At 66.0% G+C, this 57,445-nt stretch carries 50 protein-coding genes (2 of these 50 cut by a window edge); 31 read left to right on the forward strand and 19 right to left on the reverse strand.

The genetic code is table 11. The features are described from left to right. The 5 genes in view from ACQKLX_RS07965 to melA are tightly spaced (at most 57 nt apart) and all read left to right on the forward strand, a layout consistent with a single transcriptional unit that may run on beyond the window. On the forward strand, positions 1-502 hold the 3' portion of the coding sequence (locus ACQKLX_RS07965) for a LacI family DNA-binding transcriptional regulator (RefSeq protein WP_427361036.1). Its footprint begins 572 nt before the window's first position; only the last 502 of its 1,074 coding nucleotides appear in the window; its start codon lies beyond the left edge, outside the window; the stop codon is at positions 500-502. Between the two features lie 50 nt (positions 503-552). Next, positions 553-1,836: an ABC transporter substrate-binding protein gene (locus tag ACQKLX_RS07970; RefSeq protein WP_427361037.1), complete on the forward strand. Its 1,284-nt coding sequence runs from the start codon at positions 553-555 to the stop codon at positions 1,834-1,836. A gap of 11 nt (positions 1,837-1,847) precedes the next feature. Then, positions 1,848-2,792 carry a carbohydrate ABC transporter permease gene (locus ACQKLX_RS07975; RefSeq protein WP_427361038.1) on the forward strand — a complete coding sequence of 315 codons (945 nt, stop codon included), beginning with the start codon at positions 1,848-1,850 and terminating at the stop codon, positions 2,790-2,792. Between the two features lie 10 nt (positions 2,793-2,802). Next, positions 2,803-3,648 carry a carbohydrate ABC transporter permease gene (locus ACQKLX_RS07980; protein WP_427361039.1) on the forward strand — a complete coding sequence of 282 codons (846 nt, stop codon included), beginning with the start codon at positions 2,803-2,805 and terminating at the stop codon, positions 3,646-3,648. A gap of 57 nt (positions 3,649-3,705) precedes the next feature. Continuing rightward, complete coding sequence (gene melA, locus ACQKLX_RS07985; protein ID WP_427361040.1) at positions 3,706-5,004, forward strand: alpha-glucosidase/alpha-galactosidase; 1,299 nt, start codon at positions 3,706-3,708, stop codon at positions 5,002-5,004. Between the two features lie 273 nt (positions 5,005-5,277). Here melA and ACQKLX_RS07990 read toward each other — a convergent pair whose 3' ends face one another. From ACQKLX_RS07990 to ACQKLX_RS08000, 3 genes are read right to left on the reverse strand one after another with little or no spacing between them, the layout of a single operon-like run. Further along, positions 5,278-6,099: an SDR family NAD(P)-dependent oxidoreductase gene (locus tag ACQKLX_RS07990; RefSeq protein WP_427361041.1), complete on the reverse strand. Its 822-nt coding sequence runs from the start codon at positions 6,097-6,099 to the stop codon at positions 5,278-5,280. Positions 6,100-6,124: 25 nt separating this feature from the next. Beyond that, on the reverse strand, positions 6,125-7,429 hold the full coding sequence (locus ACQKLX_RS07995; RefSeq protein WP_427361042.1) for a multidrug effflux MFS transporter: 1,305 nt from the start codon (positions 7,427-7,429) through the stop codon (positions 6,125-6,127). Further along, a complete protein-coding gene (locus ACQKLX_RS08000) occupies positions 7,426-8,019 on the reverse strand; it encodes a TetR/AcrR family transcriptional regulator (RefSeq protein WP_427361043.1) in 594 nt (197 codons plus the stop codon). Before ACQKLX_RS08000 ends, ACQKLX_RS07995 begins: the two co-directional genes overlap by 4 nt. Positions 8,020-8,097: 78 nt before the next feature. Between ACQKLX_RS08000 and ACQKLX_RS08005 the strand changes: the two genes are divergently transcribed. From ACQKLX_RS08005 to ACQKLX_RS08015, 3 genes are all read left to right on the forward strand, one after another. Continuing rightward, complete coding sequence (locus ACQKLX_RS08005) at positions 8,098-9,222, forward strand: efflux RND transporter periplasmic adaptor subunit (RefSeq protein ID WP_427361044.1); 1,125 nt, start codon at positions 8,098-8,100, stop codon at positions 9,220-9,222. Then, positions 9,219-12,341 (forward strand): efflux RND transporter permease subunit, encoded by a 3,123-nt coding sequence (locus tag ACQKLX_RS08010; RefSeq protein ID WP_427361045.1) that lies wholly within the window; start codon positions 9,219-9,221, stop codon positions 12,339-12,341. The genes ACQKLX_RS08005 and ACQKLX_RS08010 overlap by 4 nt, the downstream gene beginning before the upstream one ends. A gap of 143 nt (positions 12,342-12,484) precedes the next feature. Next, complete coding sequence (locus ACQKLX_RS08015) at positions 12,485-12,787, forward strand: hypothetical protein (RefSeq protein ID WP_427361046.1); 303 nt, start codon at positions 12,485-12,487, stop codon at positions 12,785-12,787. Positions 12,788-12,907: 120 nt separating this feature from the next. On the opposite strand, the gene ACQKLX_RS08020 is transcribed toward ACQKLX_RS08015, so the two are convergent. The 6 genes from ACQKLX_RS08020 to ACQKLX_RS08045 form a co-directional block, all read right to left on the reverse strand. Next, the gene (locus ACQKLX_RS08020) at positions 12,908-14,599 is read right to left on the reverse strand and encodes an FAD-dependent oxidoreductase (protein ID WP_427361047.1); all 1,692 of its coding nucleotides are present in this window, start codon (positions 14,597-14,599) and stop codon (positions 12,908-12,910) included. Positions 14,600-14,668: 69 nt separating this feature from the next. Next, a complete protein-coding gene (locus ACQKLX_RS08025; protein WP_427361135.1) occupies positions 14,669-15,898 on the reverse strand; it encodes an MFS transporter in 1,230 nt (409 codons plus the stop codon). A 47-nt stretch (positions 15,899-15,945) separates the two neighbouring features. Further along, entirely contained in the window at positions 15,946-16,578 is a 633-nt protein-coding gene (locus tag ACQKLX_RS08030; protein ID WP_427361048.1) for a hypothetical protein, read from the reverse strand. 9 nt (positions 16,579-16,587) lie between these two features. Continuing rightward, positions 16,588-18,846, reverse strand: coding sequence for a xanthine dehydrogenase family protein molybdopterin-binding subunit (locus ACQKLX_RS08035; RefSeq protein WP_427361049.1), 2,259 nt, complete (start codon positions 18,844-18,846; stop codon positions 16,588-16,590). Between the two features lies 1 nt (position 18,847). Next, positions 18,848-19,309: a (2Fe-2S)-binding protein gene (locus tag ACQKLX_RS08040; protein WP_326876568.1), complete on the reverse strand. Its 462-nt coding sequence runs from the start codon at positions 19,307-19,309 to the stop codon at positions 18,848-18,850. A gap of 52 nt (positions 19,310-19,361) precedes the next feature. Continuing rightward, the gene (locus ACQKLX_RS08045; RefSeq protein ID WP_427361136.1) at positions 19,362-19,793 is read right to left on the reverse strand and encodes a GlcG/HbpS family heme-binding protein; all 432 of its coding nucleotides are present in this window, start codon (positions 19,791-19,793) and stop codon (positions 19,362-19,364) included. On the opposite strand from ACQKLX_RS08045, the gene ACQKLX_RS08050 reads away from it, so the two are divergent. The 5 genes from ACQKLX_RS08050 to ACQKLX_RS08070 all read left to right on the forward strand — a co-directional run bounded on the left by ACQKLX_RS08050 (position 19,792) and on the right by ACQKLX_RS08070 (position 27,068). After that, a complete protein-coding gene (locus tag ACQKLX_RS08050) occupies positions 19,792-19,959 on the forward strand; it encodes a hypothetical protein (RefSeq protein ID WP_427361140.1) in 168 nt (55 codons plus the stop codon). The two genes, ACQKLX_RS08045 and ACQKLX_RS08050, sit on opposite strands and share 2 nt — an antisense overlap. A 282-nt stretch (positions 19,960-20,241) precedes the next feature. Then, on the forward strand, positions 20,242-23,055 hold the full coding sequence (locus ACQKLX_RS08055; RefSeq protein WP_427361050.1) for an ATP-binding protein: 2,814 nt from the start codon (positions 20,242-20,244) through the stop codon (positions 23,053-23,055). A gap of 162 nt (positions 23,056-23,217) precedes the next feature. Then, on the forward strand, positions 23,218-24,087 hold the full coding sequence (locus ACQKLX_RS08060; RefSeq protein ID WP_427361051.1) for an alpha/beta fold hydrolase: 870 nt from the start codon (positions 23,218-23,220) through the stop codon (positions 24,085-24,087). A 213-nt stretch (positions 24,088-24,300) separates the two neighbouring features. Continuing rightward, positions 24,301-25,845 carry a cation:proton antiporter gene (locus ACQKLX_RS08065; RefSeq protein ID WP_427361052.1) on the forward strand — a complete coding sequence of 515 codons (1,545 nt, stop codon included), beginning with the start codon at positions 24,301-24,303 and terminating at the stop codon, positions 25,843-25,845. After that, positions 25,842-27,068: a flavin monoamine oxidase family protein gene (locus tag ACQKLX_RS08070; RefSeq protein WP_427361053.1), complete on the forward strand. Its 1,227-nt coding sequence runs from the start codon at positions 25,842-25,844 to the stop codon at positions 27,066-27,068. The genes ACQKLX_RS08065 and ACQKLX_RS08070 overlap by 4 nt, the downstream gene beginning before the upstream one ends. Positions 27,069-27,272: 204 nt before the next feature. Here ACQKLX_RS08070 and ACQKLX_RS08075 read toward each other — a convergent pair whose 3' ends face one another. From ACQKLX_RS08075 to ACQKLX_RS08110, 8 genes are all read right to left on the reverse strand, one after another. After that, entirely contained in the window at positions 27,273-27,575 is a 303-nt protein-coding gene (locus tag ACQKLX_RS08075; protein WP_427361054.1) for an ATP-binding cassette domain-containing protein, read from the reverse strand. After that, positions 27,572-28,330, reverse strand: coding sequence for a siderophore-interacting protein (locus ACQKLX_RS08080; protein ID WP_427361055.1), 759 nt, complete (start codon positions 28,328-28,330; stop codon positions 27,572-27,574). Before ACQKLX_RS08080 ends, ACQKLX_RS08075 begins: the two co-directional genes overlap by 4 nt. Beyond that, positions 28,330-30,297, reverse strand: a complete 1,968-nt coding sequence (gene fhuB / locus ACQKLX_RS08085) for a Fe(3+)-hydroxamate ABC transporter permease FhuB (protein WP_427361056.1) — start codon at positions 30,295-30,297, stop codon at positions 28,330-28,332. Before fhuB ends, ACQKLX_RS08080 begins: the two co-directional genes overlap by 1 nt. Further along, complete coding sequence (locus ACQKLX_RS08090) at positions 30,297-31,184, reverse strand: ABC transporter substrate-binding protein (protein ID WP_427361057.1); 888 nt, start codon at positions 31,182-31,184, stop codon at positions 30,297-30,299. Before ACQKLX_RS08090 ends, fhuB begins: the two co-directional genes overlap by 1 nt. Next, positions 31,184-33,592, reverse strand: coding sequence for a TonB-dependent siderophore receptor (locus ACQKLX_RS08095; RefSeq protein ID WP_427361058.1), 2,409 nt, complete (start codon positions 33,590-33,592; stop codon positions 31,184-31,186). The genes ACQKLX_RS08090 and ACQKLX_RS08095 overlap by 1 nt, the downstream gene beginning before the upstream one ends. A 128-nt stretch (positions 33,593-33,720) precedes the next feature. Further along, positions 33,721-34,710, reverse strand: a complete 990-nt coding sequence (locus ACQKLX_RS08100) for a FecR family protein (RefSeq protein ID WP_427361059.1) — start codon at positions 34,708-34,710, stop codon at positions 33,721-33,723. 75 nt (positions 34,711-34,785) lie between these two features. Next, positions 34,786-35,301 carry an RNA polymerase sigma factor gene (locus ACQKLX_RS08105; RefSeq protein WP_427361060.1) on the reverse strand — a complete coding sequence of 172 codons (516 nt, stop codon included), beginning with the start codon at positions 35,299-35,301 and terminating at the stop codon, positions 34,786-34,788. 224 nt (positions 35,302-35,525) lie between these two features. Continuing rightward, entirely contained in the window at positions 35,526-35,747 is a 222-nt protein-coding gene (locus tag ACQKLX_RS08110; protein WP_427361061.1) for a hypothetical protein, read from the reverse strand. 344 nt (positions 35,748-36,091) lie between these two features. Between ACQKLX_RS08110 and ACQKLX_RS08115 the strand changes: the two genes are divergently transcribed. The 18 genes from ACQKLX_RS08115 (at position 36,092) to ACQKLX_RS08200 (ending at position 55,555) form a co-directional block, all read left to right on the forward strand. Then, entirely contained in the window at positions 36,092-37,105 is a 1,014-nt protein-coding gene (locus ACQKLX_RS08115; RefSeq protein ID WP_427361062.1) for a substrate-binding domain-containing protein, read from the forward strand. A 66-nt stretch (positions 37,106-37,171) separates the two neighbouring features. Continuing rightward, positions 37,172-38,443: an ABC transporter substrate-binding protein gene (locus tag ACQKLX_RS08120; RefSeq protein ID WP_427361063.1), complete on the forward strand. Its 1,272-nt coding sequence runs from the start codon at positions 37,172-37,174 to the stop codon at positions 38,441-38,443. Positions 38,444-38,523: 80 nt separating this feature from the next. Then, positions 38,524-39,378, forward strand: coding sequence for a carbohydrate ABC transporter permease (locus ACQKLX_RS08125; protein WP_427361064.1), 855 nt, complete (start codon positions 38,524-38,526; stop codon positions 39,376-39,378). Next, complete coding sequence (locus ACQKLX_RS08130; RefSeq protein ID WP_427361065.1) at positions 39,375-40,181, forward strand: carbohydrate ABC transporter permease; 807 nt, start codon at positions 39,375-39,377, stop codon at positions 40,179-40,181. The genes ACQKLX_RS08125 and ACQKLX_RS08130 overlap by 4 nt, the downstream gene beginning before the upstream one ends. Before the next feature lie 10 nt (positions 40,182-40,191). Further along, entirely contained in the window at positions 40,192-41,241 is a 1,050-nt protein-coding gene (locus ACQKLX_RS08135; RefSeq protein ID WP_427361066.1) for an ABC transporter ATP-binding protein, read from the forward strand. A gap of 11 nt (positions 41,242-41,252) precedes the next feature. After that, on the forward strand, positions 41,253-42,542 hold the full coding sequence (locus tag ACQKLX_RS08140; RefSeq protein WP_427361067.1) for an MGH1-like glycoside hydrolase domain-containing protein: 1,290 nt from the start codon (positions 41,253-41,255) through the stop codon (positions 42,540-42,542). Between the two features lie 301 nt (positions 42,543-42,843). Next, positions 42,844-43,632, forward strand: a complete 789-nt coding sequence (locus tag ACQKLX_RS08145) for an enoyl-CoA hydratase/isomerase family protein (protein WP_427361068.1) — start codon at positions 42,844-42,846, stop codon at positions 43,630-43,632. 1 nt (position 43,633) lies between these two features. After that, on the forward strand, positions 43,634-44,449 hold the full coding sequence (locus ACQKLX_RS08150; protein WP_427361069.1) for an ABC transporter ATP-binding protein: 816 nt from the start codon (positions 43,634-43,636) through the stop codon (positions 44,447-44,449). Then, complete coding sequence (locus ACQKLX_RS08155) at positions 44,449-45,327, forward strand: branched-chain amino acid ABC transporter permease (protein WP_427361070.1); 879 nt, start codon at positions 44,449-44,451, stop codon at positions 45,325-45,327. Before ACQKLX_RS08150 ends, ACQKLX_RS08155 begins: the two co-directional genes overlap by 1 nt. A gap of 4 nt (positions 45,328-45,331) precedes the next feature. Continuing rightward, positions 45,332-46,372 carry a branched-chain amino acid ABC transporter permease gene (locus tag ACQKLX_RS08160; RefSeq protein ID WP_427361071.1) on the forward strand — a complete coding sequence of 347 codons (1,041 nt, stop codon included), beginning with the start codon at positions 45,332-45,334 and terminating at the stop codon, positions 46,370-46,372. Positions 46,373-46,426: 54 nt separating this feature from the next. Next, positions 46,427-47,608, forward strand: a complete 1,182-nt coding sequence (locus ACQKLX_RS08165; protein WP_427361072.1) for an ABC transporter substrate-binding protein — start codon at positions 46,427-46,429, stop codon at positions 47,606-47,608. A gap of 30 nt (positions 47,609-47,638) precedes the next feature. Then, a complete protein-coding gene (locus tag ACQKLX_RS08170; RefSeq protein WP_427361073.1) occupies positions 47,639-48,448 on the forward strand; it encodes an ABC transporter ATP-binding protein in 810 nt (269 codons plus the stop codon). A gap of 12 nt (positions 48,449-48,460) precedes the next feature. Then, a complete protein-coding gene (locus ACQKLX_RS08175; protein ID WP_427361074.1) occupies positions 48,461-50,284 on the forward strand; it encodes an AMP-dependent synthetase/ligase in 1,824 nt (607 codons plus the stop codon). Between the two features lie 11 nt (positions 50,285-50,295). Next, entirely contained in the window at positions 50,296-51,477 is a 1,182-nt protein-coding gene (gene bktB / locus ACQKLX_RS08180; protein ID WP_427361075.1) for a beta-ketothiolase BktB, read from the forward strand. Positions 51,478-51,484: 7 nt separating this feature from the next. Beyond that, positions 51,485-52,117 (forward strand): TetR/AcrR family transcriptional regulator, encoded by a 633-nt coding sequence (locus ACQKLX_RS08185; protein ID WP_427361076.1) that lies wholly within the window; start codon positions 51,485-51,487, stop codon positions 52,115-52,117. Between the two features lie 159 nt (positions 52,118-52,276). Continuing rightward, positions 52,277-53,116 carry a MurR/RpiR family transcriptional regulator gene (locus ACQKLX_RS08190; protein ID WP_427361137.1) on the forward strand — a complete coding sequence of 280 codons (840 nt, stop codon included), beginning with the start codon at positions 52,277-52,279 and terminating at the stop codon, positions 53,114-53,116. 292 nt (positions 53,117-53,408) lie between these two features. Continuing rightward, a complete protein-coding gene (locus tag ACQKLX_RS08195; RefSeq protein WP_427361077.1) occupies positions 53,409-54,869 on the forward strand; it encodes an MFS transporter in 1,461 nt (486 codons plus the stop codon). After that, entirely contained in the window at positions 54,866-55,555 is a 690-nt protein-coding gene (locus tag ACQKLX_RS08200) for an aspartate/glutamate racemase family protein (protein WP_427361078.1), read from the forward strand. Before ACQKLX_RS08195 ends, ACQKLX_RS08200 begins: the two co-directional genes overlap by 4 nt. A 109-nt stretch (positions 55,556-55,664) precedes the next feature. On the opposite strand, the gene ACQKLX_RS08205 is transcribed toward ACQKLX_RS08200, so the two are convergent. Then, positions 55,665-56,606, reverse strand: coding sequence for an ABC transporter permease (locus ACQKLX_RS08205; protein WP_427361079.1), 942 nt, complete (start codon positions 56,604-56,606; stop codon positions 55,665-55,667). Continuing rightward, positions 56,603-57,445, reverse strand: partial view of an ABC transporter permease gene (locus ACQKLX_RS08210; RefSeq protein WP_427361080.1) — the 3' portion only. Its footprint extends 255 nt past the window's final position; 843 of the gene's 1,098 nt are visible here — the last part of the coding sequence; the start codon falls outside the window, past its right edge; its stop codon occupies positions 56,603-56,605. The genes ACQKLX_RS08205 and ACQKLX_RS08210 overlap by 4 nt, the downstream gene beginning before the upstream one ends.

Below are 57,445 nucleotides of genomic sequence, written 5' to 3' on the forward strand. Positions count from 1 at the left end.
TCGCCGCATCGCCCATATCGGCAGCGCCTCGCAGCGGCTGCTGAAGCGCCGCGAACGCTCCGACGGCTATGCACGGGCGCTCGAGGAGGCCGGTATAGCCGCGGACCCGCGGCTCGTCGCGATGGCGGAGCCGAGCCTCGCCGGCGGCTTCTCGGCGATGGAAGAGCTGCTGGCGCAGAACGAACGCCCGAGCGCCGTCTTCGTCTACAGCGACCAGATGGCGGTCGGCGCGCTGCACGCGCTGCGCAAGCATGGCGTCAGCGTGCCGGCGGAGATGGCGGTGGTCGGCTTCGACGGCATCGCGCTCGGCGGCTTCGTCACGCCGGAGCTGACCACGGTCGACTATTCCCGCGCCGATATCGGTCGGCTCGCCGTCGAGGCAGTGATCGGCCGGCTGGAGGGCGAGGCCGAGCTGCCGCGCGAGCAGGTGCTGCCGGTGCGCCTGCTGGTGCGCGAATCCTGCGGCGGCGTCCGCACCGTCTCAGACGGGGAAGGAGTCTGACCAAGCCCACCACGTCTCAACGACAAAAAAGACCCAGGGAGATCGAAACAATGGTGACCATCACCAAGCGCAGTTTCCTGAAGACCAGCCTGTGCGCCGGCATTGGCGCCGGAACCGGTATGTACTTTGGTGCAGCGAACGCCCAGAAGGCCGCCTCGCTGACCATGACCTCCTGGGGCTCGCCCGCCGAGATCGCCGCCTTCAACGCGCAGATCGAGCGGTACAAGGCCCGCAATCCCAACGTCGCCATCAAGCTGGAGGTCGTTCCGAGCGGCCAGTACTATCAGCAGCTCGACACCCGCTTCGCCGGCAAGCAGGCGCCGGACATCTTCCGCGCCCAGTATCAGCGCATCGGCCGCTACGGGCAGAGCGGCGCTGCGATCGATCTGTCGCAATATCTCGACGCCGGCTTCGGCCAGGACTTCCTGCCCTCGGTCTGGCGTGCCTCGACGATCAAGGGCAAGCCGCATGCCCTCCCCCATCACACCGACACCTTCGCGCTGTTCTACAACGCCGAGATCCTCGAGAAGTGCGGCATCGAGGCGCCGAAAAGCCTCGACAAGAGCTGGACCTGGCAGGAGTTCATCAGCGCCGCCAAGCTGGCCAAGGAGAAGGCAGGGCTGAACTACGCCTTCGCGATGAACTGGCAGAATTCGAACGCCTATCGCTGGCTGATGTATCTCTACCAGCATGGCGGCCAGTTGCTCGACGACGAGCTCAAGGGCCCGCAGATCAACACGAAGGAGGCGGCCGAGACCGTCGCCTGGACCCAGAGCTGGTTCAAGGACGCGCTCGTCCCGCCCAACACCTCGTTGAAGAGCTCCGAGCCGGTGCAGAACCTGTTCGCCACCGGCAAGATCGCCATGCTGCTGCATGGCGACTGGCAGATCCCCTTCATCCAGGAGCAGGCCAAGTTCAAATGGGGCGTCACCTATCTGCCGCGCGATGTGGCGATGGCGGCCGATCTCGGTGGCAATGCCCTGGCGGTCTCGCGTGACAGCAAGAGCCCGGACGTCGCGGCCGATTTCGTCAAGTTCATGGTCGCGGAGGAGGCGATGCGCGAATTCGTCACCAAGGCGCAGTTCCTGCCGGTGCGCAAATCGCTGAAGGAGAAGGGCCTCATCTACGACATCCGCAACGAGGAGATGAAGGTCTTCCTCGAGCAGTCGGCAACCGTGCCCGAGCACCTCGTCAGCACCATCGTCCTGCCGACCTGGGACCGCTTCAACGCCAAGCTGGCCGACGAGCTCGAGCTCGCCTTCACCTCCGGCCAGTCACCGACTGCGACCGTCGCCAACATCGAGAAGCACGTGCGTTCCACGCTGCTAGTCTGATGGCGGCGGTGATGGCGATCGCAGAAAACCTGAGGGGGCCGGCGGTCGGCCGGCCTTCGGCGACCGATGCGCGGCGCTACTGGCTGCAAGCCAGGCGCAACCAGCTGACGCCCTATCTGTTCATCGCCCCGAACATGGCGCTGTTCTCGGTCTTCGTCTTCTTCCCGCTGCTCTATGCGTTCTACATCAGCCTGCGGGAATGGAGCCTGATCGATACGCCGCGCTATGTCGGGCTGGAGAACTATGCTCGCCTCGCCCACGACGGGCTGTTCTGGCAATCACTGAGCAACACGGCAGTCTACTCCATCGCCACGGTCCCGATGAGTCTGGCCATCGGCCTGGTGCTGGCGCTCGCTCTCAACCGCGACCTCTTCGGCCGCACCATCCTGCGCAGCGTCTTCTTCCTGCCCGTGGTGATCTCGAACGTTGCCACGGCCGTGATCGCGGCCTGGCTCTTCAACGACAATTACGGCGTCATCAACACGCTGCTGCAGCAAGTCGGGATCGGGCCGGTCGCCTGGCTGTCCTCGCCGCGCTGGGCGCTGTTTTCCCTGATCGTCACCTCGCTCTGGGTCCGGGTCGGCTTCTGCATGGTGGTCTATCTCGCTGCCCTGCAGTCGATCTCGCCGACCTATTACGATGCCGCGCAGATGGACGGCGCCAGCCGCTGGCAGCAATTCCGCTTCGTCACCTGGCCGTTGTTGCGGCCGGCGACCTTCCTGCTTCTGATCCTCGGCGTGATCCACTCCTTCCAGGTCTTCGACCTGATCTATGTCATGACCGGCGGCGGCCCCGGCTTCTCGACGACGATGATCGTCCAGTACATCTACCAGGCCGCCTTCGTCGGTTCGGAGATGGGCTATGCCAGCGCCATGGGCATGGTCCTGTTCGTGATGATCCTGATCTTCACCCTGCTGCAATGGCGGGTGAACCGCCGGGTCGAGGACGTGGCATGAGGGTCCCTTCATGATCGCGGGAACGAACCGCAGCGCCCTCACAGGGCGCCTCGAGACCACCGGCATCTGGCTGCTCCTCGTCGCGGGCGCCGGAATCATGTTCTTCCCGGTCTACTGGATGTTCGCGACCGCGGTGCGGCCGAAGGACGAGGTCTTCAGCGGCACCGCCGGCCTGATCCCGTCGAGCTTCGTCTGGCAGAACTTCGCCGACGCGATCGGGCGCGTGCCGTTCCTGCACTGGGCGATGAACTCGCTGGTCATCACCGTGATCGCGGTGATCATCACCGTGACGATCAACCTGCTCTGCGGCTATGCCTTCGCCAAGTTCCGCTTCGCCGGCCGCGACGTCCTCTTCCTGGCGGTCCTGTCGGCACTGATGATCCCGTTCCAGGTCATCATCGTGCCGCTCTTCCTGGTGGTCTCCGAGCTCGGCCTGCTCAGCGATTACTGGGGCGTAATCCTGCCGCGCGCGGCTGAGGCCTTCGGCATCTTCATGGTGCGCCAGTTCATGGTCTCGATCCCCGACGAACTGCTCGAGGCGGCTCGCATCGACGGCGCCAGCGAGCTCAAGATATTCTTCAAGATCGTCGTGCCGCTCTCGAAGCCGATCATCGCCGTCCTGGTGATATTCACCTTCATGTGGCGCTGGAACGACTTCGCCCTGCCGCTGATCGTGATGATGAAGCACGAGATGTACACCGTGCAGCTCGGCCTCAATCTGCTGCGCGGCCAGTTCAACACCGAGTGGTCGATGATCATGGCGATCGCGCTGCTCTCGCTGGTGCCGATGCTGATCATCTTCACCTTCTTCCAGCGCTATTTCGTCCAGGGCATCGCCGGCTCCGGCCTCAAGTAACCGCCTGCGCAAGGGCGCAGGCCGAGCAATTTCGACCGTTTCGAGAAGGACAATACCGTGGTCAAGATCGCCATGATGGGCGCGGGCAGCGCCGTCTTCGTCAAGAACCTGCTGACCGACATCCTGAACTTCACCGAGCTCGGCCGCGTCGTCATCTCGCTGCACGACATCGATCCCGAGCGGCTCGAGACCGGCGGCATGATGGCGCGCTGGACCGCCAAGCAGTTCGGCGCCGATGCGGTGGTCGAGGAACATCTCGACCGGCGGCGCGCGCTCGAAGGCTGCGACTTCGTCATCAACATGGTCCAGATCGGCATGCACGAGGCGACGCTGCTCGATTTCGACATCCCCCGGAAATACGGGCTGAAGCAGACGATCGCCGACACGGTCGGCATCGGCGGCATCTTCCGCGGCCTGCGCACCATTCCCTTCATGCTCGACCTCGTCGCCGACATGCGCGAACTCTGCCCGAACGCCGTGCTGCTGAACTACACCAACCCGATGAGCATCCTGACCTGGGCGGTCTACAAGGCCTTTCCAGAGCAGCGCGTCGTCGGCCTCTGCCACAATGTCCAGCACACGGCGCGCGATCTTGCGAGCTATCTTGGCGTCGAGCAGTCGCGGCTGAGCTATGACTGCGCCGGCATCAATCACATGACCTGGTTCCTCAAGCTCCAGGTCGACGGCAAGGACGCCTATCCGGCTCTGCGCCTGGCGATGGCCGATCCGGAGATCTACGCCAGGGACAAGGTCCGCTTCGAGCTGATGCGGACGCTCGGCTGGTTCGTCAGCGAATCCAGCGAGCACAACGCCGAATACACCCCGTATTTCCTGCGCCGCGACGACCAGATCGCGCAATACGACGTGCCGGTCGATGAATATGTCCGGCGCAGCACCCGCAATCTCGGCCGCTACACCGAGACGCGCCGCAAGCTCCTGGCCGGCGAGGCCTTCCCACTGGAGCGCAGCGACGAATACGGCTCACTGATCATCCGCGCTATGGTGACCGGCGAGCCGACGGTGATCTACGGCAATGTCGAGAACACCCGGCTGATCGACAACCTGCCCGAAGGCTGCTGCGTCGAGGTGCCGGTCATCGTCGACCGCAACGGCCTGCGCCCCTGCCATGCCGGCACGCTGCCGCCGGAGCTGGCGGCGCATTGCGCCCCCCATGTCTTCGTCCAGGACCTGACGGTGCGCGCGGCGCTCGACGGCGATCGCGAGCGCGTCCACCGGGCTGCGGCGCTCGACCGTCATGCGGCGAGCGTGCTGTCGCTGCAGGAGACACGGCGCATGGTCGACGAGCTCATCGCCGCCCATGGCGACGCCTTGCCGAAGTGGAAAGGCGCGGCCTGAGCGTCGCAGGTTGCATTCACGGAGAGCCTCGAGCCGATGCCGCCGATCCGTCTCGCCATCGTCGGCTCGGGCAAGATCGCCCGCGAGCAGCATGTCCTCAGAACGCCGCCGGCCTGCGCCGGCCCTGCCGGGAGTGCGGCTTAGTCCTCTGGCGCATCAACGAATGGCTCCGCGTGCGTCATCGACAGGAGCTCTCAGACCGTGATTCCGGCAGTGTCGGAACTCGTCCGCTCGACGCTATCTGCCCTCTTTGACAAGCTGGGAAGATCGGTCTCATGGCGCCATCACCTTTCGCATCGAAGCCCGCTGCATCGATCGCGTGGTGAAGCGGTTCGAGAATGCGACGATCTTGTTGAGCAGGCCTGCAATGACGGATGGCTTGGCCCGAGCCAGCGCCTTCAATCCAGCCTCGGCGACCGGGCGAGGCTTCATGGTCAGCTTGCGCAGCATCGGCGAAACGCGGGCGTCGGCAGCCGCATCGAACCCGGTTTCGGTATGGCCGGGGCAGAGCGTGGTGACGACGACGCCGCGCGGACGCAACTCATCGTGGAGCGCCTCGCCGAAGGAGAGCACATAGGACTTCGTCGCGGCATAGGCCGCATAGGTGGGAACCGGCTGGAAGGCCAGCAGACTGGCGACGAGAAGCATCTCGCCGGAGCCTCGGCTGGCCATGTCCCGCCCGAAGACGTAGCTCAGCTCGGTCAGCGCCGTCACGTTGAGCTGGATCATCTCGGCGGTGCGCGCGAGCGGCGTGTCGAGAAAGTCACCGTGCAGGCCAAAGCCCGCATTGTTGACCAGGAGATCGATCCGCAGCGCCTTGGCGTCCAGTTTCTCTTTCAAGCCTCCGGCCGCGCCGGGGGCGGAGAGGTCGACCGGCTCGACATGGATCTCGACGCCGTGCTTCCGGCGAAGCTCGAAGGCGAGCCTCTCCATCGGCTCGCGCCGCCGCGCCGCCAGCACGAGATTGACCTTTCGAGCCGCCAGAAGCTCGGCGAATTCGACGCCGAGGCCGCTCGATGCGCCCGTCACGAGGGCCCATTTCCCCGAGGGGGCGCCCAAGGTGCTTCCAGCGGAGGAACCGTTCGCGTTCTGCATGTGATGACCTTTCGAATAGATGCCCCTAAGCATCGTTCGAGACCCGCGCTTCGATGATGGTGGAAGGCTGCTTTTCGCGTCGCGGACGCTCGCGGTAGACGGGAGAGAAGACCGCGAGCGCGCCAACCGAGGCCCCCGTCATGACGATGGCGAGCGAGACCGACGGCGAGAACGGCATCGCGCTTGCCAGCGCCGAACCGATGGCGGCGCTGCCCATCTGCAGGAAGCCGAGCAGCGCAGAGGCCGAGCCGGCCTGGCGGCCAAAGGGCTGCAGCGCGATCGCCGTGCCGAGCGGATTGATCAGCCCCATGCCGAAGAGGACGATCGAAAGAGCGCCGGTGAAGGTCAGGTAGGATGGCTGCGACGCGACCGCGACCATAGCCAGCGCGCCAGCGGCAAAGATGATCAGCCCCGCAAGGCCGGTGGTCCGGTCGCCATGGCGTCGCGCCAGCCGAGGCGCCAGGAGCCCGGCCGCAAAGACGATCAGCACTGTCGCCGCGAAGGACAGTCCCATTTGAAGCGGCGTCAGTCCAAGCTGGCCCATCAGGACGCCGGGCGCCGCGGCAAAAAAGCTGAACAAGCCGCCCAGCACCATGCTGACCGAGAGCGCCGGCAACAGGAAGCGGCCATCGACCAGGAGGGACCGATAGGTCGTCGCCACATTGCCGAGCGCGAGCGTGCTCCTGGCGTCAAACGGATGGGTCTCGCCGACCCGCCGCACGTAGAGCAGCGCGAGCGCCGCCGCGCAGAGGGAGACGAAGAGAAAGCTCGCCCGCCAGCCCGACAGATCGACGAGGACGCTGCCGAGAAGCGGCGAGAACCCGGGCGCGGCGGCGCCGGCGATCATGGTGAGGGACAGCACCCGCCCGAGCGTCTCGCCCTGGAACAGATCGCGCGCGATGGCGCGGGCGAGCACGGATGCGGCGCAGGCCCCCATGGCCTGGACGACCCGGCCGAGCACGAGCCAGAACAGGTTGTCAGCTTGTGCGGCGATCATGCTTCCCGCCAAGAAGGTGGCGAGGCCGCCGAGAACCAGCGCCCTTCTTCCGAAACGATCCGAGAGCGGGCCGACAACCAATTGCCCCAGCGCAAAGGTGAGGAAGAAGCTGCTCAGGAGAATCCCGAGCTGAGTGCCCGTCAGGCCAAGCTCGGCCGCCATGCGTGGAAAAGCCGGGAGGATAATGTTCGTCGCCAGCGTACCTAGGGCGGCCAGACCGGCGAGAAGCACGACGATAGGACCGCTGACTTCGCGGGCCTCGGATCGAAATGGGTCGAGGCCCGTTTGGGAAATCTGCGACGGTCCGTCGAGCGCAGTTTCCGCGGCACTCACTGCACGCCCTCCTGCTTGCCGCCGGGCGGCTTCGCATGGGCGGCGATCTGGGAGCCAGCCGCGTTCAGGATCTGGCGCGCCAGCGTCTCGTCGTTGACCGTCCGCGACAGCAGCACGGCTCCGACCATCATCGACACCTTCGCCAGAAGAGCGTCACGATCTGCTTCCGCGGACAGGCTTGCGATCATGTCGAGGTTTGCGCGGATGCCAGCCTCGAATTCGGCTTTCACCTCCGGGCCCTGCCGTGCCGCGTCGGATGCGAGCGCGACGAAGGCGCATCCTTCGGCGCGTGCCGCGACATGTTCAGGGCTGAGGTAGAATTCCGCGACCGCCGAGAGCGGGTCATCCGGCCGAGAAGCGGCGGCCGACGACCAGCGCTTGGCCGTACTGGCGATCGCTTGCCGCGACGCCAATGCGGCCAGTTCGTCCTTCGACGCGAACTGCTTGTAGAAGCCGCCCTGCGTCAGGCCGGCGCCCGCCATCAGGTCCTTGAGACCGATGCCGTCGAAGCCGTGCTCGCGAAAGAGCCGGCTCGCCGTCTCGATCACCCGCTCCCTGTTCTGTGCCGCTTGCTCCCGAGAGACCCGCATTCTCTGCTCCAAAAATTAGATTGCGTTCAAACTCTATATCAGTCATAGATGTCGAATGCAATCTATTTGGTAAGCGCCATGACAAGGAAATCCCGGTTCGCCCTGCTCGCAGTCGGGGGCATCGTGGCCGCCGCCGGAATCGGCGGAGCCGTTCTGCTGATCGGGCACAAGCCCGCTCCTTCGGCTGCAGTAGATCCCCGATTGGAGCCGCCGATCGTCCGCGTGTCGGCGGCGAGCCCGGTCATGGGCGCCGACAGGCGCTTCACGGGCGTCATCGCGGCACGCGTCCAGAGCAATCTCGGCTTTCGGGTTCCGGGCAAGGTGGTTGAGCGGCTGGTCAATGTCGGACAGTCCGTGAAGGCGGGACAGCCGCTTCTGCGGGTCGACGAGACGGATCTGCGGCTGGCGCTCACCGCCAAGCGCAATGCGGCCATCGCCGCCCGAGCCGTGCTGACGCAGGCGACGGCCGACGAGGCGCGCTACGCGATGCTCGTGAAGAACGGGTTCGCCGCCAGCCCTCAGCGCTACGAGCAGGCGAAGGCTGCGCTCGACACCGCCAAGGCCCAGGCCGCCGCCGCGGAGGCCGAGGCCAATGTCGCGGAGAACGAGCTCAACTATGCCGTGCTCGTCGCCGACGCGGACGGGATCATCGTCGAGACCCTGGCGGAGCCCGGGCAGGTCGTCGCCGCGGGACAGGTGGTCGTCCGTCTCGCGCAGACGGGCCCGCGGGAAGCCTTGGTGGTCTTGCCCGAAACGATAAGGCCGCTGATCGGCTCCGCCGCCCAGGCGACACTCTACGGCGTCGCGGGACGCAGCTTCCGCGCCACTTTGCGCCAGTTGTCCGACTCGGCCGATCCGCAGACCCGGACCTATGAGGCCCGCTATGTCCTCGAAAGCGAGGCCGCGCTGGCGCCGCTGGGCGCGACCGTGACGATCCGCCTCTCCGATACGGCGACAGACACCGAGACGGAGGTTCCGCTCGGAGCGATTCTCGACGACGGACAGAAGACCGGCGTCTGGCTCCTCGACGAGGCAGGCTCCGCCGTGACGTTCCAACCCGTGCGTCTCGTTCGCGTCACGAGCGAGACGGCCGTCGTCTCGGGACTGCAGGCCGGGCGCCAGATCGTCTCTCTCGGGGCGCATCTCCTGCGCGAAGGCCAGCCGGTCCGAGCGACCTCGAACATCAAGGCGGCCTCGCGATGAGCTTCAATCTCTCGGCGATCGCCGTCCGCGAGCGGGCCGTCACCCTGTTCTCGATCATCCTGCTCGTTGCTGCCGGCGCCTACGCCTTCGTCAAGCTCGGGCGGGCCGAAGATCCGAGCTTCACCATCAAGACGCTGACCGTAACCTCGGTCTGGCCTGGCGCGACCGCCCGCGAAATGCAGGACCTCGTCGCCGAGCCGCTGGAGAAGCGGCTGCAGGAGCTCGCCTGGTACGACCGTGTCGAGACCACGACGCGGCCGGGCTATGCCTATCTCACGGTCAACCTGAAGGACTCCACCCCGCCGTCCCGCGTCCAGGAGGAGTTCTACCAGGCGCGCAAGAAGCTCGCCGACGAGGCGCGCAACCTGCCGCCCGGCGTGCTCGGCCCCTTCGTCAACGACGAATACTCCGATGTGAGCTTCGCGCTCTACGCGCTGAAGGCGAAGGGCATGCCGATGCGCGAATTGGCCCGGCAGGCCGAGGTCATCCGGCAGGATCTCCTGCACGTGCCAGGGGTAAAGAAGGTCAACATTCTCGGCGAGCGTCCTCAGCAGATCTTCGTCGAGTTCTCCTATGCGAAGCTCGCGACACTCGGCGTTTCCGCCCAGGACATCGTCACCGCCCTCCAGCGGCAGAACACGGTCACGCCGGCGGGCTCGGTGGATACCAAAGGCCCGCGCGTCTTCATCCGGGTCGATGGCGCCTATGACAGCGTCCAGGCCATCGCCGACACGCCGATCGTTGCGGGAGGCCGGACGCTGAAGCTCTCCGACATCGCAGATGTCCGCCGCGGCTACGAGGATCCGGCGAGCTTCGTCATCCGGCATCAGGGCGAGCCCAGCCTCATGCTCGCCGCCGTGATGCAGGACGGCTGGAACGGGCTGGCGCTCGGCAAGGATCTTGAAAATAAGACCGCCGCAATCGGCCGGACGCTGCCGCTTGGCATGTCGCTCGAAAAGGTCACGGACCAGGCGGTCAACATCGCTGCGTCGGTCGACGAGTTCATGATCAAGTTCGCGATGGCGCTGGGCGTAGTGCTGCTCGTCAGCCTGCTCAGCCTGGGCTGGCGCGTCGGCATCGTCGTTGCCGCGGCGATCCCCATCACCCTGGCCGCCGTCTTCTTCATCATGCTGGAAACGGGCCGGTTCTTCGACCGGATCACGCTGGGCGCGCTGATCCTGGCGCTCGGCCTCCTCGTCGACGACGCCATCATCGCAATCGAGGTCATGGTCGTGAAGATGGAAGAGGGCATGGATCGCATCAAGGCGGCGGCCTATGCCTGGAGCCATACCGCGGCGCCGATGCTCTCTGGCACATTGGTTACCATCGCCGGCTTCCTGCCTGTCGGCTTCGCCTCCTCCACGGCCGGCGAATACGCCGGCAACATCTTCTGGGTCGTCGGCTTCGCGCTGATCGTGTCCTGGATCGTGGCGGTGATCTTCACGCCTTATCTCGGCGTCAAGATGCTGCCGGAGATCAAGCCCGTCCCCGGCGGCCATCACGCCATCTACGACACCCCGAATTACCGGCGCCTGCGGCGGCTGATCACCTTCGCCGTCGACCACAAGTTCCTGACCTGCGCGATCGTCGGCATCGCCTTTGCTCTCTCCGGCGTCGGCATGGGCGGGCTGAAGCAGCAGTTCTTCCCCACCTCGGATCGGCCCGAGGTGCTCGTCGAAATCCGCCTACCGGAAGGCAGCAGCATCGAAACCACGACGGCCGCGGTCCAAAAGGTCGAGCGTTGGCTCAACCAGCAGTCGGAAGCCAGGATCGTCACCAGCTATGTCGGCCAGGGCGCGCCGCGCTTCTTCCTGGCGCTGTCGCCGGAGCTGCCTGATCCAGCCTTCGCCAAGATCGTCGTGCTGACGCCCGACGCGCATGCCCGCGAAGAGCTCAAGCAGCGCCTGCGCGCGGCCATCTCGAACGGCCTCGCGCCCGAGGCCTATGTCCGCGCCACGCAGTTCGTCTTCGGGCCGCCTTCGGTGTTCCCGGTCGAGTTCCGCATCGTCGGCCCCGACCCGGCTGAGCTCTACAAGATCTCCGAACAGGCTCTGCAGGTCATGCGCGGCATCCCTGATGTCAGGGAAGCGAATCGCGACTGGGGCAATCGCACGCCAGTGCTGCGCTTTGTGCCGGACCAGGATCGCCTCAACCTGATTGGCCTGTCGCCGGCGCAGGTCGGCCAGCAGCTCCAGTTCCTGCTGAGCGGGGTGCCTGTCACGCAGGTCCGGGAAGACATCCGCAACGTGCCGGTCATCGCCCGAAGCGCGGGCGCTGAACGTCTCGACCCGACGCGCCTCGCCGACTTTTCCCTCATGAGCAAGGACGGCCGGCAGATCCCCCTGGATCAGATCGGGCATTCCGAGATCCGTTACGAGGAGCCGATGCTGAAGCGACGCGACCGGATGCCGACGATCACCGTCCGCTCCGAGATCAACGAAGCGACGCAGCCTCCGGAGGTCTCCAAGCAGGTGCTGGCCGCTCTCCAGCCGCTGATCGCCGCGCTGCCGGCCGGTTATCGCATCGACATGGGCGGCTCGATCGAGGAGGCGTCCAAGGCGAACGATGCTCTCGGCAAGATCTTCCCGCTGATGATCGCCGTGACCCTGATCGTCGTCATGCTTCAGGTGCGATCGTTCTCTATGATGACGATGGTGCTGTTCACCGCGCCGCTCGGCCTGATCGGCGTGGTCCCGACGCTCTTGGTCTTCAACCAGCCCTTCGGCTTCAACGCGATCCTGGGCCTCATCGGGCTCGCCGGCATCCTGATGCGCAACACGCTGATCCTGACCGACCAGATCAAGGAGAACCAGATCGCGGGCCTGGACGACTATCATGCGGTCATCGAGGCGACGGTCCAGCGCACGCGACCCGTCATCCTGACGGCGCTCGCGGCCGTTCTCGCCTTCATCCCACTGACCCATTCGGTCTTCTGGGGATCGATGGCCTATACGCTCATCGGCGGCACGGCGGTCGGCACGGTGCTCATCCTGCTTTTCCTGCCGGCGCTTTATGCCGCATGGTTCAGGATCAAGCCGGCATCGGCAGCCGCCGACAAGGTCGACGTCCGATCGAGTGCCACAACTTCACCGCTCGCCTTTGCGGAAGCGGCGGAGTGAGCGATGAGCCAGACTCCGCAAGCTCAGGCTATGACGCCTCTACCGGCCTTACGGCTTCGATCCTGCGTGCCGCCAGGGTTCTGTCTCGGAGAGCGGACGCAGCTCTTCAGCATCTCGACCTTAACACCGGGCAACTCATCCTATTGAGCAGCCTCGACGTGGATGCGCCGCCATCCATCGGCGAGGTCGCCGCTGCTCTTGGCGCGGATCGGACCACCGTCACCGCGAGCCTCAAGCCACTCCTCCGTCGGCGGCTGGTCGCCGTCCTTGCCGATCCGGAAGATGCCCGATTGAGGCGACTGTCTTTGACAGGAGAAGGCCACTTGCTGCTCTCCCGCGGGCTTCCGATCATCCTGGATACCGATCTTTCAATGGCAGGCGTCATCCAGCACTCTAAGCAGTTTCAAGCCGAGCTGGCGCAGCTGATCAGGAACTCCCAAGACTGAAGATTGCAGGCCGGTGGCACTCGGCGCCGTCGGCCTCAAAGCAATGTCCGCTACCCGGCAGTGATCCAAGGTCAGCTATTGGCGCGCTTCAATCCGCCACTCAGCAGAGACCCAGTCCCATCAAGCTTGCCGCGCCGCGATCAATGCGGGGCCGACGTTCCGTGCCAGGAAGGAGTGAAGCTGCGCGATGACGGCGGCGCCTTCGCCCACGGCGGCAGCGACCCGCTTGGTGGAGCCGGCGCGTGCGTCTCCGACAGCAAAGATACCTGGGCAACTGGTTTCGAGCGGCAGCCGCTCGCCGCCACCGGCGCGCTCCCCGGTGAGGACGAAGCCTGTTCCGTCGAGCGCTACACAGCCGTCGAGCCAGTCCGTATTGGGATCGGCTCCGATGAACAGGAAAAGGTGGCGCGAGGTGCATTCCCGGACCGCGCCGGTCCGGTTGTCCCGAAGCGTCGCTCCGGTCAGGCCCGTCGCCCGGTCGCCGTGCAATCGAGCAATCTCGGTGCTCATATGCAGTTCGACATTCGGCAGCGCCGCGATCCGATCGATCAGGTATCGGGACATCGTCTGCTCGAGGGGCCGCCGTACCACCAAGTGCAGCTGGCGAACCTGCGGCGCGAGATAGGCCACGGCCTGGCCTGCCGAGTTTCCGCCTCCGACCAGGACGACATCCTGGCCCGCGCAAAGCCGCGCTTCGACGGGCGATGCCCAGTAGGAGACGCCGGCCCCTTCCAGCTCCTCGATATTGGGGATGGCGGGCTGCCGGTAGCGCGCTCCCGAAGCGATCACGATGCTGCGCGAGCGCGCAGTGCCACCATTGCTCAGCTCGAGGGTGAACGGGGCTTCCGCATCCGCGTCGTGGCAGCGGAGCAATCCGACAGTCAGCGGAATGGCGAGCTCGGCGCCAAACTTTGCTGCCTGATTGAAGGCCCGTCCTGCGAGCGCCTGTCCGGAGATGCCGGTCGGAAAGCCGAGATAGTTTTCGATCCGGGCGGATGCGCCCGCCTGGCCACCGAAGGCGCGGCTGTCCAGGACCAGGACAGACAACCCCTCGGATGCGCCATAGACCGCAGTGGCGAGCCCGGCCGGCCCGGCCCCGATGACCGCCACGTCATAGACCTTGTCCGCGTCGAGATCCGGCGTGATGCCGAGACAGGACGCGGCATCGGCATTGCTCGGACTTCTGAGCACCGTACCATTCGGACAGATCATCAGCGGCAGATCGTCGGGGGCGAGGCCGAGCCGTTCGACCAGTTCGCGCCCCTCCGTCTCGCAGGCGGCGACAACGGTGTGGGGATAGCCGTTGCGGGTGAGGAATCCCGACAAGCCGACGATGCCCGGATGATCCCGGCGTCCGACCAGGATCGACCCCGCGCCGCCGGTCTGCCCCGCCTCGATCAGCATGACGCGCCGGAGGATGAAGGCACGCATGATCGTCTCACCGAGATCCGCCGATCCGATGACGAGCGCACGCAGATGCGGCGCATCGAATGGTATCGCGACCGCGCCAGCATCACCCGCCACGACCGACATGAGGGATGGGCGGCCCGAAAGCTGATTGGTCTCGCCGGTGAACTGGCCGGGACCATAGGTGGTGACCAGCGATGACTGGCCGGCCGCGCTGCGCCGGATTGCATCAGCCGAGCCCTCGAGGATCAGCCAGGAGGGAGCGCCGCGGGCGCCGATCTCATAGACGACATCACGAGGGCCGAAGCGGTGCGGTTCGCCGCTCGCGAAGCGACGCGCCGTCGCGATCTGAAGGACGGAGAGTGTCGGAAAGACCTGCTCCCGCCGAGCATCGCCGATTGCCATAGGGTGACCTCCGCCTGGGACCAGGTTTGCGCGCGACATCATCCGAGCCGATCGAAAGCCCGATCGCAATCACGCGGGCGCGAGCCGAGGCGCCTTCGGCTGGGTGAGCGCGAAGACGAAAAGGCCCAGGAGCGTCAGCCCGAAGCCCGCCCATACGGCGGAGAGCAGGCCATAGCCGGCCGCGATCGTCGCGCTACCTGCCCAGGCGCCGATGGCATTGGCGACGTTGAGCGCTGCGAGGTTCATGGCGCCCATCAGCGTGGGCGCCTCCGGCGCGAGGCCCGTCAGGCGAACCTGGATCGTCGGGATGGCGACCATCATCGTCATGCCGACGCCGAACAGAGCCGGCATCAGGATCCAGACCTGGCGGCCGCCGGCGGCCAGCACCGCCAGCACGAACAGAGCGCTGCCGAAGCCCAGGACCAATCCTCGGGCGGGATGACTGTCCGCCAGTCTTCCGCCAATAAGGTTGCCGGCGGTCATGCCGACCCCGAACAGCGCAAGCGCGATCGGAATCCAGGCCTGGTCGAGCGCCGCCGTATCGGTGACGAAGGGACCGATGAAGGTGTAAACGGCAAAGATGCTGGCTACACCAAGCGCCGCGACGAGCATCATGGCCCAGACGGCTGGCTTGCGCAGCGAGGCAAGCTCCTGCACCACCGGCCCGCCATGAAGCGCCTCGGTCCGGGGCAGCCAGGCCCACAAGGCCAGGAAGGCCAGTGCGGCAACCCCGGCGACGCTGAAATAGGTGTTTCGCCATCCCACGGTCTGGCCGAGGAAGGTCGCCAGCGGCGAGCCGATGATCGTCGCGACCGTCAGCCCGGTCATGACCAGCGCAAAGGCCTTTCCGGCATGCCCGGGGCCGACCACATAGGACGCGACCACGGCGCCGGCGCCGAAATACGCCCCTTGCGGCATGCCGCTGACGAAGCGCGCCAGGGCGAACATGCCGAGATCCGTGGCGACCGCCGACAGGACGTTACCGATGATGAACAGAGCCATCAGGCAGAGCAGAAGCGCGCGCCGGTTCAGCCGCGCCGCCACCAGCGTCATAAGCGGCGCGCCGATCACCACGCCAAACGCATAGGCCGCGATCGCGTTCGTCGCCGTGGGGATATCGACGCCGAGGCCAGCCGAGAACAGCTGAAGGATTCCCATGCTCGCAAACTCGGACGTCCCGATGCAGAAACTGCCGAGCGCCAGGGCAAACAGCGTGAGGCCGCGCTTGCGCCGCTGCGCTTCATCCGTGCAATGCACCGTCACGGCGGCACATTGGCCGCGATAGGCTTTGTCCAGCATCAGTGCCTCCGGGAAACAGCCTCGATGTCCCAGTCGCCGGCGCACTCTCAGCCCGGACAGGGCTGCCCGGCGGCTCCCCACAGGGCCATATCCCTGACATGATCCTCGAAGGTTCCAGGTGGAGTTGAACGGCCTGCCCCGGGCTCCCATGCCCTCGGGATGAATCCGCTCAGGGATGCATCATGCCTCAGATGCTCGAGGAGGCCGACGGCGTTGCGGCCGCCATTCCGTTTGGGATCCTTGAGCTGGGCGCAGATCTCGGCGCCGCTCTTGCCGAACCAGATGAAGTCCACAGGTGCGAGCTGCCAGTCGATTCCGGCCTGCAGGGGCGCCGGTGCGGGAGGATTCGGCAATGTCGACGTGATGTGGCAGGTCGAGCACGGCACTGTTTCCGCTCCGATGCGGCTTTTTCCGCCGTGGATGTTCATGCCGTGCACGCGGGGCTTGCTTTCGCCGGCCGGCGTCCAGATGGGCACGGCCTTCGCATCGACATGGCAATTGGCGCAGCGCGGATGCGTCACCACGGCCTCGATTCTTGTCCAGGCCTGCAGTCCCTGGGCCCGGCTGACGCTGCCCGGCGGCAGGGCGTCTTTCGACTCCTCCCTGGCCAGTACAAAACCCGTCAGCGCGACTAGCGATGAGCTGGCGAAGGCGAGCGCGATCAGGGTTGTCGTTCGCATGGCTCGCCCTCACACGAAATCGATGAATTTATTGAAGGGCATCTCTCGGATGCGCTTGCCCGTTGCGGCGAAGATGGCATTGGCCAGCGCCGGCGCCGCAGGTGGCACGGGCGGCTCCCCAATGCCCCTGACCGTGTAATCGTTCTCCAGGCCGCGCACCTCGATCACAGGGCATTGGTACATGCGCATGGCTTCGTGGTGGTGGTAATTCGTCTGCTGCACGGCCCCCTTGGCATAGGTGAGTTCGCAGTTCATGGCGTGGCCAAGGCCCCAGACGACGCCGCCCTGGACGAGATTCTCGAAGTTGACGGGATCCACGACCTTGCCGACATCGGCCGCCACCCAGACCTTGTCGATCTTGATGCCGGCGTCGGTCATCGTCACTTCGACGATCTCGGCGACGGCCGTTCCAAACGCCTCGACGAACGCCACGCCACGGCCTTTTCCCCTTCCCAGGGGGCCCTTCCAGTCCGCCATCTCGCCGACGGTTTCCAGGAGCTTCCGGTAGATTGGAATCCTGCACATCTCGATGCGCGCCTTCAGCGGGTCGAGCCCCGCGGCGTGAATCAACTCGTCGATGAAGCTTTCGGTGAAGAATCCATTGGCGGACGCGCCTACGGCCCGCCAGGTCGTGCACGGTGACAATCCTTGCACTTCGAAGCTTGTCGCCCGGTAATTTGGAATGTCGTAGTAAACATTCCAGATTCCGACGCCCAGCTGACCGTCGGGGTCCTTCGAGGGCGACCCCATCCTTGCCAGGAGCTCCTTGAAAGGCGCATTTGCAGCCACCTGCACATCGGCCGCAATGATCTTTCCGTCCTTGACGCTGCCCCGATACCTGCCCATCGCGATCTGCCGGGGGATGTCCTGCAGAAAGTCCTCTTCCCGCGAGAAGATGAGCTTCACCGGCGTGCCGCGCATCTGGTTCGCGATCTCGGCGAGGACCCTGATATTCTCGAATTCGAGGCGATGCCCGAAGCTGCCGCCCATCCACTCGTTATGGAAGGTCACCTGCTCCGGCTTCAGGCCAATCGCCGTCGCAGCGATAAACTGCACCGATTGCGGCGTCTGATGTCCAGCCCAGATTTCCATCCCCTTGTCGGTGACGATGCCGATGCCATTGAGCGGCTCCAGCGGCTGATGACCGACATAGGGGGCGCGATACTCCGCCTCCAGAAGCGTCCCCTCTTTCAATCCCGCGTCGATATTTCCGTCGTTGCGCCATTCCTTGGCGAGGAATTGCGGAGTGAAGGACGAGGCCACAGTCTTCCAGTGGTCAGCCTGTTCCGCCGGATAGGTGCTCGGCTCCCAGACGCAGTCGACGCGCTCGGCCGCTTGCATTGCGTACCAGCTGTTCGTTGCAATCACCGCGATGCCGTTCGAGATCTTGAGGATCTTCTGGACGCCCGGCATCGACTGAGCCTTGCTCGCGTCGTAGGACTTGATCGGCTGCCCCTTGTTGGGGTTCAGCTTGACGGCCGCGTAGACCATGCCGCCCATCGTCCGGTCGATGCCGAACTTCATCTCGCCAGTGACTTTCGAGCGGATGTCGAGCCGCTCCATCGGCTTGCCGATGAAGCGCCATTGCGATGGCTCGCGGAGCTTGGTGATCGTAACCGGCGTAATCTTCGCCGCCTCGGCCGAAAGCGCGACATAGGGGATCTTCGTCCCGTCCGGCAGGATCACGTTTCCGGCCTCGGTGCGCAGGTCGGCGGCTGCGACGCCGCTGCGCCTGGCTGCCGCAGCCTTGAGGGTTTCCCGCGCAACCGCGCCGGCCATGCGAAGCTTGTCATAAGTATCGGGAATCGTGCTGGAGCCGCCAGTCATCTGCAGGCCGGCCTTCCTCAGCCATTCCAGCGCGGCCGCACGGGCCTTCTCGGCTTCGGGGCTCTGGTCCGGTGCCATGAACGGCGCAAGCTCGTGGGCGAAGCCAGTATTGAAATAGGCGGGGCTCGGTCCGGCGAAGCGGATCGCGAATTGGCCCGGTTCGACATCCAGCTCCTCGGCGATCATGAGAGGCTGGATGGAGCCGACGCCCTGGCCCTTATCGGCATGCTGGGCGATGAGCGTGATCCTGTCCGGACTGATCTCGACCCACGGATTGAACGTCACCGAGTTCGGACCAAGGTCCGCCGTCAGCGGATTCATCGCGGCGGCGGAAGAAGCTGCCTGTTGCGCTTGCGCGTATTGCCCGAAAGCGACACCTCCGGCGATCGCGGCGGAGCCGAAGACGAAGGTGCGACGCGAAAGACCTGGCATCGCGCCCATGTCAGTTCCCTCCCATCTTCGCGGCGGCCGCATGGATCGCAACACGAATGCGCTCGTAGGTCCCGCATCGGCAGAGGTTCCCCGACATGACCTGGTTGATGTCCTCGTCGGTCGGCTTCGGAATCGCCTTGAGGAGCGAAATCGCCTGGATGATCTGGCCGGTCTGGCAGTAACCGCATTGCGGCACCTGATGCTCGATCCAGGCCTCCTGCACCGGGTGCAGCTTGCCGTTGCCGACCGCTTCGATGGTGGTGATCGCCTTGCCGGCGACATCGGCCATACGCGCCTGGCACGAGCGGACGGCGGCCCCGTTGATCTGCACCGTACAGGCGCCGCACTGAGCGATTCCGCAGCCATATTTAGGACTGGTGATGCCAAGCTCATCGCGCAGAACCCAGAGCAAAGGCATCTCCGGGACGACATTTACTTGGTGCTTGATCCCGTTGACGGTGAGTTCGAACATGACAACGCTTTCCCTCAGCAGACGTTACAGTTCGTTGCCGCGGGCATGGCCTCTACGAGTCCGTGCTCCGGCTGATGGCTGCGGCCGCCGCCTCGGCGACCGCAATGTCCTGATCGACAGACCCCGCGCTGGTGCCGACTGCGCCGACAATCTGGTCATCGACCTTCACAGGCAGGCCGCCGCCAAAGATCACGACATTGCCGCCATTGCTCTGCTCGATCCCGAACAGCGGCGCCCCGGGTTGAGCCAGCGCGGCGAGATAATCCGTCGTCTTGTCGAACATGCGCGCGGTCTTCGCCTTACCGATCGCGAGCTCGATACTTCCCGCGAGCGCGCCGTCCTGGCGTGTGAAGGCGATGAGGGCGCCGCCGGCATCCACCACCGCAATATTGTAGGGAATCCCGAGGCTCGCTGCCTTGGACTCGCCGGCCTTGAGCATCTGCTTGGCATCCGCCAGCGTCAGTGTATCGAGCGTGCGAGGCATGCGTCCGCTTTCCCTCGATCCGATTTCCAGCCTGCAACTCGACACGGGCGCGACGAGAGACGCTCGCCAGCAGCGTTCGGAAGTCGAGCCCAAGTTGCGCGACTATTCTCGTGGCAACCGACTGATGTCCGGTCCAAACCGGATCGATCGCTATGTATTGCCTTGAGCACTGTTAGCATCGAGGCGCTGGGAGCTGCGGTTAAAAGATGTAAAATTCAAAACTGCGGCAGTGCCCGCCTTGAGAATTTGAACGGTAAATGGGGAGCGTCGTGGACGGCTGCGGCGGCTGAAAGCTCGGGTTATCGAGCGCACGTTGGCTGGCCAGACTCGGTGGGTTTCGTGACGAACAGCAATTCAAGCGGCGATCGGACGAACGGGCCTCCTGTCAAAGCCTGCAGGTCCGGCAGGCATGCCGCCGGGCGGCAATCCCGAGCCAGAGGCTAGGCGCATGACAATGGCCGACAGATCAGACGAGGTTCTGTCTTTCGGCTCTTTCGAGCTCATGCCGTCACGGCGAATCCTGCTCGAGAACGGCAAGCCGGTCGGCATCCGCAGTCGCGCCCTGGACATCCTCTGCCTGCTCGTCGAAGCCGCGGGGCAGATCCTGAGCAAGGACGACCTTCTTGCCCGTGCTTGGCCGAGCACGTTTGTGGCGGAAGCCAACGTTCGCGTCCAGATCAACGAATTGCGCCGTGTCCTCGGCGATGGACGTCGTGGCCGGCGATACATCGTGACCGTGCCCAATCGCGGCTACAGCTTCGTTGAAACGGTGCTCCGCAGACCGGCCGTTCCGCCAGCTGACTTCGCTAACGATCGGGCCGGTCCCGGTTTGCCCCCTGCCCGGCCTGGCAGGATCATCGGGCGGGATCGATCGATCCAGACGCTCGCCAGGCAAATCCAGCAGAGACGCCTGGTTACCGTGGTCGGCACGGGGGGCGTCGGCAAGACGACACTGGCCCTCTCTGTGATCGCGCAGATGCGTCGGGAAGGCGAGAAGCCTGCCTGGGGGAAGACCGTCTTTGTCGATCTCGCCTCGCTCTCGGACGCGCACGCCGTTCCGAGTGCCTTCGCGTCTGCGCTCGGAGCGGTCCTGGCTGGCGAAGATGCCCTATCGAGCATCGTGAACTATCTCGGCGAGGAAACGTGCCTCCTTGTCATCGACAATTGCGAGCACGTCATCGACCCAGTGGTCGATATCGTCGAGGCCATTCTGCGCCATGCACCCAATGTCTTCGTGCTGGCGACGAGCCGGGAACCGCTGCGCGTCGCCGACGAGTGGGTCTATCGATTGCAGCCGCTCGCCGCGCCGCCGGTCGTAGCGACGCTCAGCCTGGATGAAGCATTGGCCTATCCCGCTGCCGCACTCTTCGTCGAACGCGTGCGCGCCCGCTGCGGGAGCATGGTGCTTCGCGATGACGATGGCCGCTTCGTAGCGGACATCTGCAGACGCCTGGACGGCATCCCCTTGGCGCTGGAACTCGCAGCTGGACGATACGAGGCGTTCGGTGCTCGTGGACTTGCCGCCGTGCTGGACAATCTGTTCGCGGTACTGACCCGCGGCGAGCGTAAGGCTCTGCCGCGACAAAAGACGCTCCATGCGACGCTCGACTGGAGCTTTAATCTGCTCAGCATGCGCGATCAGACGCTCTTGAGGCGGTTGGCCGTGTTTTCGAGCCGGTTTACGCTGGATTCCGCCTCGGCAATCGCGGCTTGGGGTGAACTGAGTACCGTGGACGTGACGGAGGGTGTCGCTGATCTGGTCTCGCAGTCGTTGCTGAGTACGGCTCCGGCCGAGGAAAGCCCTTGCTTCGTCTTGCTGGAGACCACCCGCGCCTATGCCCGGGAAAAGCTCGCAGCTGCACCCTGCGCAGTCGAGGCCGCCAGGCGGCACGCAAGATGGTGCCTGGATCTGCTCGCCGAGATCGAGCTGCCAGCAGGTCCGACGCGGGCTACCGACGAACTAGGCCTGCTGGCTGATCTGCGGGCGGCGTTGAATTGGGCCTTCTCGCCGCACGGTGATCCGAAATCGGGCGTCTCGCTGACCGTGGCCGCCATTCCTCTCTGGCTGCGTCTTTCGCTGGTCAGCGAATGTCGCCAGCGCGTCGAGGAAGCGCTGGCGCGACACGATGATGAAGACGATCCCACCGATGGAATCGTGCTGAAGCTGCAGACCGCGCGGGGCTGGTCGCTGATGTACAATGCCGGCACGGCGCGGGGGACGAGCGATGTGTGGCAGCTCGCTCACGAGCTCGCGGAACGCCTGAACGACAACGACTATCGACTACGGTCGCTGTGGGGACTCTGGGCGGGCCATATGAAGAGCGCGGCGTTCGAAGCGGCGCTCGATAGTGCGTTCCAGTTCAAGGTCGCCGCAGGGCAATCCCCGGATCGCGATGATCTCGCAATCGCCGACAGATTGATCGGAACCTCGCTGCATTTCCTGGGTGACCAGCCAGGTGCACGCCAGCACATCGAACAGATGCTCGATCGCTACCCGGCGCCAGGTCATCGCTCTCACATCGCCCGCTATCAGGTCGCCCCACGCATTGCCGCCCTGATGACGCTGTCCCGCGTCCTGTGGCTGCAGGGTTATGCAGGCGCGGCCGCAGACATGGCCGCCGCCAGCATCGCCGAGGCCCGATCCCTCAGTCACCATCTCTCTCTCTGCTACACGCTGGCCCAGTCAGCCTGCCCGATCGCGCTGCTGATTGGCGACTTCGAGCAGGCGGACCGCCTGATCGACGAACTGGTCGAGGAAACGGCACGGCACCGCCTCGAGGTCTGGCACATCTATGCGCAGGCCTATCGGGGGCATTTGCAATTGCTGCGGGGCGAGCCCGAGCGCGGCTTGCCTCTCATGCAGCGCGCGGTAGACGAGCTCCGCAGTGCACGCTTCATGCAGCATCACTCGGCGTTCGCTCTCGCCCTTGTCGAAGCTCTCATACCCGCTGGCCGCACAGACGCCGCCGATGCGCTGCTCGACGAGCAGCTTGCCTATCTTAGGCGCGGTAGCCGCCTCTGGGTCGCGCCCGAGATCCTACGCCTGAAAGGCGAACTGGCTCTGCATCTCGGCGACCAGACCTCGGGCGAGGCGCTTCTCGATCAATCGCTGATGCTGGCTAAGCAAACCGGCCAGTTGGGATGGCACATTCGTTCCTGCTTGAAGTCATCTGCGAGCCGGGACGATCGCTTACGGGCGATCCAGAAGATCGTTCCGAGATCGCTGCTCAGCCATCTTGATGCCGAGATTGCCGACGCATGACGGTGCCCGCAATCTCGCACGCCTCTGCGCGCAGCGGCGAGCCTTCAACCGATCTGAGGGAGAGCCTGGCTGGCCCGACCCGAGCGCGGCCGCTCGCCTCTCCGAATAGACGGCCTCGCACGCGTAGAGCGGCAATATCGACCCTACCAAGGTTCGGGCGGGTTGGCGCCCGCTGTCGATTTTACGCCGTTTTACAGCTGTGATCGCGACCGAGTGCTAGTCTTCCGATCGACATGGCCGGCCGACATCGTCGGTAACCCCAGAGAGGCGGAAATGAGCAGGTTTCGGCAGATCTTTTCCCTGGCGGCCGGCGCGGTCGCGCTCATGGCCAGCTCGACCATGGCGACGGCCCAGGTGGCGGCCAAGTCCGTCGTGCTCGTCCATGGCGCCTTCGCTGACGGATCGTCCTGGCGCAAGGTCATTCCGCAGCTTGAAAAGGCAGGCCTGAAGGTCATTGCCGTCCAGAACGCGCTGCAATCGCTCGAAAACGACGTGGCGACGACGCGACGCGCGATCCGCGATGCTGAAGCTCCGATCGTCCTGGTCGGTCACTCCTATGGCGGGATCGTCATCACAGAAGCCGGCAATGACCCCAAGGTCGGGGCGCTAGTTTATGTCGCGGCCTATGCTCCAGACAGCGGAGAAGCCCAGAGTCACATCGCCTCCCGCTATCCGCAGCAAGAAAGTCGGGCCGAATATATCCGCGATGAAGACGGCTTCCTCAGGATCAGCGATGCGGGAATCTCCCGCTATTTCGCCCCGGACCTGGCGGCCGCCGAGCAAAGGCTCGTAGCCGCCGTGCAAGGCAGGCTGCATGCGCGAACTCTCGCGACCCCTATCATCCGCGCAGCCTGGCGAGACAAGCCCACCTTCATGGCGGTTGCGACGAACGACGCCATCATTCCGCCGCAGCTCCAGAAGGATCAGGTCGAACGCTCGCGGGCGACCTCGATCGAGGTGCCGTCCAGTCATGTCGCCATGCTGTCTTTTCCGGAAAAGATCTCCGAGCTGATCATCCGTGCAGCCAGGTAACCTCCAGGGGCCCCAATACGATCGCGCCTTCGCCGGGCCGGGCGGCCCGAGACCTGACGAGCCAGAGAAATGGCGCTTTCATCCAGGGCCCGCTTCAGGCGCAGCCTTGGTGCCCGCAACTGGCGCGTCTGCACTGAATGAGCCTAGGTTGGAGCGCGACGCCGGAATGGGCAGCGATCGATACCTTTGCAAGCCGGAATGTGATCGCCGAGCATGATCCTGTTCGAGTCAATCCTCGTCATCATGTTCGGGGCCGTCATCCTCGCGGCAGCGTCGCGACGGGTCGGCATCCCGTATCCGGTCGTGCTCGCCATTGGCGGGACGGCTCTCGCCTTCATTCCCAATGCGCCGCGCATCACGCTGGATCCGGAGCTGGTGCTGGCCCTCTTCGTCGCGCCGATCCTGCTCGACGCGGCCTTCGACAGCTCGCCGCGCGATCTGCGCCGGAACTGGCTGCCGGTGTCCAGCCTGGTTTTCGTGGCTGTCGGCGTTACGACGGCCGCTGTCGCACTTGTGACCCGATGGCTGGTGCCTGACATTCCCTGGGCCGCCGCGATCGCGCTCGGGGCGATCGTCGCGCCGCCCGACGCCGTTGCCGCCACGGCGATCCTGCGAAAGCTGCGGCCACCCCATCGCATTGTGGTGATCGTCGAAGGCGAGAGCCTTTTGAACGATGCGACCGCGCTGCTGATCTACCGCCTGGCCGTGGGGTCGGTCGCGGCCGGCAGCTTCAGTGCGGCCAGCGCATTGCCGGCCTTCGCGCTTGTCACGGTCGGCAGCATCGTTCTCGGAGCGCTTCTCGGCTGGGTCGCGGTGCGGCTGCTCGCGCTTTTTCGTGACCCGGCAAGTGCCATCATCGTGCAGTTCATCACCACCTTCGGTGTCTGGATCCTGGCAGAGCGGCTGCATCTGTCCGGGATCATCACCGTCGTCGTCTACGGCATCGTTCTCGCGCGGACGGTTCCAGCCGTGACGAGCGCGCGGTTGCGCATCCCTTCCTATGCGGTCTGGGAGACGACCGTCTTCGTACTCCAGGTTCTTGCCTTCGTGCTGGTCGGACTGCAGTTGCGCCCGATCCTCGAAGGGTTCGATGCTGGGCAACGTGTCGGTTACGCCTGGATCGCGCTTGCGGTCCTCGCAACGGTCATTCTCGTGCGGCTGACATGGGTCGCGACCTATAGGGGTCTTGCCCTCCTGCTCTCGGGCCGGCCTTCCGGCGCGAGCGAGAAGGCTGCCTCCTTCCAGAACGTCAAGGGCAGCATCGTCATCGCCTGGTGTGGCATGCGCGGCATCGTCACGCTCGCAGCCGCTTTCGCCCTTCCCGCTGATTTTCCCTATCGCGACCTGATTCTGCTCTGTGCCTTCACCGTCGTGGTCGGTACGCTGCTGGTCCAAGGGCTGACGCTGGCGCCGCTGCTGCGCTATCTCGCGATCAGCGACGATCACCCTGTCGACCGTGAGTTCGCCGTTGCGCGGAAGGCTGCGCTGGAGGCCGCGATCGGATCGCTCGAAGGTGTGCAGCCGGCGTCTGCGGCGGCGATCCGACAGGAATATCGCGACATGCTGGAGCAGACCGGACGGGCCGCACAGCTCGACACCGACCATAACGCCCTGCGGCGGACCGCACTCGCGGCCGCGCGGAAGACCGCATTCGAGCTGCGGAAGCGCGGCACCATCGGAGACGATGCCTTTCACCGGCTCGAGGAAGAGCTCGATTGGCTGGAGCTCGGCGCCGCGCCGCGGGAAGGAAGCGTATGAAGCGGCTCGATGTCGCCATTGTCGGAGCCGGAGCTGCCGGGATTGCAGCGGGCCGGTATCTCGCCGCGTCCGGCCTCGACGTGCTTCTGGTCGAGGCGACCGACAGGATCGGCGGGCGGGCGCACACCGCTTTCCACGAAGGCCTGCATTTCGACCTTGGCTGCGGCTGGCTCCATTCCGCGGATCGCAATGGCTGGGCTTCGCTCGCACCGGAGCTCGGCTTCCATCTCGACCGGACTACGCCGCCATGGGGTGTCCAGTTTCGCGATCTCGGCTTTCCCGCAGCGGACCAGCGTGCCGCACGGGCCGCCTTCGCCCGTTTCGAGCAGCGCCTGCGCGAGGCTTCTTCCGGAAGCGACCGCGCCTCCGACCTTCTGGACGGAAACGACCGCTGGACGCCCTATCTCGAGGCGCTCAGTACCTATATCAACGGCACGGAGCTGGAGCAGCTCTCGGTCCGCGACTATCTCGCCTATGCCGATGCTGAGACCGCCGTGAACTGGCGCGTGACCGAAGGCTATGGCAGCCTCATTGCCGCCGCGGCGAAGGACGTGCCGGTCGCGTTGAACACGGCGATCACCGGCATCGACGCATCGGGACATGCGTTGCGGCTGACCAGTGTGCGAGGCGAGATCGAGGCTGAGTGCGTCATCGTCACGACTCCGACCGACGTGCTTGCTTCCGGCGCGATCCGCCTGCCGCCTCGGGCCTCGGATCACATCGATGCCGCCGGCGCACTTCCATTAGGGCTGGCCGACAAGATCATCTTCAAGCTGTCCGATTGCGATGGCTTCGAACCGGACACGCAGGTCCTGGGCAATCCGTATGTGAAGCGAACGGCGAGTTATCATATTCGGCCGTTCGGCCGGCCGCTGATCGAAGGCTTCGTGGGCGGCGAGACCGCACGCGAATTCGAAGCCGACGGCGATGCCTTTGCGGCTTTCGCGCGCGACGAATTGGCCGGGCTGTTCGGCCACGGGATCAGGAGCCGGCTGGAGCCGATCGCGCAATCGCGCTGGGGGCGCCAGCCCTTCTCGCGAGGCTCCTACAGCCACGCGCTGCCCGGCCATGCCCTGGCACGCGCGATCCTCGCTTCAGATGTCGATGGCAGACTCTTCTTTGCCGGCGAGGCCTGTTCGGCACTGGACTTCTCAACGGCGCACGGTGCCTTTCAGACCGGCCTTGCCGCCGCACGAGCAGTCCTAAACTCACGGAGAGCCTGATCGCAGCCTGATTGGACTGGCGAATCTGGCTGGCGAACTCGGCACCGATGGCGAGCATGTTCCGACATTCGGCGCGGCGGTCGGGGTCCGTGGCAAGGGTGGAGCAGGGAGCCAAGCCGACAATGAACCGCACCGGATTTCCCGGAGGCCATTTCGTTTGAGTCACGCCGCCATGGCTGGCTCATCCAGCATCGCGAAGTCGCGTTAGCCGACCTTGCGGGCAAAAGCCCGGCTGCTCCAGTTCCCGATCGGTCTCCCGCTGAATCGCAAGGTCCCGCTGGATACCGGCAGTTGCCGTGCGAGCAACTTCAGCAGCGTCGATTTCCCCGATCCATTGTGTCCGACCAAGCCTATGATCTTGCCGACCGGCAAGATCAGGCTCGTGGACTTGAGCAGGTCGATCCCAGCCAGCGAAAAGCGTACATCGCCCAATACGAAGAGCGGCGCCTTGTCCGCAGGCGCAGCGGCCATTGGCAGTGTCGCGGTCGACAGTTCTGACGATGTCATGCCGCCTCCCCGGCCCGCCAGTACGGCACGCAGATGCTGCGAGACTTGGCGATTGCCTTCAGGGGGCGGCGCAAAGCCTCGTAGGCGCCAAACTCAGCGGCGATCCAGACGAAATGATCCGCTGGGCCAGCTGCGGTCATCGCGATAGCCTGTTCGACCTGCGCGATGAAGTCTGCCTCTGCCGAAGCACAATTCTCCCGGCGACAGATCCACCGGCACGACATGTCCGGCGGGATCGTCAGCAGCAGCCTGTCCTCAGGCGTATCGACCTCAATAAAGATCGCACCCCGTGCGCTGGCTTGCAGCCCTTCGGCGATGCGCGCGATCGCCGGCAGGGCGGTTTCGTCGCCGGCGAGCAGATAGTATCCGGCGGGCTTGATCCCGAGCCCGCAGGGGCCGGACATGCCGCAGATGTCTCCAGGGCTGGCAAAGCGGGCGAAATCGCCGGCCGGCCCCGGCGCTTCATGCAGCACGAAGTCGATCTCAACCCACCCTTGGGTCGCATCGATCCGGCGGATGGTGTAGTAGCGCGTTGCCACGGTCGTCATGTCGGGGGAGAGGACCGGGCGACCGTCCAGGCTCGGCTGTGCAAACCGTTCGCCCGAGCCAGCAGGCACATGCAGCCGGACATGGAGATTGCTGTTGGTGGCGAAGCGCCCGAGCGCCTTGCCCTCGAGGCGCAGCCGCTGCATGCGCGGGGCGAGGCGGGTCGAGGCCGCAACCCGCATCCATCGGAAGCTGCCATCGACTGTCATCATCGCCTCCCAGCGATCAGCAAGAGCAGGAAAGGTCCGCCGACCACGGTGGCGAACAGGCCGGCCGGCACCTGGAACGGGAAGATGAGATTGCGTCCGAGCCAGTCCGCGACGAGCAGTATGAGCCCGCCGCAGAGCGCCGAAGCGGCGAGATGGGTGCCCGCCCGCTGAAAACCGGCGAGACGGGCGAGGTGCGGTCCCATCAGGCCGGCGAAGCTGAGCGGGCCAACCAGAATGGTCGCGCCAGCGGTCAGCAAGGCCGCGACGCCATAGAGGACGCCGCGCGACAATGACGGCGAGACACCGGCAGCGGTCGCGACGTCGGACCCTAGCGGCATGAGGTCGAGCCAACGTCGCAATGCGGGTACGAGCAGCAGCGTCGCGCCGGTGAGAACGGCTGCGCCAGCCGCTTCCGCAGGGCGCACCGCATAGGTCGAGCCGGACATCCAGGCCAGCACCTGTCCGAGTCTCGGATCCTGCGCCGCCATGAGCACCGCCATGACGAAGCCGGAGACGGAACCCAGCGCGATGCCGATCAGCAGCAACCTCTCGCCAGCGAAGCCCGGGCGGCGCGAGAGCACCAGCATCAGCAGCAACACTGCCATGGCTCCGCCGGAGCCTGCCATGATCTGATCCGTGCGGGTCGGGGCAGAGGCCGCGAGGAGGAGCACGACGATGGCGAGCACTGCGCCGGAGGAGACACCGAGCACCTCGGGCGCAGCCAACGGGTTGCCGGTCATCCGCTGCATGATCGCACCGGCCAAGGCGAGCATTGCCCCGCCTGAAAAGGCTGCCAGCGCTCGAGGCCAGCGCCAGTCGAGAAGATGGACGTAGTCCGCGCCAGTGGCGAGGGACCAGCCGTCCGGACCTTGGCCGAGCGCCGTCGCCAGCCAGAGTGACATCGGCACCAGCAGCGCCAGCAGGGCGATGGCCGAGACCGGACGGGACAGGCGGAAGGCCGGCGGCGCCTCGGCGAGCTGCGGTGGCGCGAGGAGCTTGAGTCCGCGGATCAGCACGAACAGCAACGGCGCCCCGAGCAGCGCCGTCACGGCTCCGGTCGGGAACAGACGATAGGTCGTGGGCAGCCCGAGCACGAGCTGGTCAGTCGCGAGCAGCAACAGCGCGCTGAGCGCGCTCGACCAGACGAAGAGCGGACCGGTGCGTGTGATCCCGCAGGCGCGTGCCAGGGCTGGCGCGGCGAGACCGATGAAGCCGATGACGCCGACGGCGGCGGTCACGATCGCGGTGAGCGCGGCAGCAACCGCCAATGCCGCCAGCCGCCAGGCGACGAGCGACAATCCGAGGCTACGCGCGTTCGCATCGTCCAGCGCAAGCACTGTCAGCGGGCGCACCAGCAATGCGGCGATCGCTCCGAAGGTGATGAGGCGCGGGGCGAGGAAGAGCGCATCGCGCCAGTCCTGCTGATCGAGATGGCCTGCGCCCCAGAGAAACAGACCGACGAGGAAATCGTGGTTGAACAGGGCCAGAACGGCGCTGACGGCGCTGCAGTACAGGCTAATGACCATGCCAGCGAGCGTCACCGTGACGGGCGAGAGCCCGCGCCGCCAGGCGAGCGCGAGGATCGCGACAAGCGCAGCGCCAGCCCCTGCGAAAGCAATCCAGTCCCGATGGGCGAGCGCGGCCGGGAAGAACAGGGTGGCGATCGCCATGGCGAGATAGGCGCCCGAGGAGATGCCGAGCGTGGCCGGTTCAGCCAGGGGGTTGCGCAGGATGCGCTGCAGGATCGTGCCGGAAAGGCCAAGGGCCGCGCCTGCCATCAACGCCACCGCGATGCGTGGCAGCACTGTGTAGTGCAGCAGCATCTGCGCCGGAGCGGCAGGATCGGGCACGAACAGCGCGACGATGCCTGCCCCCTCCGGCAGCAGCGTCGCGATGTTGCGGGCAGCAGCAGCGAGAGCGACCAGCCCCAGCGCAAGCGCCGGCCACCATGGCGAGGACAGCCGCATCAGCTGGCGCTCTGCGCCAGTGCGAGGGAAGCGAGCCGGGCGAAGCGGCGCGCCGGCGGCAATCCGCCATAGAACAGCACGTCCGGAATCTGTGCGATCCGGCCAGCGCGGATGAAGGGCAGGCTCGCGACCACGGGCGAGGCGAGCAGGGCCGCGATCGACGAAAGGCTGCTGTCGCCGATGCAGAGCAGCCGCGCCTCGGGCCGCTGCGCGAGCCTGTCGACCGTCAACGTCACGTGGCCGAAGCGCGTGGTCGGCCCCGTCCAGGCATTCTCGATGCCGAAACGGTCGAGCACCGCTTGGAACAGGCTGCCTCGCCCGAAGACGAGCATGCGCCGGCCGTCGATGATCGTCGCGAGATAGAGCGGGCGCCCGTCATAGCCACGCAGACGCTGCCTGGCATCGGTCAGCTCGAGCTCGACCTCGCGGACGAATGTCTCGAAGGCGGCAAGCCGGCCCAGCCGAGTCGCCAGCGCGCGCAAAGCCTGTTCGGCGTGGCCGAGCAGGTCGGCCTGGCCGAAGCCGTTCGGATCGAAGGCCAGCGCGGGCGCAATCTGCTCGACGCGCTCGCGGATAGGCTCCAGTTCCGATGCGAGGAGGACGAGCTCGGGTTTCAGCCGATCGACGAGTTCGAGATTGGGTTCGGAGCGCAGTCCGAGCTCGCGCACTGTCGGCGGCGCCGCGGGCTCGACGACGAGCCGCGCATAACGCTCCAGCTCCGGCATCGCGACGGGCGGGATGCCGAGCGCGAGCAGGTTCTGCCCACTCACCCAGTCGAGCGCGGCCACAGCCGGTCCGCCTGCCGAAGCGGGACGTACCGGAAACGCCGCCAGCGCCGCAGCGCCGAGCAGGGCCCGGCGCGGCAGCGTCGGACCGAAGCCCGCCATCAGAAGGTCATTTGCGCCGAGACCGCCACCGTTCTCGGGGCACCGAGATAGTAGCTGTTCTGCCAATAGTTCTTGTCGGTGACGTTGCTGACGTTGACGCGCAGGGTCAGCGGGTTGCCGAAGGCCTTCGTGGTGTAGCGGGCGCCAAGATCGAGCGTCGTGTACGACTTCAGCCGATCGGTATTGAGATCGTTCGCCCATTGCCGGCCGGTGTGGTAGACGCCGCCGGTCAGGAACAAACCACGCGTCCAGGGCAGTTCATATTCGACGTAGAGCTTGGCAAGCGTCCGGGCGACGTTCATCGGTACCTTGCCGTCAAAGGTGCCTCCCTCGACCTTGGCATCGAGCAGCGTTAGCCCTCCGATAATGGTCAGGTCCTCGGTGACCTTGCCGGTCGCGGTGAACTCGACGCCACGATGCCGCTGGCGACCATCCTGCCTGTAGAGGAAATTGGCATCTTCGAATTCATAGGCCTTCTCGATGTCGAACAGCGCGGCGGTCAGGAGCACGCCGCCGAGCTGGGCCTTGGCGCCGACCTCGTATTGACGGCTGACCATCGGCGCCATGACCGTGCCGAAATTGGTCGAGGTATCCGGCGCGATGCCGCCCTGCTCGAGCCCTTCGATGTAGCTGCCATAGAACGTCAGCCATGGCAGCGGCTTGAACAGCAATGAAGCCGACGGTGACCAGCGCCCCTGGTTGTAGTCCGGCTGCGTACGCAATCCGTCCTGCCCGAGCGAGCGGGTGCTGATCCGGCTATAGGTCGCGCCGAGCAATGCCGACCATTGATCGTTGAGCTCGATCTGGTCTCCGATGACGAAATTGTGGTTACGGACATAGCCGGACTTGTAGGGCGCGCTGGTATTGAGCGGAAATGTCGGTTCCCGCAGGTGCAGCGGCCGCGCCAGCGAATAAGGGCCGTTCCAGCCGGTATTCGGGTTGTATGGCGTGCCCCAGGCCCTGTCGGAGTACATGTGGTAGCCGACCGTCAGCTTGTGCCGGATCGAGAAGGTATCGAACTTCACATCGGCGAAGGCCTGCGCCGCGTCGAACTCGTTCTTCGTCTCGCCGGAACGGATTGCGACCTGGTGATACTGCCCCGGCACCCTGATCGAGTTCATCGTGTGGTCCTGCACCGGGCGGTTCAGCCACTCATGCGCGTAGCCACCTCGCAGGGTGATGTTGTCGTTGAGCTCGTAGGTCAGTCGGGCCGCCAACCGCGTCTTCTCGATCTCGTCGCGGATCCAGGGCTGGCTCCAGTTCTTGCTCGCATCGGGCGCGCGGCCGCGCAGCACGCCAGGGTTCACGAACCAGTATGAGGACGGAACGTCCGTCTGGTAGCGGCTGTGCGAGGCGTTGACCTCGAGCTTCAGCCGGTCGGTGATCTTCCAGTCGAAGGCGCCGCTGACGAGCAGGCGATCGATCTTCTGGTCGTCGATTGCCGTGTTGCCGGCTTGCTTGACGATGTTGAGACGGTAGCCCGCCCTGCCCGCCTCGTCGATGCGCCCGCCGAAGTCGCCATGGACATAGGCCTGGCCGGCGCCATAGGTGCCGAGCGTGACACTGTTCAGGCGCTCGAAGGTCGGCCGCTTGTAGACATAGTTGACCATGCCGCCCGGTGCAGCCGCGCCGTATAGAAAGCCCGATAGTCCCGTGAAGACTTCCACACGCTCCTTGTCCTCGAGACTCGTCGCATGGCTGTAGGAGCGGCGCAGGCCATCCTCGGCAGTGTCGTAGCTGGTGAAGCCGCGCATGCTCACCATCGGAGCCCAGCCCGAGACCTGCGGCGTCTGCGTGCGCGTATAGGGGTTGACCTTGAAGACGTCGTCCGGCGATTGCGCCTGGATGTTCTGGATCAGCTCGCGCGGCGTCACGCTGACGGAAAACGGCGTGTCCTGCAGTTTCGTCGCTCCGAGCGGCCCGAGCGATGAAACGATGCTCGAACGATAGCCGTCTTTGGCGAGGCCATCCTGCTGCAGGGCTGCGGCGCCGCCCTGGACCTCGATCGTGTCCAACGCTATCGCGCCGTCCGGTACGGCACCGGTCGTCGCCACTGCCGCCGGCGACTGGATCGTGACGGTCGTCGCCCCGGTGAAGCGATAGCTCAGTCCCGAGCCGGCGAGGAGGCGACCGAGTGCTTCGCTCGGCGTGTACGATCCCCGCAAGGCGGGCGCCGAGCGTCCCTGCGACAGCGCTGCGCCATAGACCAATTTCAGGCCGCTCTGCTGGGCGACCGCAGCGACGGCGGACGCCAGTGGCTGGGCGGGAATATCGTAGGCGACGGTGTTCGCACGAGGCGCCTGGGCCGGCTGCTGCGCGGCCGCGGGAACGATCCAAGCGATCGTGGCGAACGCCGTCGACGCCAGCAGCGCATGCCCGGCTAGGTTGATCCGCTTCATCGTCGCCATTGAACGCCCCAGTCTCCAGATATCGGCGAGGGCGTTCGAGCGTTCCGCCCGTTTTGTCCCTCATCGTGTTGGACGGGTGGCGGCAGAAAATCCTCAATGCAGCGTCGGAAAATTTTTGCGGGACGTGCCTAGGCGCTAGAAATGACTACGAGAAAGCGTGAGAGCCGGCGCACCGAGATCGGCAGCCCGCTCGCGAGCGCGTCGAGGGATTCATCGGGCGTCTTGAGGTCGAGCACGGCATTGACGCGCAGCTTGCCTGCCTCGCCGCGCAGCACGAGCCAGCCTTCATGATAGGATTGCAAGGCCGCGACGACATCGGCCAACGAACGATTCTCCGCGACGTACTGACCCCTTCGCCACGCTACCGCGCTTGCCGGCGAGCCCGTCGCGACTGCGCCGATCCTGCCGTCCGCCGCTACCGTCACGCTCTGCCCTTCGCGCAGGTCGATGCTCCGGCGCGGGAGCGATGCGGCTGCGGTGCCGTCGATGCGAATCCGGACCGCGTGCTGCGTCACCGAGACTGCAGCGCCGCCCTCCGCGAGGTTGCGGTTGACGTCGAAGGCGGTTCCCAGTGCCGTCGTTACGATATCATCCGCGACGACCTCGAATGGCCGGGCAGTATCGGAGGCGACTTCGAAATAAGCTTGGCCGTCCACCAGTTCCACTCTGCGGGCCGCGGCCGAGAACTGCAGCCTGACAGCGGAACGGGCGTTGAGAGTGACTTTCGAGCCGTCCGGCAGCATGACGCCGCGGGTCTCACCCAGCCCGGTGGCAAAATCGCTTGCGGGCTTCCGCAACGTCCCGGCTGCCAGCAGGCCTCCGCCTGCGGCAGCCACGAGACCGCCGATGATTGTGACCCGCCTGGACGGCTTGCGTGCGAGTTGCCGCCCGGGCCGGACCGCGCCCGTGCGAGCATCCTGATGCAGCTCGGACGCATCGCTCCAGAGCGTCTCCGCCTCCTGAGCCGCCATCTCATTCTCGATGCTCTTGGCGCGCCAGAGATGGAATTCCTGCCTGTCGGCGGCGGTGGCGCTGCCGGAATGAAGCCGCACAATCCAGAGCAGCGCCTCCTCGGAGCTGCTCGTGGTCGGTAGGGATCGCGGATCGTCCTGCTGCACGCGTGCCTTCGGGGATCTTTGGACAGGTCGTCGTTCCTATAGACGGAACCGGCCGGGAAAACCCGCAATTGCTCGTCAGGATTGGCTGGTCTCACGCAAGACATCGCGGCAATGCAGCAGAGCCCGCATCATGTGCTTCTCGACCATGCTGACGGAGATGCCGAGCGCGGCAGCGATCTCCAGATGGCTGTACCCCTCGATCTTGTTCATCACGAAGGTCTGACGGCAGGCGCTTGGCAGCTCATTCAGCGCCACCGCGAGCCGGGCCAGGCGAAGCCTGGCTTCGATTGCGTCGAAAGGATCGTCCTGAGCCGCAACCTCGGCAAGGTTCTCGACATCGACGCGGTGGGACCATTCGGTTCGCTGCCGTGCAGTGAAATCGATCGCCGCATTCCGTGCTGCGGTAAAAAGATAGGTCTTCGGATAATCGATCGTGCCGGTCCGAGCACCGAGCCTGGTAATCCGCATATAGGTATCCTGCGCGATCTCCTCGCCGTCTTCACGATCGCCGACCAGCCGGGCGGCAAAGCGCACGAGGTCGCGATGGTGCAGACGGAACAGTTCGGTCAGGAGCTCATTGAGGGGCCTCACGCCGATCGTCCCGTGGCCTGGGTTCCGATCGCAGAATGGCAGGGACGAGACAGCGAGCCGCTGCCGGAACGCCGAGGCGTTTGGGGTAAACCGCCGCTCGTGGCTCCAGGGGCAACCATCGTGTTGCTCGACATCCCGCCATCGGAAGACACTCCTGACCGGGCGTGATCGGAGCCTAGGCAACGTAAATATCGCAATCAAAATTCTCTTGCAAATACAATAGTTTACATAAATTCTAAGGAGGTGCCGACGCTGTCGGTTGAGAGGTATTTCACGGGATGTTCGGCGAACATGCCGAGCAGGAGCTTGCGGGGATCGACCTTCGGCAGGAAGACCGAGAGCGGCAGCGCCATGGCGATGAAGGCGGCGTTGACGACGACGGTGCCGTAGGCCGCCTGCGCCTTCGCCAGCCCGAGCGCGACGAGCGCCGTCGGCAACCATTGCAACAGCAGGAACCAGGCGATCCAGTAGAACAGATAAATCCCCCATGACGGTCGCGGGACATCTGCATGACGATTCGGAGCCGCAGCGGCAACCCCGGCAGACCGGGTAAGCGCGAACCATGCGATCGCCAAGCCATCCTGGAGGCACTTCTTCGCTCGCCTGGCTATCGGGCTGATCTCGCGGATGAGCATGTCTACGAAGTGCACGACCCATTTGTAGCGGAACGATCCCCTGAGCGACGGGCTCCATTAAAATCGGGAGGAAGCCCAAGGCCTCGGGAGCAACGCCGGTCGGTTGACTCGTGGCATCCGCAGGGTAACGTTCCAAAACGTTTTGGAGACCTGTTTTGAGCTCTCTGAAGGCCCTTGCCCAGCATCTGGGGCTCTCGATCACAACCGTGTCGAGAGCTCTCGACGGCTATACGGACGTCGCCCCGGCGACGCGCGAGCGCGTCCGGCATGCGGCGCGCGAAGCCAATTACCGCCCGCACAGTGCCGCCCGCCGCCTGCGCAAGGGCACCGGCGAGACCGTCGCCTTCGTCATGCCGGCGCAGCCCGGGCATTTTCACGAGCCGGTCTTCGCGGAATTGCTGGCGGCGATCGGAGAAAAGCTCGCGGGCGAGCACCACGACCTCATCCTGCTCGCGGCCCGACCCGGCCTCGAGGAGATGGCAACCTATCGCCGGCTGGTGGAGAGCGGCCGAGCCGATGCCTTCATCATCGCCCGCACGCGCCGCCATGACGAGCGCGTCGCTTATCTCGAGGCGAAGGGCGTCCCCTTCATCTGCCATGGCCGGACCGAGACGAAGCGACCCTACGCCTTCGTCGACGGTGACGGTGAGGCCGGCTTCAAGGCACTGACGACGCGGCTGATCGGCCTGGGGCATCGCCGGATCGCGCATCTGTCGGCGCCGTCCTATCTCACCTTCGCGACGCTACGCGCTGCCGGCTGGCGGCAGGCGATGGCGGAAGGCGGCCTCGACGAGGCGGCACGGCAGCTCCTCGTCGAGGGCGAGCCGACCGAAGCGGACGGGCACCGCCTTGCCGCCGAACTGCTGGCCGGCAGCCAGCCGCCGACGGCTCTCGTCTGCGCCACCGACCGGATGGCCCTCGGAGCGATGCAGGCCGTGGTCGAGGCCGGCCTCGCCATCGGCCCGGATATCGCAGTCACCGGCCATGACAACATCCCCGCCGCTTCCTATGCGCGGCCGGGCCTGACCACGATGGAGCTGCCGCCGACCGACGTCGGCGCGCGGCTCGCCGCGATGGTGCTCGCCCGGATGGGCGGAGGCGATCCGCGCGAGCTCTCGACCGTGCTCAGCCTGCGCCAGATCCCGCGAGGGTCGAGCGGCGAAGCTTGAGTTTTCCAAAGCTGAACCGAAGCGGCCGGCAAGGCCGCACGAAAACGAGTGCAGAGGGAGGGTATGATGAAAGCCATTCTTGCGAGCGCCGGCGCGCTCCTGCTCACGGCGAGCTTCGCCACCGCGCAGGACGTCAACTTCCTGTCGACGCAGCTTCGGCCGGTCGAGGAAGCGCAGAAGGTCCGGCAGGTGCTGCTCAAGGGCGTGCCGGGCAAGGTCTCCTATCTGGTCGAGGAGCCGCCGCAATTCGACGTGCGCATGAAGGCCGAAGGCAAGGCCGGCAAGCGCACGATCAGCCTCGCCGGCGCGCTGCATGGCGAATTGCAGCCGCTCGTCACCTCCGGCGATATCGAGCCGATCGATGATATCGCCGCCAAGCTCGCCGATCGCGGCATCCCGCAGGGGCTGATGGAGCTGGGCAAGCTCGGCACCGGCAAACAGGTCTACATCCCGTGGATGCAGGCGACCTACATCATGGTCGCGCGCAAGGAGGCACTCGCCTCGCTGCCGGCCGGAGCCGACGTCAACGCGTTGACCTATGACCAGCTCGAAGCCTGGGGCAAGGCGCTGACCGAGAAGACCGGCAAGCGCCTGATCGGCTTCCCAGCCGGGCCGAAAGGGCTGATGCCGCGGTTCTACCAAGGCTATCTCTACCCCTCCTTCACCGGCGGGGTGGTGACGCCGTTCCGCTCGGCCGAGGCCGAGGCGATGTGGGGCAAGTTCAAGAGCCTCTGGCAGTACGTCAATCCGAACTCGACCAGCTACGACTTCATGCAGGAGCCGCTGATGGCCGGCGAGGTCTTGGTCGCCTTCGATCATGTCGCGCGCGTCAAGGACGCGCTGGTGCAGGAGCCCGACAAATACGTGACCTTCCCGGCGCCGGCCGGTCCGAAGGGGCGCGGCTACATGCCGGTCATCGCCGGCCTCGCCATCCCGAAGGCCGCGCCCGACCGGGCGGGAGCCGCTGCGGTGATCGAGCACCTGACCAAGCCCGAGACGCAGGTGAAGACCGCGGCCGAGGTCGGCTTCTTCCCGGTGGCGAAAGCCGATCTGCCGGCCGATCTCTCGCCCGGCATCAAGCTGATCGCCGAGGGCGTCGCCAAGACGCAAGGGGCGAAGGATGCGCTGCCGGCGCTGCTGCCGATCGGGCTCGGCGACAAGGGCGGCGAGTTCAACAAGGTCTTCTCCGACAGCTTCCAGCGCATCGTACTGCGCGGCGAGAATCCCCGCGCCGTGCTGGATGCGCAGGCCGCCGTGCTCAAGGGCCTGATGGAGGGAACCAAGGCGCCATGCTGGGCGCCGGACAAGGCGAGCGAGGGCGCCTGCCCGGTGAACTGACCCGAACCGTTCCTCCCCACTGGGCGGCCTGCGGGCCGCCCGCTTTTTCCGCTCTTTCGTAAGCTGCCGCCGGAACCACCATGAAGCGAGCGCAGTCGCGAGCCCTTCCCTATCTGCTGCTGGCGCCGTCGCTGCTCTTCCTGGCGGCGATCTTCCTGCTGCCGCTGGCGCAGACGATCGCGCTCTCCTTCAGCGAAGGCGGGGCAGCTTCGCTCGGCAACTACCGGCGCATGGTCTCCGACCTGAACTTCGGCCCGGCCCTGCGCAACACCTTCCTGCTCGTCCTCGTCGTGGTGCCGATCCAGCTCGCGCTTGCGCTCGGCATGAGCGTGATGATCGAGAAGATCGGCCGCGGGCGCGATCTCGTGCTCTGGGTCTGGACAATCCCGCTCGGCGTCTCCGATCTCGCCGCCGGCCTGGTCTGGCTCGCGATCCTGCAGGATCGCGGCTATCTCAACAGCGCCCTCTACGGGTTCGGGCTGATCGACGGGCCGACCGCCTGGCTGACCTATGAGACGCCCGGCACGCTCTTCCTCGGCGTCGTCCTCGCCGAAATCTGGCGCGCCACCGCGATCGTGCTGGTGATCCTGGTCGCCGGCCTGCAGCTGATCCCCAGGGAATATCGCGAGGCGGCCGAGGTCTTCGGCGCCAGGCCCTGGACGATCTTCCGCCTGATCACCCTGCCGCTGCTCAAGCCGAGCATCCAGACGGCGCTGATCCTGCGCACTGTGCTCGCCTTCGAGGTGTTCGCGGTGGTCTACGCCATCGGCGGCACCAATTTCCCCGTGCTCGTCGGCGAGGCCTACACCTGGCAGAACGCCAACCAGAACACTGGCGTAGCGGCGGCCTATGCGATGCTGATCGTCGTGATCTCGCTCGCCGCGACGGCGATCTACCTGCGGATGCTGCGCGTCCCCGCGGAGCAGCAGCCATGAGCGGGCTGAAGCGCACCGTCTTCTGGACCGGCGTCGTCGCGCTCTGCGCCTGGGTGCTGGTGCCGATCTGGCTGATCGCGCTCGGCGCCTTCGGCGGCCGCAGCGGCGTCTTCCGCTGGCCGAAATCGCTCTGGCCGGGCGATGCCTCGCTCGCCGCGCTGCAGACCTTCCTCGCCGTCGAGGGGGTCTGGCCGGCGATGGTCAACAGCATCATCGCGGCGCTGACCTGCATGGTGCTCTCGATCGGCCTCGGCGCCCCGGCCGGCTATGCGCTGGCGCGCTTCTCCTTCCGTGGCCAGAACGCCTATCGCCTGCTGATCCTTTTGACCCGCGCCTTCCCGCTCGCCATCCTGGCGCTGCCGCTGACGGTCGCCTTCATCCAAATCGGGCTCTACGACACCGCCTTCGGCGTCGGCCTCGTCCATACGGCGCTCGCCCTGCCCTTCGCCGCGCTGGTCTCCGCCAGCCTGTTCCAGGCGATCCCGCGCGAGCTCGAGGAGGCGGCCTGGGTCTTCGGCTGCAGCCGCTGGCAGGCCTTCCGCAAGGTGGTCCTGCCATTGGCTCTACCCGGCATCGCCGCGGCGGCGATCTTCGCCTTCGTCATCTCCTGGAACGAGGTTTTTGCCGCCTCGGTGCTCTCGGTGAAGAACCGCACACTCACCGCCTATCTGCTGACGGTGCTGGCGGAATCGCCGCTGCATTTCCGCTTCGCCGGCGGCTTCCTGCTGATCCTGCCCTCGCTCGCCTTCATCTTCGCGGTCCGGAAATACCTGTTCGCGATGTGGGGCATCGCCAACCGCTGACGGGAACGACATGGCCGAGATCACCATCGACGGCATCGCCAAATCCTTCGGCGCGACGCGGGCGCTGGAGCAGATCGACCTCTCCGTCGCCGATGGCGAGTTCGTCGCCCTGCTCGGCCCCTCCGGCTGCGGCAAGACCACGCTGCTGCGGATCATCGCTGGCCCTGAGAGCGCCACCAGCGGGCGCATCGTCATCGGCGGGCGCGACCTGACGCAGGTGCCGACGCGCCGGCGCGGGCTCGCCATGGTGTTCCAGAACTACGCCGTCTTCCCGCATATGACCGTCTACGAGAATGTCGGCTTCGGCCTGCGCATGCAGGGCGCCGACGAGGCACGGATCAAGGCGCAGGTCGGCAAGGCGGCCGAGCTCCTGCACATCACGCCCTATCTCGACCGCTATCCGGCCAAGCTCTCGGGCGGACAGCGCCAGCGCGTGGCGGTCGCCCGGGCGCTTGCGGTCGAGCCTCCTGTTCTGCTGATGGACGAGCCGCTCTCCAATCTCGACGCGCTGCTGCGGCTCGAAATGCGCGCCGAGCTCAAGGCGGTGCTGCGCGAGGCCAGGACCACGACGATCTACGTCACTCACGACCAGACCGAGGCGATGGGCCTCGCCGACAGGATCGCGGTGATGCATGGCGGGCGCATCGAGCAGATCGACCGGCCCACCGAAGTGTATGAGCGCCCGGCGACGACCTTCGTCGGTGGCTTCGTCGGCAGCCCGCCGATGAACTTCCTGCCGGTCGCCGTCGCCGATGCGCGACTGGATCTCGCCGGCTCCAGCCTGCCGGCGCCCAAGGCCTCGGGCGAGCTGCTGATGGGCATCCGGGCCGAGGACCTGATGCCGGTCGCCGCTGGCGAGGGCCTGCCCTTCGACATCGCGGTGGTCGAGCCGCTCGGCGCGCACGACCTCGTCACCGGGCGCAGCGGCGCGACGCTGCTGCGCGTCGCGGCGCCCGCCGGCAGCGGCCACAAGCCTGGCACTCGCATCGGCCTCAAGCCCGACCCGAAACGACTGGTCTGGATGGACCCGGCCTCCGGCCGGGCGATCCCGGCACAATAATGGATTTCAGCATGACGATCATCGACATCGAAGCGGCCCGCGCCATCCTGCGCGCCAATGACCGCGGCGGCTACACGGTCCCGACCGACCGACTCTACCCATTCCAGTGGAACTGGGATTCGGCCTTCGTCGCGATGGGCTGGGCGACCTTCGACGAGGAACGCGCCTGGCGCGAGCTTGAGCGGCTGGTCGAGGGGCAGTGGGATGACGGCATGGTGCCGCATATCGTCTTCCATGCACCGAGCGACGACTATTTCCCAGGACCGGATGTCTGGCGCACGCGCCATCGCATCCCAACCTCGGGCATCACCCAGCCGCCGGTTTTCGCCACGGCGCTGCGCCGCGTCTTCGAGGTCTCCCGGGGATCCGATGCCAAGGCGCGCGCCGCCCGGCTCTATCGCTGCGCGCTCGCCTCGCATGACTGGTGGGAGAAGGCCCGCGACCCGGAAGGGACCGGGCTCGTCGCCATCCTGCACCCCTGGGAATCGGGCATGGACAACAGCCCGGCCTGGGACGAGGCGATGGCGCGCCTGACGCTCCAGCCGACAACGCCGATCCGGCGCCGCGACACCTCCCATATCGGCGCCGAGATGCGTCCGAGCGACGAGGATTATCGCCGCTTTATCGCACTGGTCGACCTGTACGCGAGCTACGATTGGAAGCCTGCAGCGATGTGGCGCGTCTCGCCCTTCAGGCTGGTCGATGTCGCCACCAACGCGATCTTGCACAAGGCCGAGGAGGACCTGCTGGCACTGGCAGGGCAGTTCGGCAGCGAGGCGGAACGCAGCCGGATCGAGGCGCGGATGGCGCGCCGAGTCGCGGCCTTCGCAGGCCTCTGGAACCAGGACCAGCGGATTTACCAGGCACTCGACCTCGGCACGGGCAGGACGGTCGCTGCATCGACTTCGGCCGGCCTGCTGCCGCTCTTCGCCGGGATCCCCTCGGCCGGGCAAGCCGCTGCCCTTGCCGACGAGCTGGAAGCTTGGCTCGCCAGGGCGCCTTATCCGGTGCCGAGCACCTCTCCGCTCGATCCCCGTTTCGAGCCGAAGCGGTACTGGCGCGGCCCGGTCTGGGCGGTGGTGAACTTCATGATCGCCGAGGGCTTCGAACGCTATGGGCATGCGGCACTCGCCAGCCGCATTCACGTCGCCACGCAGACCCTGATGCGGGATGGTGGCATCGCCGAATATTTCGACCCGACCTCCGGCGAAGGACTGGGTGGCAGCCACTTCTCCTGGACCGCGGCGATCAGCCTGATGATCGATCAGGCTGCTGCGGGCCCAGTACGTGACAAAATGTGAAGGAGGCCAGGATCGGCATGCCTTGACCCGGCTCCATTCGAGGGAAGAGTTTGGACTTCAGAGGACTGATGATCACGCCGGGCTCGCGCCTTCGTGGCGAGATCGGCCCGTTTCACTCTCCGAGTCTTCGCTGTCATCCAGCTTCCGATCGGGCCGTTCCCTTTCGACAATCCCGATCGTGCGCAATTGCGCATAGCACTCTCTTTCGAGTTTCGCCTTACTCACGAGTAAGATCAGGAATATCAAGTAGAGCTGACAGCACCGCGGCAGCAAACGATCGCGGGCTCGAAGGGGAAACGCCATGGACCAGGCCGGGAGCCCGGTTCTGCTCGCGATCGAGCAGGCCGTCGCCATCGTCACGCTCAACCGTCCGCGCGTGCTGAACGCGATCGACGCGCAGATGGCGGGAAGCCTTGCGGATGCCCTCGCACGGGTCGAGCAGGACGGTACGGCACGTGCCCTGCTGCTGCGCGGCGAAGGCCGCGCCTTCTGCGCCGGCGGCGATGTCGCCAGCTTCGCGGGCGAAGACCCGACCGTCGCGGTCGAGGCGATCATCGATCCGTTTCACGCCGCCTTGCAGGCGCTCGACGCATTGAAGCTTCCGACACTTGCCGCCGTGCAGGGCCCGGTCGCCGGCGCGGGCTTCAGTCTCGCCATGGCCTGCGACCTCTGCATCGCGGCCGAGGACACCGTCTTCACCATGGCCTATTCCCGCATCGGCGCCTCTCCCGACGGCTCGGCGACCTATCGGCTGCCGCGCCTCGTCGGTACTCGCAAGGCACTCGAATTCGCCTTGCTGGCTGAACCGATCGGTGTCGCCGAAGCGCAGGCGCTCGGACTGGTCAACCGAGTGGTGCCCACCGCTTCGCTGCAATCCGAAGCCACGGCACTGGCGCACCGCCTGGCACAGGGGCCAACCGCCGCCTATGCCCGGATCAAAGATCTCGTCGGCCGCTCCCTCGGCAACGACCTTCCTGCCCAGCTCGATCTCGAACGCGAGGCTTTCCTCGCCGGCACGCGCACGGCAGACTTCAGGGAGGGCGCGCAGGCCTTCATGGCCAAGCGACCGCCGCACTTCGAGGGGCGCTGAGATGGTGGCTTCCCCCATTCTGGAGGTCTCGGGCGTCTCGCTCGCCTTCGGCGGGGTTCGCGCCCTCACCGACGTCTCGTTTTCGGTGCCGGAAGGCGCGATCACTGCCGTGATCGGGCCGAATGGCGCCGGCAAGACCTCGCTGTTCAACACGATCTCGGGCTTCTACCGGCCGCAGGCCGGCAGCATCCGCTTCGCCGGGACAAGCCTCGATGGTGTCCGCGCCCCGCAGCGCGCCGCGCGCGGCCTTGCCCGCACCTTCCAGAACATCGCGCTGTTCCGCGGCATGACCGTGCTCGACAACATCAAGCTCGGCCGTCACGCCCATATGCGCACCGGCGTGCTCGACGCGCTGTTCTACTGGGGCCGGGCCCAGAAGGAGGAACTGGAACTGCGCGCCGAGATCGAGGAGCGCATCATTGACTTCCTCGAGATTCAGCACATCCGCAACGCCTCGGTCGGCACGCTCTCCTACGGTTTGCAGAAGCGTGTCGAGCTGGCGCGGGCGCTGGCCATGCGCCCGCGCATCCTGATGCTCGACGAGCCGGTCGCGGGCATGAATCGCGAGGAGACCGAGGACATGGCCCGCTTCATCCTCGACGTGAAGGAGGAATGGGGGGTCACCATCCTGATGGTCGAGCACGACATGGGCATGGTGATGGACATCTCCGATCATGTCGTCGTGCTGAATTTCGGCCAGGTCATCGCCAGCGGCACGCCGCGCGAGGTTCAGGGCAATGACGCCGTGATCGCCGCCTATCTCGGCTCGGGCGATGTCGGCGCGATCGCGCGCCGGATCAAGGCGGAGGCGGCGTGATGGACGCGCTCTTCCTCGCCGAAGTGACGCTTGCCGGCCTCGGCGCCGGGGCGCTCTACGCGCTGACCGGCGTCGCCTTCGTGCTGATCTACAAGGCGACGCGCGTGGTCAACCTCGCCATCGGCGAGATCCTGATGCTCGGCGGCTATGCCTTCCTCGGCTTCGCGGCCGGGCTCGGCCTGTCGCCCTGGCTGGCGCTGCCGCTCGCCATCGCCGCCGGCGGCGCACTCGGCTGGCTGGTCGAGCGCGCCCTGATCCGGCCGATGCTGGGCGAGAGCCCGATCTCGGTGTTCATGGTGACGATCGGGCTCGGCTCGATCCTGGCCGGCGTCGTGCAACTCGGCTGGGGTGCCGATCCGCTGCGTCTGCCCGAATTCATGCCGTCGACGCCGGTCTTCATCGGCGAGGCCTATCTCGCGCCGAAGGTCGCGATCGGCTTCGTCGCGGCCGCCGTGGTGATCGGGCTCTTCCTCGCCCTATTCCGCTTCTCGCGCGGCGGCGTCGCGCTCAAGGCGACGGCGGCCGACCAGGGCGCGGCCTATTCGGTCGGCATCGACGTGCCCCGCGTCTTCTCTGTCGCCTGGATCCTCGCCTGCGCTACAGCGGCGGGTGCCGGCGTGCTGGTCGGGTCGATCGGCGGAATCTCGCCGACCATGGGCGTGTTCGGCCTTTCCGTGCTCGTCGTCGTCATCATCGGCGGGCTCGACTCGATCGCCGGCGCGCTGGTCGGTGGCCTCCTGATCGGGCTGGTCGAGGCGCTCGCCGGCGCCTTCCTCGGCGGCGAGTTCAAGCTCGTCGTCACCTTCGCGCTGCTGCTCGTGCTGCTGATGGTCCGTCCCTACGGACTGTTCGGCACGCATGAGATCGAGAGGCTCTAGCGCCATGCGGATCGGCACGCTCAAGACCAGCTATGCCGCCGACGAGGCGCTGTTCGACAGCTCCGTGCAGCGCACGCTGCTGGTGCTGCTCGCGCTCGGCGCGATCGCCTTTCCCTTCGTCGCCAGCCCATACTGGCTCTTCCTGGCCTGCCTCTGCGCGATCAATGTCGCCAGCGCGACCGGCCTCAACCTGCTCACCGGCTATACCGGCCTCGTCAGCCTCGGCCAGGCCGCCTTCATGAGCGTCGGCGCCTATACGGTCGCGGTGCTGGAGATCCGGCTCGGCACGCCGTTCTTCATCAACCTTCTGGTCGGCGCCGGCCTCGCCGCGATGGTCGGCATCCTCGTCGGCATTCCCAGCCTGAAGGTGAAGGGGCTCTATCTCGCGATCGCGACGATCGCAGCCTCGGTCATCCTGCACTTCCTGTTCTCGCACTGGTCACTAACGGGAGAGTCGCGTGGCCTGTCGATGCCGCCGGCGCGCCTGTTCGGGCTCAATCTCGACCAGCCCTTCCTGCTCTACTGGCTGATCATGCCGGTGACCTGCCTGATGGTGCTCGGGGCAGCGAACCTGCTGCGCACCAGGATCGGACGCGCCTTCATCGCGATCCGCGACCGCGACATCTCGGCCGAGGTGCTCGGCATACCGCTGCTGCGCTACAAGCTGACCAGCTTTGCGATCTCGTCCTTCTATGCCGGCCTCGCCGGCGGGCTCTGGGCCTATTTCTTTCGCGTCGTCACGCCGGAGGGCTTCCCGCTGGTCAACTCGATCTTCTATCTCGCGGCGATCATCGTCGGCGGCATGGGCACGATCCTCGGTGGCATCCTCGGCGCGATCTTCATGACGCTGGTGCCGGAGCTCCTGAAGTTCGTCGCGAACTGGGCGACGCCGATCTATCCGGACGCGCTCGCGGCGCTGGCGCCGGTGCGCACCATCGTCTTCGGCGGGCTGATCGTCGGCTTCCTGATCTTCGAGCCGCGCGGCCTCGCCGAGATCTGGCGGCGGCTGCGACGCTTCTTCCATCTCTGGCCGTTCAGGACCTGAGCATTTCGCCGAAACGGCTGCCGGCAAGAGCAGCCAAACCTTGGGGAGGATGACATGACCAAGCTCATCGACAGGCGCCAGCTTCTCGCCGGCACGACAGCTCTCGCTGGCGCCATGGCGCTCGGCGTCAGGCCGCTTGCGGCGCAGGAGAGCGGCGACATCGTGCTCGGCGGCTCGATCCCGCTGACCGGCGTCTTCGCCTTCGCCGGCGTCGGCATTCATGCCGGCATCCAGGACTATCTCAAGATCCTGAACGATGGCGGCGGCATCAAGGGCCGCAAGATCAAGTATGTCGCCGAGGACACCGCCTACAAGGTCGACGCCTCGGTCGCCGCCTTCAACAAGATCACCGGCCAGGATAAGGTCTCGCTCTACTACGGCGACTCGACCGGCTTCTCGAAGACGATCAATCCCGAGCTCGAGCGCCGCGGCAGCATGATCATGGCCGGCGCCTCCTTCGCGACCGAGCTCAACGATCCCAAGAAGTTCCCGCTGCAGTTCATGGCGGGGCCGGACTACACCGAGATGTTCGGCATCCTCCTGCGCTACATCGCCAAGGAGAAGCCGGGCGCCCGCGTCGCCTTCGTCTATTCCGACAGCGAGTTCGGCCGCGATCCGATCGCGCCGAGCGAGGCGGTCGCCAAGGAGCTGAAGCTCAGCGTCGTCGAGAAGATCGTGACGCCGCCCGGCAGCGTCGACGTCTCGACCGAGGTGCTGAAGCTGCGCCGCGCCAATCCCGATTTCACGATCTTCCACGGCTATGTGCTGGCGCCGATCCCGGAATTCGTCACGCAGGCGAAGCAGATGGGCATGAAGAGCCAGTTCATGGGCACGTTCTGGACCATGGACAACTCGACCGTGCAGCGCATGGGCGATGCCGCCGAGGGCTTCATGGGCGTAATGCCCTACCGATACTACTACGACAAGGACGGCTCCTCGCCGATGCTGGAGAAGATCCGGCAGATGCGCCCGGAATACCAGTCGACCGGCTATCTCCAGGGCTTCGTCACCGCCATGCTGATGGCCGAGGCGGTGAAGCGCACGCTCGACGCCGGCAAGGAGCTCAACGGCGCCAACCTCAAGGCCGGGCTCAACAGCATCAAGGATTTCGACACCGGCGGCCTGTTCGGCGTGCCGATCTCGATCCCCGGCAACTCCGTGCCGGTCGGGCGCATCTACCGCTTCGACGCCAAGGCCAAGCAGATGCAGCCGGCTTCCGACTGGATCAAGCTGTGACGGCAACTGCCGGATGAAGGGCTAGAGGTCATGGCCGGTTCCGCGGTGCTCGACGTCAACAATGTCGAGGTGGTCTATAACCGGACCGTGCAGGTGCTGCGCGGGCTGTCGCTGCAAGTGCCGGAGGGCGAGATCGTCGCCCTTCTCGGCTCGAACGGCGCCGGCAAGTCGACGCTGCTGAAAGCGGTGTCGAACCTGCTCTCGCTCGAGGATGGCGACGTCACCGCCGGCGCCATCCGCTTCCGTGGTGACGACATCGCCGCGCTCACCCCCCACGGGCTCGTCCGGCGCGGCCTTTTCCACGTCATGGAGGGGCGGCGGATCTTCGAGGACCTTTCTGTCGAGGAGAACCTCACCGCCGCGACCTTCGCGCTGACCGGGCGCAAGCTGCCCGCAGCCGATTTCGACCTGGTCTACAGCTACTTCCCGCGGCTCCACGAGCGCCGGAAGGGGCTCGCCGGCTATCTCTCCGGCGGCGAGCAGCAGATGTTGGCAATCGGCCGAGCCCTGATCGCCAGGCCCTCGCTGATCCTGCTCGACGAACCTTCGCTCGGCCTCGCGCCCAAGCTGGTCGAGGAGATCTTCGCGATTATCGCCCGCATCAACGCCGAGCAGAAGGTCTCGATGCTGCTGGTCGAGCAGAACGCCGCTGTCGCCTTCGCGGTCGCGAACTACGGCTACATCCTCGAAATGGGCAAGGTCGTGATCGACGGTCCGGTCGAGAAGCTGATGCGCGACCAGGACGTTCGCGAATTCTATCTCGGCCTCGGCGGTGCGGGAGCTGAGCGCAGCTATCGCGACATCAAGCACTACAAGCGCCGCAAGCGCTGGCTTTCGTAGGGGATGGCAGCGATGCGCGAGCTTCCGAACCTCACTTTGCCGCAGATGCTGCGCGAGAACGCCCGGACCATGCCGGAGCGCATCGCGCTCAGGCAGAAGGATTTCGGCATCTGGCTGCCGATCAGCTGGGCGCAATACGACCGTCGCTCCCGTCATTTCGGCCTCGGCCTGCGCGCGCTCGGCTTGGGCGAAGGCGGGCATGTCGGCATCCTCTCCGAGAACCGGGCCGAATGGGTGGTCGCCCAGCTCGGCGCCGGCATGGTCAACGCGGTCGCGATCGGCGTCTATGCGACCAGCCCGGCCAATGAGGTCGCCTATGTGCTGGGCCATGCCGAAGTCGAGATCGTGGTCTGCGAGGACCAGGAGCAGACCGACAAGGTGCTGGAGCGGCTGGAGGAACTGCCACGGCTGAAGCGGATCGTGGTGATCGATCCCAAGGGCCTGCGCGGCTATGCCTCCGGACTGGTCATCGCCTTCGCCGAAGTGCTGCGGCTCGGCGCCGAGCATGAGACGGCGCATCCCGGTCTTGTCGAGGCCTGCCTCGCGGCGCAGACCCCTGCCGATATCGGCCTGATGGTCTACACCTCCGGCTCGACCGGCAAGCCCAAGGGCGCGATGCTGAGCTACCGCAACATGCGCGCCCAGGCGGCCGGCGTCGTCGAGCGGCTCGGCTATGACGCCTCAACGACCAACCTGTCCTATCTGCCGCTCTGCCATGTCGCCGAGCAGATGCTGAGCACGATGGCGCCGATCTATTCGGGCTCCTGCGTCTCCTTCGGCGAGTCGATCCGCACCGTGCAGGAGGATCTGCGCGAGATCGCGCCGACGCTCTTCCTCGGCGTGCCCCGCATCTGGGAGAAATTGCACGCCTCGATCCATATCAAGCTGATGGAGGCCGGCGGCTGGCGCCGGCGCCTGTTCGAGGCGGGGCTTGCCGCTTGCGAGCCCTTCGCCACCAAGCCGAAGACGACGCGCAGCCTACGCGAAAAGGTGCTGGCGCTGTTCTATCACCTGGTCATCTTCCGCCCGCTGCAGAACTTCATCGGCCTGCGCAAGGCGAGGATCGCGCTGACCGGCGCGGCGCCGATCCCGCCGCGCATCGTGCAGTTCTTCCGCACGCTCGGCGTGCCGCTGGTCGAGGTCTACGGGCTGACCGAGACGTCGGGCATGTCAGTCGGCCAGCGCCTGGAACACCTGCTCCCCGGCTCGGTCGGCGAAGCGGTGGCGGGAGCTGAGGCCAAGCTCGGCGATCAGGGTGAGTTGCTGATCCGCGGCGACATCGTCTTCGAGGGCTATTTCCGCAATCCCGAGGCGACAGAAAGCGTGCTGCGCGAAGGCTGGCTCCATACCGGCGACGTCGCCGTGATCGAAAGCGGCCAGGTCCGCATCGTCGATCGCCTGAAGGACATCATGATCACCGCCGGCGGCAAGAATCTGAGCCCCTCGGAGATCGAGAACACGGTGAAGGGCAGCGCCTTCATCAAGGAGTGCATCGTCGTCGCCGACGGACGCCGCTATCCCTCCGCCCTGATCCAGATCGACGCCGAGACCGTTGGCAAATGGGCCGAGGAGAACCGCCTCCCCTTCACTCATTTCCGCAGCCTGGCCGAGCATGAACGCGTGCGCGAACTGATCGCTGCGGAGATCGAGCAGGCCAACAGCCAGCTCGCGCCGGTGGCCCAGCTCAAGCGCTTCCACCTCCTCGTCAAGGAGCTCGACCATGACGATGACGAGGTCACCGCGACGATGAAGGTGCGCCGCGCCAGCATCACGAAGAAATACGCCGCCGAGATCGAAGGGTTGTACAAGCCCGAGCGGCAGGCTGAACCAGCTTGAAGGAGAGCGCAATGAGCCGTCATGTCGTCATCACCGCGGGCGTGCGCACCGCGATCGGAACCTTCGGCGGAGCGCTCTCCGGCCATGCCCCGACGCAGCTCGGCGCAGCTTGCGTCGGCGAGGCGCTGCGCCGGTCCGAGCTGCCGGCCGCCGAGGTCGGCCATGTCGTGTTCGGCAATGTCATCCTGACCGAATCCAAGGACGCCTATCTCGCCCGCATCGCGGCGATCGATGCCGGCATCCCGGTCGAGGTGCCGGCGCTGACGCTGAACCGGCTCTGCGGCTCCGGCGTGCAGGCGATCGTTTCCGCGGCACAGGCGATCATGCTCGGCGATTGCGATACTGCCGTCGCCGGCGGGGCGGAGACGATGAGCCGCGCGCCACACCTGCTCTCAACCGCCCGCTTCGGCCAGCGCATGGGCGACACCGTCGCATCCGACCACCTCACCGGCATCCTGACCGACCCGTTCGGCAACGGCATCATGGGCATCACCGCCGAGAACGTCGCCGAGCGCTACGGCATCGATCGCGAGGCGCAGGACGCCTTCGCCGCCGAGAGCCAGCGCCGCGCCGCCGAGGCGATCGCTGATGGCCGCTTCAAGGAGCAAATCCTGCCCGTCGAGGTGCGCAAGGGCCGGGACACGACCAGCTTCGACACCGACGAGCATCCCAAGCCCGGCACGACGACGGAGACGCTGAAGGGCCTGCGTCCGACCTTCAAGAAGGACGGCACGGTCACACCCGGCAACGCCTCGGGCATCAATGACGGCGCCGCCGCCATGGTGCTGATGGAAGAAGGCCGCGCCGGCCGCGAAGGCAAGCCGGTGCTCGCCCGCATCGTCGGCTACGCCCATGCCGGCGTCGCGCCCGGCGTGATGGGCATCGGACCTGTGCCGGCGGTGCAGGCTTTACTCAAGCGCACCGGGCTCTCGCTCGGGGATTTCGACGTGATCGAGTCGAACGAGGCCTTCGCCGCGCAGGCCTGCGCCGTCGCCAAGGAACTCGGCTTCGATCCGGCCAAGGTCAATCCCAATGGCGGCGCCATCGCACTCGGCCATCCGGTCGGCGCGACCGGCGCGATCATCACCCTGAAGGCGGCCTATGAGCTCAAGCGCAGCGGCGGCCGCTACGGGCTGGTGACGATGTGCATCGGTGGCGGCCAGGGCATCGCGCTCGCGATCGAGCGGATCTGAGGCAGACATGGCGACAGCCCTCTGGAAGACGCCGGCGCAGCGCGAACATGAGCGCGCCCTCAAGCGCGAGGCCGTGCTGCGCGTCGCGGCGCAGGCCTTCGCCGAGCAGGGCTTCCACCGCACCTCGCTCGACGATGTCGCCGAGCGGCTGAACGTCACCAAGCCGACGATCTACCACTATGTCCGCAGCAAGGACGAGATCCTGTTCGAATGCGTGCGGATCGGGCTGGAGCGTCTCGATGCCGCCGCCGCCTCGGCCGAAGCCCGGCGCAGCGGCGGCAGCGGGCTCGAGCGGCTGATCGTGCTCTGGACCGAATACGCCCATATCGTCACCGAGGATTTCGGGCGCTGCCTGATCCTCGTCGGCGAAGACCCCCTTCCCGCCGAGACGCGCAAGGATCTGCGCGCCCTCAAGGGCAAGATCGACAAGCGCTTCCGCGGGCTGATCGAAGCCGGGATCGCCGACGGCTCGATCCGCGCCTGCGACCCCAAGCTGCTCGCCTTCGCCGCGGCCGGCGCACTGAGCTGGATCGCCCGCTGGCACGATCCCGCCGGGCCGCTCTCGGTCGATCATATCGCCCGAGAGACGATCGGACTCTTTGTCAGCGGCATCGGGGCGAGCCACCTCGGACCGGAATGACGGTCAGACACTGGCAGGGCCTCGTTTGTCGAATGAATCCTTTTGGTTCGCAGGTTCTTGCGGATGCGCGGCGTCCGCACGAACCGATGCTGGGAAGCAGCTTGCAAAGCGGGCCATGACGGAAGAGGTTGCATGACCTCTGTTCCTGCGGTCCCGGTAATGAACTCCAAGGAAACGTCGTTTCTGAGCCGCGTCCGCAGCATTCTGCCCGATCTCTCCCCGGCCGAGCGACGTCTCGGCGATTTCATTTGCGACTTTCCGAGCGAGGTCGCGACTTACTCGGCGCAGGAACTGGCAGTTTTGGCCCATGTCTCGAAGGCGACGGTCTCTCGCTTCATCCAACGCCTAGGCTACGAGAGCTACGAGGAAGCCCGCCGGCACGCCCGCCTCGACCGGCAAAGCGGCTCCCGCCTGTTCCTCACCACGGCCGATACGACGGGCGAGCAATCGGTCGCCGCCAATCTCGCCCAGGGCATCGCCAATATCGAAGAAACCTTCCGCACGATCGGCGAGTCCCAGATCGGGACCGCGGCCGAGGCGATCCTCGCTGCGCGGAAGGTCTGGGTGATCGGCTTTCGGGCGAGCTTCGCCTTCGCGACCTATCTGCAATGGCAGTTGACCCAGGTCATCGAGAACATCGTCGCCATACCCGGCAGCGGCCAGACCTTCGGCGAGCACCTGGTCAGCCTCTCCCCGGACGACGTCGTGATCTTCTTCGGATTGCGCCGGCGCGTCTCCCAGACCGATATGCTGCTCGACCAGATCGCCAGATCGGGGGCGCGCCTGCTTTTCATCACGGATGAGAACGTCGATTACGAGACGCGCAGCCAATGGCATTTCCGCTGCCAGACCCTGGCGCCCGGGCCACTGTTCAATCACACGGCGGTGATGGCGCTCTGCCATCTCCTGATCATGCGCTGCATCGAGATCGCCGGTGCTAGGGGCCGCACGCGCCTGCGCAACATCGAGACGTTGAACGACGCGCTCGACGAACTCTGACGTCGTCCGGGCCGTCGCGGCCGGAGCGCTTTCGCCCCTCGTGAGCACCCCGACAGGCCCGCCGCACGAAGCCGCGGCGATAACGCATTTATGATCTTTTCTGAAATCGCAGTTTCATTCATACTTACGTGAACATACAGTTTCAATTCCAGCTCGAAGGAGACGAGCTGCTTTTGGGCGCGCAGAAGGAGACGGCCTCTTCCAGGGCATCAGCAGACAGCGCAGCTTCGCACCAGCCAAAGAACAGCGGGAGGCATTGCGCGGGCAACCACGAACAACCAGGGGAACGATCATGGCAATGGAGATTTCGCAGCCATCCGGCGCAGCGACGCCAACAAGCAGACAATTGGATTCCGCCCTCAACAAGATCGGTGTGACGGGCGCTCACAAGCAGATCCTGGCGCTCGTGTTGATCGGCTGCCTGTTCGACAGCTTCGAGCAGAACACCATCGGCGTCTCGGGCCCGCTGCTGCGGCAGCATTGGGGCCTGACGGGTGCCGATATCGGCTTCCTCAACACAATCACCTTCGCCAGCGCCGCCATAGGCCGGCTCATGTCGGGCATCCTGGGCGATCGCTACGGCCGCCGCGTGATGCTGACCTTCAACCTTCTGCTGTTTTCGGTCGGCTCCGGCCTGTGCGCGCTCGCACCGAACTTCGCCTCGCTCTGCGTCGCACGCGCCATCGTCGGCTTCGGTGTCGGCGGCGAGATCTCGACCGCGGTGACGATGCTGTCCGAATTCTGCTCGGCGAAGTTCCGCGGCACGGCGGCCGGCCTCGTCAATGTCGGCGCCGGCGGCTTCGGTAATTTCCTCGCTCCGGCCTTCGGCCTGCTGATCTTCACGCTCTTCCCGGGCGAGAACAGCTGGCGCTGGCTCTTCGCGGCGCTCGCCCTGCCGGCCCTGCTCGCCGTGTTCTATCGGCGCTTCGTGCCGGAGACCCCGCGTTTCCTGGCCTCCCGGAACCGGATCGACGAGGCCAACAAGGTCCTCTCCATCCTCGCTTCGGGCACGTTGCGCCCGCGCAATCTGACAGTGCAGCCCTATCTCTCCGGCGATCTCGCGCAATTGCCGCCGGTGGCGAAAAGCGACTGGACCGAGCTGTTCCGCAAGCCCTTCATCGGTCGCATCATCCCGGTCTCGATCGCGATCCTGATGAGCTACGGCGCGCAGCTTTCCGTGCTGACGCTGATGCCGGTGATCTTCGTCTCGATGGGCTATACGCTGCAGGGCAGCCTGCTCTACAGCATGATCATCCAGAGCGGCAGCGTGCTCGGCGCGATCGCGGCCTCCACCTTCGGCTACTACCTGCCGCGGAAGCTGGTTCTCACTGTCGGTGCGGCGCTGGCCTGCGTGGCTGCCATCTCGATCGCCTATCTCGGCACCAACATCTACATGGTGCTGCTGTTCGGCGCGATCTTCCAGTTCTTCGTGCTGCTGCTCAACACCTCGATCTGGATCTATGCCCCCGAACTGTTCCCGACGCGCATCCGCGCCTTCGGCGTGGCCTTCATCCTCGCGACCGGTTCGGCGGCAGGCTCGTTCGTGCCGACGATCTCGGGCATGCTGTTCGACAGATATGGCATGGTCGGCGTTTTCGCGCTGGCCGCGGCGATGTATGCGGTGTTCGTGATCTGCATCCAGATGGGGCCGGAGACCTATGGTCGCTCGATGGAGGACATCACCCAGCCGGCCGAGGCCGATGTCGCGTCGACCGAGCGCCTCTCCGAACCAGCAAAGGCGATGAGGGCGTGAACCGGCATATCCTGTTGATCAATCCGAACAGCTCGCAGGCGACCAGCGCGATGATGCAAGCCATCGCGCAGCGGGCGGCGGCGGACGCATTGGCCGTGGCAGTCGCCACGGCCAAGCGCAGCCCGGCCATGATCGTCACCGAGGAGGATCTGCTCGCCTCGGCAGAGGAGGTCGTCGAGATCGGCCTGCGGCACGCTCCCGATTGCGTCGGCATCATCGTCAGCGCCTTCGGCGATCCGGGGCTGGAGGCTCTACGGCGGCAGGTCGACATCCCGGTCGCCGGTATTTGCGAGGCGTCAATGCGGATGGCGTCGCAGGGAGGGCGACGCTTCGGCGTCGCGACCACGACGCCGCGATTGGTCGACGCCATCGCGGCGCGCGCGAGCGCGCTCGGTCTCGCGGAATTGCTGACCGGGATTCGCTGTACCACAGGGGATCCGGCCGCCTTGACCGATGACAAGGCGGCGTTGACGGAAGCCCTCGGCGAGATGGTTCAGGCCTGCATCGCGCACGGGGCGGAGGCTGTCATCATCGGCGGCGGGCCGCTCGGCGAGGCGGCCGGGGCTCTGGAAGCACGGTTCTCCACCTCCGTGATCTCTCCGATCCCCTGTGCGGTCGCCTCCCTGCTGGAGAGGATTCCGAGCACGCAGAGCGGGGCGAGAACGGGAGTGGCAGCGGCAGAGTAAGCCGCCGTCGTCCTTAAACTGATGCACAGGCCCAGCCTCAGAGAAGGCGGACATGGCCGGTTCCGGCGCTCTCGATTGAACGTCCGCTTCCTGGCAATCGGCCAGTGCCTTACCGTTGCTCACGGAGATAGATCAGGCCCGCCGCCGCCGGCTGGCGCGAGCGGCCGACCGTCCAGGCGAGCGCTATGATCGAGATAAGGTAAGGCAGGATCTGGAAGATCTGGTAGGGCACGCCGGGAATGGCGAATTGCAGTCGGAACTGCAGTGCGTCGCAGAGGCCGAAGAACAGCGCGGCCAGCGCGACGCCCACCGGATGCCAGCGGCCGAGGATGATCGCGGCGAGCGCAAGGAAGCCCTTGCCCGCACTCATCCCGTCCGAGAAGATGTGGACCTGCGTCAGCACGAGATGGCAACCGCCGAGCGCCGCCAGCACGCCGGAGATGATCAGCGCCAGATAGCGGATCTTCGTCACAGGCAGGCCGGCGCTGTCGGCAGCACGCGGATTCTCACCCGCCGCCCGCAAGGCGAGCCCCCAGGGCGTCAGGAAGAGCAGCGCGGTAACGAATAGGCAGAGCGCGACGAAGGCATAGGTCAGCGCGTCGTGCGCGAACAAGGCTGGCCCGATGACGGGCAGCTTCGACAGCGGGCCGAGATCGAGTGCAGGAAAGCCCGGCACCTGCGTGCTGGTGGTGAGCCCGAAGACGGCCCGCGCGAGGAAGGCCGTCAGCCCGGCGCAGAAGATGTTGACGGCGATGCCGGCGACGAGCTGGTTGACCCGGAAGGTCACGGTCAACAGGGCGACGAGGAGACCGCCGACCGCACCGGCGCCAATCCCGGCGACGAGGCCGACGAGCGGCATCCCCGTCGCATGGACACCGGCGGCAGCGGCCAGCGCGCCGGTCAGGATCAGCCCTTCCAGTGCGATATTGTAGACGCCGCTGCGCTCGGCGATGACCCCGCCCAGTGCGGCGAAGGCGATCGGCATGGCGAGGCGGACGGAGGCAGCCAGCAAGGCTGCGAAGAAGGCGGCGTCGAAAGCGAGATCGGTCATGGCGTGGCCTTCTGCGTGCTGAAGTTGATCGGCTCGCCCGATGCCGGCTTCGACCGGAGGAAGGCGAGCAGCGACGCTGGCGAAGGCTTCCAGGCGAGGCCCGCAGCGACGGTCATGACGACCAGGCCGAGGATCGCCTCGACGATGCTGCCATCGAGGCCGATGGCGCGTTGCATGCTTCCGGAACCTGCCTTCAACGCCGCGATCAGCAACCCGGCAAGCGGCACCAGCAGCGGCTGGGCACCAGCCATGAAGGCGACGACGATACCGTCGAAGCCATAGCCGGCGCTGAACAGATGGAAGAGCCGGTATTTCAGGCCGACGATCTCGAGCCCCCCGGCGAGGCCGGCGAGGCCGCCGCCGAGCGCCATGGCAACGACGATCTGGCGCTCGACAGCGATGCCGGCATAGCGCGCGGCCTGCGGGTTGCGGCCGATCACGTCGAGCGCGAGACCATGACTGGTCCGGCTGAAATGAACATGCAGGGCGAGTGCGAACAACAGGCCGAAGAGCGCGCCGAGATGGGCGTCGGTCTGCGGCAGCAGCATCGGCAAATGCAGGTTCGCCGGCAGCTGCTCGGAGAACGGATAGGGCGCGCCTTCCGCCAGCAGCGGGCCACCGACCGCATAGCTGACGATGTGGATGGCGACGAAATTGAGCAGCAGGGTGACGATGACTTCGTTGACGCCGCGATAGGCCTTCAGTGCGCCGGCGATCGCGGCCCAGGCCGCCCCGCCGATCATGGCGCTCGCCAGGACGAGGGGGATGCCGAGCCAGGGCGGGCAGTCCGGCAGGCTCAAGCCGACCAGCGTTGCGCAGAGGCCGCCGACATAGATCTG

Source organism: Allobosea sp. NPDC003192 (assembly GCF_050275675.1).
Lineage (GTDB): Bacteria > Pseudomonadota > Alphaproteobacteria > Rhizobiales > Beijerinckiaceae > Allobosea.

Bases quoted from the DNA above. Each gene is read 5' to 3' on its own strand.
- ACQKLX_RS08130 (WP_427361065.1), top strand. From the start codon at position 39,375: ATGAGCGGGCTGAAGCGCACCGTCTTCTGGACCGGCGTCGTCGCGCTC.
- ACQKLX_RS08030 (WP_427361048.1), bottom strand. From the start codon at position 16,578: ATGCGAACGACAACCCTGATCGCGCTCGCCTTCGCCAGCTCATCGCTA.
- ACQKLX_RS07990 (WP_427361041.1), bottom strand. From the start codon at position 6,099: ATGCAGAACGCGAACGGTTCCTCCGCTGGAAGCACCTTGGGCGCCCCC.
- bktB (WP_427361075.1), top strand. From the start codon at position 50,296: ATGAGCCGTCATGTCGTCATCACCGCGGGCGTGCGCACCGCGATCGGA.
- ACQKLX_RS08070 (WP_427361053.1), top strand. From the start codon at position 25,842: ATGAAGCGGCTCGATGTCGCCATTGTCGGAGCCGGAGCTGCCGGGATT.
- ACQKLX_RS08005 (WP_427361044.1), top strand. From the start codon at position 8,098: ATGACAAGGAAATCCCGGTTCGCCCTGCTCGCAGTCGGGGGCATCGTG.
- ACQKLX_RS08145 (WP_427361068.1), top strand. From the start codon at position 42,844: ATGGACCAGGCCGGGAGCCCGGTTCTGCTCGCGATCGAGCAGGCCGTC.
- ACQKLX_RS08075 (WP_427361054.1), bottom strand. From the start codon at position 27,575: ATGACATCGTCAGAACTGTCGACCGCGACACTGCCAATGGCCGCTGCG.
- ACQKLX_RS08025 (WP_427361135.1), bottom strand. From the start codon at position 15,898: ATGCTGGACAAAGCCTATCGCGGCCAATGTGCCGCCGTGACGGTGCAT.
- ACQKLX_RS08045 (WP_427361136.1), bottom strand. From the start codon at position 19,793: ATGCCTCGCACGCTCGATACACTGACGCTGGCGGATGCCAAGCAGATG.
- ACQKLX_RS08125 (WP_427361064.1), top strand. From the start codon at position 38,524: ATGAAGCGAGCGCAGTCGCGAGCCCTTCCCTATCTGCTGCTGGCGCCG.
- ACQKLX_RS08000 (WP_427361043.1), bottom strand. From the start codon at position 8,019: ATGCGGGTCTCTCGGGAGCAAGCGGCACAGAACAGGGAGCGGGTGATC.
- ACQKLX_RS08035 (WP_427361049.1), bottom strand. From the start codon at position 18,846: ATGGGCGCGATGCCAGGTCTTTCGCGTCGCACCTTCGTCTTCGGCTCC.
- ACQKLX_RS07980 (WP_427361039.1), top strand. From the start codon at position 2,803: ATGATCGCGGGAACGAACCGCAGCGCCCTCACAGGGCGCCTCGAGACC.
- ACQKLX_RS08040 (WP_326876568.1), bottom strand. From the start codon at position 19,309: ATGTTCGAACTCACCGTCAACGGGATCAAGCACCAAGTAAATGTCGTC.
- ACQKLX_RS07975 (WP_427361038.1), top strand. From the start codon at position 1,848: ATGGCGATCGCAGAAAACCTGAGGGGGCCGGCGGTCGGCCGGCCTTCG.
- ACQKLX_RS08090 (WP_427361057.1), bottom strand. From the start codon at position 31,184: ATGGCGGGCTTCGGTCCGACGCTGCCGCGCCGGGCCCTGCTCGGCGCT.
- fhuB (WP_427361056.1), bottom strand. From the start codon at position 30,297: ATGCGGCTGTCCTCGCCATGGTGGCCGGCGCTTGCGCTGGGGCTGGTC.
- ACQKLX_RS08150 (WP_427361069.1), top strand. From the start codon at position 43,634: ATGGTGGCTTCCCCCATTCTGGAGGTCTCGGGCGTCTCGCTCGCCTTC.
- ACQKLX_RS07970 (WP_427361037.1), top strand. From the start codon at position 553: ATGGTGACCATCACCAAGCGCAGTTTCCTGAAGACCAGCCTGTGCGCC.
- ACQKLX_RS08055 (WP_427361050.1), top strand. From the start codon at position 20,242: ATGACAATGGCCGACAGATCAGACGAGGTTCTGTCTTTCGGCTCTTTC.
- ACQKLX_RS08080 (WP_427361055.1), bottom strand. From the start codon at position 28,330: ATGACAGTCGATGGCAGCTTCCGATGGATGCGGGTTGCGGCCTCGACC.
- ACQKLX_RS08175 (WP_427361074.1), top strand. From the start codon at position 48,461: ATGCGCGAGCTTCCGAACCTCACTTTGCCGCAGATGCTGCGCGAGAAC.
- ACQKLX_RS08185 (WP_427361076.1), top strand. From the start codon at position 51,485: ATGGCGACAGCCCTCTGGAAGACGCCGGCGCAGCGCGAACATGAGCGC.
- ACQKLX_RS08020 (WP_427361047.1), bottom strand. From the start codon at position 14,599: ATGGCAATCGGCGATGCTCGGCGGGAGCAGGTCTTTCCGACACTCTCC.
- ACQKLX_RS08170 (WP_427361073.1), top strand. From the start codon at position 47,639: ATGGCCGGTTCCGCGGTGCTCGACGTCAACAATGTCGAGGTGGTCTAT.
- ACQKLX_RS08195 (WP_427361077.1), top strand. From the start codon at position 53,409: ATGGCAATGGAGATTTCGCAGCCATCCGGCGCAGCGACGCCAACAAGC.
- ACQKLX_RS08050 (WP_427361140.1), top strand. From the start codon at position 19,792: ATGCGTCCGCTTTCCCTCGATCCGATTTCCAGCCTGCAACTCGACACG.
- ACQKLX_RS08160 (WP_427361071.1), top strand. From the start codon at position 45,332: ATGCGGATCGGCACGCTCAAGACCAGCTATGCCGCCGACGAGGCGCTG.
- ACQKLX_RS08135 (WP_427361066.1), top strand. From the start codon at position 40,192: ATGGCCGAGATCACCATCGACGGCATCGCCAAATCCTTCGGCGCGACG.
- ACQKLX_RS08155 (WP_427361070.1), top strand. From the start codon at position 44,449: ATGGACGCGCTCTTCCTCGCCGAAGTGACGCTTGCCGGCCTCGGCGCC.
- ACQKLX_RS08010 (WP_427361045.1), top strand. From the start codon at position 9,219: ATGAGCTTCAATCTCTCGGCGATCGCCGTCCGCGAGCGGGCCGTCACC.
- ACQKLX_RS08165 (WP_427361072.1), top strand. From the start codon at position 46,427: ATGACCAAGCTCATCGACAGGCGCCAGCTTCTCGCCGGCACGACAGCT.
- ACQKLX_RS08120 (WP_427361063.1), top strand. From the start codon at position 37,172: ATGAAAGCCATTCTTGCGAGCGCCGGCGCGCTCCTGCTCACGGCGAGC.
- ACQKLX_RS08095 (WP_427361058.1), bottom strand. From the start codon at position 33,592: ATGGCGACGATGAAGCGGATCAACCTAGCCGGGCATGCGCTGCTGGCG.
- ACQKLX_RS08205 (WP_427361079.1), bottom strand. From the start codon at position 56,606: ATGACCGATCTCGCTTTCGACGCCGCCTTCTTCGCAGCCTTGCTGGCT.
- ACQKLX_RS08065 (WP_427361052.1), top strand. From the start codon at position 24,301: ATGATCCTGTTCGAGTCAATCCTCGTCATCATGTTCGGGGCCGTCATC.
- ACQKLX_RS08140 (WP_427361067.1), top strand. From the start codon at position 41,253: ATGACGATCATCGACATCGAAGCGGCCCGCGCCATCCTGCGCGCCAAT.
- ACQKLX_RS08190 (WP_427361137.1), top strand. From the start codon at position 52,277: ATGAACTCCAAGGAAACGTCGTTTCTGAGCCGCGTCCGCAGCATTCTG.